Source organism: Vibrio sp. J2-4, from assembly GCF_021728155.1.
In the GTDB taxonomy this organism is placed as follows: Bacteria; Pseudomonadota; Gammaproteobacteria; order Enterobacterales; family Vibrionaceae; genus Vibrio; species Vibrio diabolicus.
Map to the genome: position 1 here is coordinate 173,015 of NZ_JAKKCN010000001.1, position 57,671 is coordinate 230,685.

Sequence of the window (57,671 nt, forward strand, 5' to 3'; positions counted from 1 at the left end):
CCATTTTCTAATTGATCAACCAAGCTATCAAGCTCTTCAATGGTTGCTTCGAAGGTCATGTTTTCTGGTTTCTTGACCGCCATCTTTTTTCTGCCTTAATCAAGCCTTGGAGAAGATGCACGAAAGTTACCTTAGCCTAGTAACTTGGTCAAATTTAACCTTATATAATTGTCACAAAATTAGCGTTAAACGAGCCTAAGCGCTGAAACCCCATATTTTGGTTAAGGTTGTTAAGTCTAATTTGTGATCCATTAGCTAAGATTTTTCTAAAAATTCTGCGCGAGTTGTCGATACAGGTAATAATCCGCCCAATGGCAGTATTTGAGTATAGCGTGAGGAGTGCTTTGTGGATTTAGCAACCCTATTAGGTTTGATTGGTGGTTTTGCATTCGTCATTATGGCGATGGTGCTTGGTGGCAGCATCGGCATGTTTGTCGATGTCACGTCGATCCTTATTGTCGTTGGTGGCTCAATATTTGTAGTACTGATGAAGTTCACAATGGGACAGTTCTTTGGTGCAACAAAGATCGCAGGCAAAGCCTTCATGTTTAAAGCGGATGAACCGGAAGACTTGATCGCAAAAATTGTGGAAATGGCCGATGCGGCACGTAAAGGTGGTTTTCTTGCTCTTGAAGAGATGGAGATTAATAACACTTTTATGCAAAAAGGCATTGATTTGCTTGTTGATGGCCATGATGCCGACGTGGTAAGAGCGGCCTTAAAAAAAGACATCGCGCTTACGGATGAACGACATACTCAAGGCACTGGCGTATTTCGCGCCTTTGGTGACGTTGCTCCTGCGATGGGAATGATTGGTACCTTGGTTGGTCTTGTTGCGATGCTTTCAAACATGGATGATCCAAAAGCGATTGGACCAGCAATGGCGGTTGCACTCTTAACCACATTGTATGGCGCGATCCTGTCCAATATGGTGTTTTTCCCTATTGCGGATAAGCTTTCTCTGCGCCGTGACCAAGAAACGCTAAACCGCCGTTTGATCATGGATGGTGTATTAGCGATTCAAGATGGTCAAAACCCGCGAGTGATTGATAGTTACTTGAAGAACTACCTCAACGAAGGTAAACGTGCCCTTGAGATTGACGAGTAACTTGGAGAGTCGTGATGGATGATGAAGATAACAAATGCGATTGTCCGCCACCCGGTCTCCCGTTATGGATGGGGACATTCGCGGATTTAATGTCGCTACTGATGTGTTTCTTTGTTCTTCTGCTCTCGTTTTCTGAAATGGACGTACTGAAGTTCAAACAGATTGCGGGATCAATGAAATTTGCCTTTGGTGTACAAAATCAACTTGAAGTGAAAGACATTCCCAAAGGTACTAGCATCATTGCTCAAGAGTTTCGACCGGGCCGACCAGAACCAACGCCGATTGATGTCATCATGCAGCAAACCATGGACATCACTCAGCAGACGCTCGAGTTTCATGAAGGGGAGTCTGACCGGGCTGGTGGCACAAAGCGTGATGAAGGAAAGTTAACCGGTGGTCAATCGCCAGAAACGTCAACGCAAAACAATCAATCTTCAAAAGCGGATATGCAACAGCAGCAATCTGAAGAGATGTCGCAAGAGATGGAAACCTTGATGGAAAGTATCAAGAAAGCCTTAGAGCGAGAGATTGAACAAGGTGCGATTGAAGTTGAAAATCTTGGCCAACAGATTGTTATACGCATGCGTGAAAAAGGTGCATTCCCTGAAGGTTCGGCCTTCTTGCAGCCTAAATTCCGCCCTTTAGTTCGACAAATTGCAGAGTTAGTAAAAGACGTGCCAGGCATTGTGCGAGTATCTGGTCATACGGACAACCGACCGTTGGACTCAGAGCTTTATCGTTCTAACTGGGATCTCTCTTCTCAGCGCGCCGTATCGGTTGCACAAGAGATGGAGAAGGTGAGAGGCTTCTCTCATCAACGTTTGAGAGTGCGAGGCATGGCAGATACTGAACCATTGTTGCCGAATGATTCTGATGAAAATCGCGCGCTTAACCGACGGGTTGAAATCAGCATCATGCAAGGCGAGCCACTATACAGTGAAGAAGTGCCTGTAATTCAATAACTAGACTTTAGTTTTAAGTCAGTAGAGAGATAAGAAAGCGAGCAGATTGCTCGCTTTTTTTGTTTTTCCAATCCGCTTGGGTGTATAATCTTGCGCCTTAAAAGTGAGCTCAGACTACTTTTTGTGACTGAAACGCGGTTTTACTGCGTATGAAGCATTGAAGTTGAGTATCACTCTTTGTTGATTGCGAAACTAACCTGCGAATTAGACTATGAAATTTATTGTAAAGCCCCATCCAGAAATTTTTGTAAAAAGTGAATCTGTGCGTAAGCGCTTCACAAAGATTTTAGAGTGCAACATTCGTAACATCATTAAGAGCCGCACGGAATCTGTCGCGGTATTCAACCGTCGTGATCACATTGAAGTGACCTCTGAGAGTAACGAATTCCACGCTGAAGTTCTTGAGGTTTTGACTCATACACCAGGCATTCACCACGTACTGGAAGTTAAGCAGACCGAATTTAAAGACTTGCACGATATCTTCGAACAAGTACTGGAGCTAAATCGCTCTGCACTCGAAAATAAAACCTTTGTTGTACGTGCGAAGCGTCGCGGTAAGCACGACTTTACCTCTATCGAACTAGAGCGTTATGTCGGCGGTGGTTTAAACCAAGCGATTGAGAGCGCAAGAGTTAAGCTGCAAAACCCAGACGTGACGATCAAGGTGGAAGTCTCGAACGATAAGCTAAACCAAGTGCTGGCTCGTCATAAAGGTCTAGGCGGCTTCCCACTGGGTACGCAAGAAGACGTGTTGAGCTTGATCTCTGGTGGTTTTGACTCTGGTGTTTCTAGCTACCTTCATATCAAGCGTGGCTCAAAAGTACACTACTGTTTCTTTAACCTAGGTGGTCCAGCGCACGAAATCGGCGTTAAGCAGGTTTCTCACTACCTATGGAACAAATACGGCTCTTCAGCAAAAGTACGTTTCATCTCAGTTGATTTCGAACCTGTGGTTGCGGAAATCCTAGAGAAAGTCGATGACGGCCAAATGGGGGTTATCTTGAAGCGTATGTTCATGCGTGCAGCAGGCATGATCGCTCAGAAGATGAAGATCGAAGCATTGGTAACAGGCGAAGCGCTCGGTCAAGTATCGAGCCAAACGCTAACTAACCTCCGCCATATCGATAACGTAACGGACACGTTGATTCTGCGCCCACTTATCAACTGGGATAAAGAAGACATCATTAACCTAGCACGCGAAATCGGCACGGAAGACTTTGCGAAGACTATGCCAGAGTATTGTGGTGTTATTTCTAAGAAGCCGACAGTAAAAGCGATTAAAGCGAAGCTAGAAGCGGAAGAAGAGAAGTTTGACTTTAGCATTCTTGAGCAAGTAGTTCGTGATGCACGCATGATGGACATTCGTGATATCGCGAAAGAGTCTGAGCAAGCAGCACCAGAAGTCGAGCAGGTTGAAGCGGTAGAAGAGCACGCGGTTGTGCTAGATATTCGTAGTCCTGAAGAGGAAGACGATAACCCGCTCGAAATCGAAGGTGTGGATGTGAAACATATCCCATTCTACAAGTTGGGTACACAGTTTGGTGATTTAGACCAATCTAAGACATATCTATTGTACTGTGACCGTGGGGTGATGAGCCGTCTGCAAGCACTTTACTTGCAAGAGCAAGGCTTCAATAACGTAAAAGTTTACCGCCCATAGTTGACTGATAAAAAGACGTTAAAAGGCGCAAATTGAGACATCAATTTGCGCCTTTTTTGTTTTTGATCGCGTTACAGCTAATCATTACTTAGCATAATGTTGAGGCTTATCGCAAAGCCATACACTTTGTGTTGATATAACGATAATTAATCCGAAAGAAGAGTAATAAAGTGATGTTGCTGCCAGATATGCGGATGAGATTTTCGATAGATAAAAAAACACCGCCTAATTTAGGCGGTGTAACAAATTTGACAGACAGGTCAAAAATAAATACAGGAAGTATATGTTTTGTCACAGGGAGTGTGGACAAAACATTATGGTAGAAATCTACCTAACTCGAAATACGAGTTTGCAAACACAACATCGCAACAACGAAGCCAATTGATTTCCAAAGAAATCAAGCCGTTCAGGCTCGTGTTGCGGGGTGAAATATAGAATTTATCTGGCTGTTCGACAACGGACATTTTATAATGTTTCAGATTAAAAAAACTAATCCTATTTGAGGTCCCATATGTCTCGCAGATTGCCTCCATTAAATTCGCTTCGAGTCTTCGAAGCGGCTGCTCGCCATCTCAGCTTTACGCGAGCGGCAGAAGAGTTGTTTGTTACTCAAGCCGCGGTCAGTCACCAAATTAAAGCACTCGAAGAGTTCTTATCGTTGAAGCTCTTTCGTCGCCGTAATCGTTCGCTATTGTTGACAGAAGAAGGACAAAGTTACTTTCTCGACATCAAAGATATTTTCACCTCGATTGCCGAGGCGACAGATAAGGTATTGGAACGTAGTGAAAAAGGGGCATTGACGATCAGTCTACCGCCGAGTTTTGCTATCCAATGGTTGGTGCCTCGTTTGGCCGATTTTAATGCTCAAGAGCCAGATATCGATGTACGTATTAAAGCTGTGGATATGGATGAAGGTTCACTGACTGATGATGTAGATGTGGCTATCTATTATGGCCGTGGGAATTGGCCGGGTTTGCGAGCGGATAAATTGTACCAAGAGTTTCTGATCCCACTTTGTTCACCTTCGTTACTTTTAGGCAACAAACCATTAGAATCTCTAAGTGACCTCAAATTACACACTTTGTTACATGATACTTCGCGTAAAGACTGGAAGCAGTTTGCGCGTCATTACAACATCGAAGGTATCAATGTAAACCACGGTCCTATTTTCAGTCACTCGACGATGGTGCTACAGGCTGCTGCGCATGGTCAGGGGGTCGCGCTTGGTAACAACGTACTCGCCAAGCCAGAAATGGAAGCTGGACGACTCATCGCGCCATTCGACGAGGTGTTGATCTCTAAGAATGCATTCTACGTGGTGTGTCATGAACAGCAGGCAGATATGGGCCGAATCGCAACGTTTAGAGACTGGATGTTAGCGACCGCGAGAAAAGAGCAAGAGGAAGTACTAGATGAGCCAATGGATAGTTGAGGGACCTGAAAGCGGTCCTCTATTTATCTTTGCCCATGGCGCTGGAGCGGGGATGGAACATGATTTCATGACCGCCGTTGCCAAAGGATTAGTTGAGCAAGGAATTCGCGTGGTGCGATTTAACTTCCCGTATATGATTAAGCGAGCGGAAGATGGGAAAAAGCGCCCACCAGATCGTGCGCCAAAACTGTTGGAAGCCTATGAAGAAGTGATTGCTCACTTTACCTCTCAACCTATTGTCATTGGTGGCAAGTCAATGGGTGGTCGCATGTCGAGTTTACTGGCTGAAAATGAGCTGGTGGCGGGCATTGCCTGTTTAGGGTTTCCATTTCACCCACCGGGAAAACCAGAGAAATACAAAGGCGAGCACTTAGCAACTATTGAGAAACCTACGCTGATTCTACAAGGGGAGCGAGACACCTTTGGTAAGCGTGAGGAGTTCGATGACTTTGTCCTTTCATCGCAAGTTAAGGTGAGTTTTTTACCCGATGGTGACCACAGCTTTAAACCGCGCAAGAGCTCAGGCCATACCGAGGCGGGTAACATCGAGCTCGCGGTAGAGCAGTTAGCGGCGTTTATCAAAGGGGTGTACCGTGAAAAGTAAGTGGTTACTCTCATTTTCTGGTCTGTCTGGGCTGGTTTCTGTCGCTCTAGGTGCCTTTGCTGCACATGGGCTAAAAGCTCAGCTGGCTCCGTATTTGCTTGGCGTATTTGAGACCGGAGTGTTGTACCAATTTATTCACACGCTGGCGATTGTGTTTTGTGCGGTTTTATTGCTATTGAATTTGGGACAAAAAGCACAAAAATATTTTTTCATTGCAGCGATTTGCTTTATCATCGGCATCTTTTGTTTTAGCGGCAGTCTTTACGCACTGGCGCTGACAGGCATTAAGTGGTTTGGCCCGATTACTCCAATGGGAGGATTGCTGTTCATGATTGGTTGGTGTCTGTTCTTTTTTGCTGCGTTCAATATCAAAGAGGTCTCCAAGTGAAACAACTAATGCTCTATTGCCGTTCTGGCTTTGAGAAAGAGTGTGCTGGTGAAATTCAGGACAAAGCGACACAGTTGGAAGTGTATGGCTTCCCTCGTGTGAAGAGAAACTCAGGTTATGTTGTCTTCGAGTGTTACCAAGATGGAGATGCGGACAAACTTGCGAGAGGTTTGGACTTTAAGTCGTTAATCTTCGCTCGCCAAATGTTTGCGGTAGCGGCTGAGTTTCAATCGCTGTCAAGTGATGACCGCATTAGCCCAATTTTGAATGAGCTAGCAGACATTGAAGCGTTTCCTCGCTGTGGGGATTTGAGAATTGAAACTCCGGATACGAATGAAGCGAAAGAGCTACTGAAATTCTGCCGTAAATTTACTGTCCCAATGCGTCAAGCGTTGCGCGGTAAAGGTTTAATGTTGAACAAAGACAACGCAAAGAAGCCAGTACTGCACATTTGTTTTGTGGAGCCTGGCCACTGTTATGTCGGTTATTCTTACACAGACAATAACTCTCAGTTCTTCATGGGTATTCCTCGCCTTAAGTTCCCAGCAGACGCCCCAAGTCGTTCAACGCTTAAACTGGAAGAAGCATTTCACGTCTTTATTCCACGTGAAGAGTGGGATGAGCGTTTGGCTCCAGGAATGTGGGGGGTCGATTTAGGCGCATGTCCAGGCGGTTGGACGTACCAATTGGTGAAGCGCTCGATGTTCGTTCACTGTGTCGATAACGGCATGATGGCAGACAGCTTGATGGAAACCGGCCAGATCAAGCATCATATGGTGGATGGTTTTAAATTCGAACCAGACCGTAAGAACGTAACATGGATTGTTTGTGACATGGTAGAAAAGCCAGCTCGTGTTGCTCACCTTATGGGCCAGTGGCTGTTAAAAGGTTGGGCGAAAGAGGCAATCTTTAACCTTAAGCTGCCAATGAAAGGCCGCTATGACGAGGTGCTGCAAGACCTTGAAAACCTGAAGCAGTTCCTGATTGATAATAAGGTAAAGTTCAGACTACAAGCTAAGCATTTGTATCATGATCGTGAAGAAATCACGATTCATATCCAGTGTCTATCGAACATTTCGCCGTACTAATTCTATCTCCTAGTCATTTGGGGATAGTCCCGAGAATAGAAAAAAGCGCCTTCAAATGGCGCTTTTTTATTGTCTGAGAGCTTTATGGTTTGAAACCATCATCAGACACTATTCCGCTTTATTTGGTCCTGTAAAGCGAATGTCCTGTAAGTTAAAGCCGAGTTCAATGTCGCACTTTAAAGCCGCGACGCGTTTACATAAGCGTGCAGACTCAATGTGCTCGTCTAATTTTTTACGGTATTTCGGTGCGAGGTCTTCACTGGCGTAGGCTGCTTCAATATTCTCAAACTGAGTAAGAATCTCTTTCGCCGCTTTTGGTCCAATGCCCGGAACCCCCGGCACTTGGCTAGAGCTGATCCCCGTTAACCCCCAATAATCGGCCAGTTGGCTCGGTTTTACGCCGAACTCTTTTTCGATAAACGGTTCATCTAACCAACGATGTTGGAAGTAATCACGGATCTGTAGGGTAGGAGAAAGCAGCTGACAGTAGCCTTTATCCGTAGAAACGATGGTGACTTTTTCACCATGACTGGCCACTTTCGTCGCGAGAGTAGCAACCAAGTCGTCCGCTTCATCGCCTTCAGAAAGCAATGAATCAATACCTTGTTCCCACCATGCTTGCTGAATCGCATCTAGACCTTGCATCAGTGGTTCCGGCATTGGTTTTCGATTTTGCTTATAGTCTGGGAGAATCTCAGCTCGCCATCCTCTGTTTTGTTCATGGTGATCGAAAACCGCGATGATGTGTGTCGGGTTGGCTTCTGACAGAATGCGAGTGAGGGTTCTTTGTGTCGTGGTGATGGTTCTTGCTATGTCGGTTGGATCCGGTTGTGCAGAGTGCACACGGCGGATCAGGTTTAGGGCATCAATAATAACAAGATGAATAGACATAATGACTTAGCAATAAAAAAGGGGCGTAATGCCCCTAGTGTAACGAATGCTAGCCTGACTATCGACCACCAATTTCTGGGTGAGCGATACGATAACACGGTTCGTAGTCTGAACCGCCAGGCAATTTCATTCGGTGTTGTTCGACAAAGTCTTGTAGTAACTTATCGAGCTTTTTCATTAGCACAGGATCACCGTGAATAGTGAAAGGGCCTCGACGTTCGATTTCTCGAATGCCTTCGGCTTTTACGTTACCAGCCACGATACCGGAGAAAGCTTGACGCAGGTTGGCCGCTAAGACTTGAGGTTCTTGATCTAAGCTTAAATCCAATTGCTCCATCGACTCATGAGTTGGATCGAATGGTAACTGGAAGTTAGGCTCGATTTTTAATGACCAGTTAAAGCTATAAGCATCGCCTTTTTCTTTTCGGTGAAGGCGTACAGAGTCCATGGAGCGCTTCATGATACGTGCCACTTCTGCCGGATCGTCAATGACGATCTCGTAATGCTTTTGACCTTCTTCGCCAAGTGTATCGCGAACAAAATCGTCGATAGAGCGGAAGTACTCTTCACTCTCTTTTGGTCCAGTTAACACGATAGGCATTGGCTGATCGGCGTTGTCTGGGTGCATCATAATGCCAAGAATATACAGCAACTCTTCTGCAGTACCCGGACCACCAGGGAAAATCACAATGCCATGTGCCATACGTACAAAGGCTTCCAAACGCTTTTCGATGTCTGGCATGATAACCAGCTCATTCACGATTGGGTTTGGTGGCTCGGCTGCAATAATCGAAGGCTCGGTTAAACCAAGATAACGTTGCTGAGTATAACGCTGCTTCGCATGTCCGATAGCGGCACCTTTCATTGGCCCTTCCATCGCACCAGGGCCACAACCCGTGCAGATATTAAGTTCACGCAAGCCAAGCTCGTTACCGACTTCACGTGTGTATTGATATTCCACGCCATTGATAGAGTGACCACCCCAACACACGACGAGGTTTGGTTCGATACCTGGTGTGAGTGCTCTGGCATTACGCAGAATACCGAACACGAGGTTAGTGATGTGAATTGGGTTCGTCAGGTTGAGTCGTTGTGCGTCTGCTAAATGCATATTGACATAAACGATATCGCGTAACACGGAGAACAGATGCTCTTGGATACCTTTAATTATCTCGCCATCGACAAAGGCGTGTTCAGGCGGGTTAGTCAGCTCAAGCTTAATACCACGCTCGCGGCGCACTACGTTGACATCAAACGACTGGTGTTTATCGAGTAGCTCTTTCGAGTTATCGGTATGACTGCCGGAGTTCAACACCGCTAACGTGCAGTTGCGGTACAGTTGATAAAGTTCACTCGAGGCCGTGTTCTTTAAGCGCTCTACTTCTAATTGAGATAGCAAGTCCATGCTACCAGCGGGGCTTATATGGGTAATCATAACGCCTCCTTGTGTTGCATTATTTTGAGGGAAAGTACCAACTCACCTTTTTGGGTTATACGTATGGTTTGATGAAAGGCAGTTGGCCGATTTGGTTTTATGGTTATTGACTCCCAAGCAACCTCAAGATGGTACATTCGCGTTCTGTAAATGCATCATCTTGAAGTGACTTGGGTTTTTACAGCTTAGCAGACTGAAAGGGAAGAAATGTGATAACTCGTTGAAAATGGGTGGTTATAAAGCGTAAATTGCGCCAATTCTGGTTTGTTTGTTCGCTTTTTGTACGAAATCTAGCTCCAGTTAAGTTGATTTGTTCCACGTTTTTTAGCGTCTGCAAGCATCTTGCTGAGTCGATCGAGTACATACTCTGGCGTATCGGACTCTTTAAAAGAGGTCGACACAGCCGCTAGGGTGATCATGATATTTTGCTCACGGAACTTAAATGGTAATTGGCTAATATCACGCTGGATATGTTTAATGAGATCCAGTGTGTATTCTTCAGATTGTTCTGGAACGAGTAAAATAAACTCTTCGCCACCAAAGCGAGCTACCGTCTCAGTTTCTGATACGCGTTTATTAATGGTGCGAGCGATGATCTTCAACGCTTTATCACCAGCCGTATAGCCATAGCTGTCATTCACCGCTTTGAAGTTATCAACGTCAAACAACACTACACGCAGGTTCTGTTGAGAGCGAATCCAACGGCGATACTCTAGCTCTAGTCGATCATTAAATGCGGTGCGGTTATAGACTTTAGTCAGAGGGTCGAGCAACATGCGTTGAGCTTGGTCATCTAAGCGTCGACGATGATCTTGGGTGGTTTCAAACACGGCTTCGAGCTGGTTCTTACTGTAATTCAAACGCTCTTGCAGCGCTTGTTCTCGTTCTTCCGTCATTTTAAGTCGCTCTGTCAGCGACGCCATTTTCGCAAGTAACGGGGCGATTTCTTTTTTTACATCCGCTAGATCTTGAGCTTGGTCGAGCGAAAGTTGACTCAATTCAACCAGACTGTTCATTTCTGTGTTGAGCTCTTGGCGGTGCTCAAAGTAGGTATGATGTTGGTCGACGTTCTGATGAATGGTTTTTAGGTTATTTGCGAGAGAAGTGTTCAGCTGATCAAGGAATTGGCTAGACGCTTCGCGCTCGAACTTTGTTGCTTCGACAACCAGTTTTAGCGTTGAAAGTGTTAGCTCAATGAGAGATTCCGCGCTGACGCCAAGAAGCAGCTTAGCCCGAATATCGAGCAATCGATCTCCCGTTTCTCCCTCAAAATCCAGCTCGGTGATGGTATGTTGTAGATCGCTGGCTAAGCACTCAAGTTGAGACTTATCAGGATTATTCTCAAACTCACTGAGATGCAAACGCGAGTTGGAAGTGATGATTTTCAGAGCGCGTTCGTAAATGCTCAGTAGCTTAGTGGCTTGATCGGCTTTATTGCTGGCATGAGCTTCTGAGAAACTCATTAAGTTCCGTAGTTCACGTTTTAACTGCGCAGGTAACCCTGTGACACGTTGGAGTGTTTCACCACTGTGTTTGATTTGTTCGTCTAGGTAGCCGTTCTGTTTGTCCATCGTCTTAGACTGCTGTTTGAGCATTCTCTCTAATACCGCTAAACGTGGGATAAGAGTACTGATATCTTTTTGATGTTGCAGCTCTTGTTGGATTTCAAACAGGTAATTGGATACCTGGGTATTCGAACCCTGGCAAGCTGAAGACAATGATGCCACAACGCGTTTAAGAACTTGTTGTTCACGTTTGAATTTGAGTGAAGTATCACGATGTGTCAGTCTGAGTTGGTCAAGTTGACAACTCAGCTGATGAAGCTGCGACTGAATATCGGATTCCAAGATTCCCATGAAGTGACTACGGTTAAGTCCATGTACTACTGACAATTATCCGATAATAACAAAAAACGTTATAGCGTCATTAGTTATTATGTCTAACAGGCGTTTAATTATCCATTTTTTAATATTTTCTTGATGTCGTCCTCATTCTTGTAGGACGAATGGATCTTAATCAGGCCTTGGCTAATGGCATGCTGACAGGCAGTTCTTATGTTACCCGTTGCAAAGCTCGCGGCAGGTGCGTTATCGATGGCTTTCAAGAAAACCCAGTGGCTTTGCTTATCCTTCAAGCTGACTTCTCGCGCAATGTGAGTCGCAAGCAGCAACAGATCGAGTAATTCCTCGTCGTTAATTGCAGTGTAGGCTCGGGGTAAGAACGGATAATCGCTGATACCCATGCGAATAATGCGGTTGACGTTGTGCTGCTGAGCGAACTCATCCACCCAAGTCTGGAATTTCTCGAACATGACTTCGGCAGAAGCATCACGGTCAGCGTTCGGCTCGATATAGAGTAGGTTTGCATCTGAGAAATGGTAAAGACGCGATGGCTTTTCTATCTTTTCCGCTAGAAAGTCGCCAAATGCGCGCTCCAGCTCTAGACCTGCTTTATAACCGTTGTGGACGTACATGCTTCGTAGGAATGGCAAGTCGATCATGACAAAGCGCAGGCGATCGTTAAGTGGCTCGTGGATCAATTCGCCCATTTGCCATTGCTCGAAAGTTTCGCTCGACTTTTTCAATGAGCGAGACAGCTTCACGTTCAGCATACGCAAGTTACGCAAACGGGAACGAGAGTGAGTGAAGAGATCATTACGCAGTTTTTCGATTTCACTTGCTTGGCGTTGCATGATCACGCCGCGGCGCATAATGAACAAAAACATCACCAACACAGTAATAAACAATGCGAATGAGATTTTCTGGAACTTGCGGTGTTCCCTTTCCACTTGTTCAAGGCGTTCCGATTGGCCGATATAGTGGATGGTTTGTTCAGCAAACTCTTTTTGTTGGCGGAATGCATCCTCACTGATTTGGTTGAGCTGTTTTTGCTCTAAACGCACAAGGTTGGTGTATTTCTTATAAGCCTGCAGAGAAAGTTGGTATTCACCTGCCTGCTCGTAACCAAGCCCGAGTAAGCGGTAAGACTGCTGCTTAATGAAGTTGTTATTCTCAGGTGACTTTTCAGCAAGTGTTAACGCCAGCTTTGCATTGGTAATGACGTTTTTGCTGTCGTTTTGATGATAAGCCAGGCCTGACTGAAGCAACGCTGCCTTTGCTTCAAGCTTAGGAATGTCAGTGTATTCTAAAAGCTCTTTAGATCGGTCTAGGTATTGCTCAGCTAGCGCGTAGTTATAGAGTTGCAGATAGGTAGCCGCTAAGCTTAAGCGAATCTTAATGATCCGATTAATGTTCTTACTGGTGCTTTCATGGTCCAGCACGTTGAAGTAGTGCACTAAGGCAAGGTTAAACTTGCCTTGGTAAAAATAAATGTCACCCATTTGCTCAAGGACATCCGCTAGGATGGGAGAGCTAGGGTAGGAGTCATAGAAGTCTGCGGCTTGAGATAAGTATTCGATCGCTTTGTCGTAAACTCGACGCTCTTGGAAGAGTCTTGCCAACAGGCGATTAACTTTTGCTAACCTTGCGCCACTGTCACTCTCAATAGATTGCCAATAACCGTAAAGCAGTTCCGACAAAGCCAAATTGTATTTCTTGCTATTCAGATAAAACTCGCCGACGGCTGTGTAATAGTCGATCAAGGCTAAGTCAGATCGGCTGTCTTCAAGCATAGTTTTGGCTTGAGAATACAAACTTTCCGCTTTAATCAGATCGCCACTATGTGAAGCGAGGAGCGCTCTTTGCATCACTAATCGATAGCGAACGCTGTCGGTACGTTGCAATACCGCATCAGCTTCATCGAGTTGCTGCTCAATTTGGTTAAGCGTGTCTTCCGCTTTTAAATAGTTTTTGTCGTACATCCAAATCATTTGGTTGCGCATCAGCTGGAGATCTAAGTCCATGTACGGCAATTGATATTCTTGCGCTAAGCGCTCGGCTTTGTTTAGGTGTTCGATAGCCGAACGAACGTTACCCATGGCGTAGTCTGCCTGAGCGATAATCTTGTGTGCTTCGATGGTGCTGCTTGGTGTGCGAACGCTACGATCGGTCTCGTCACGAGACATAGCAGAAGGGCTGTCACTCTCTTTGCGTTCCGTTAGCTCACGTTGTGACAAGTAGTTGGTTGCCGCTTGTTTTGCTTGTGATGGCTCTATTTCCGCCAATTGTTGTGCTTCGTTGAGTAACGCGGACGATAAAATGGTCGCGTGAAGCGGCTGTACAAACAGCAAGCAAAGAAAGCCAATCAACTTGAATAGACGCGAACTGTCCCAAAACATCCTTTCGTTCCCTCGAACTGTTTTTAGATATGGCGGATAACGGTAAAAGACCTCAACAAGCCCCGTAAATGCAGGTTGAAGCCATTTGATATAGTAACATGCTTGGATAATAAAAACGTCCGGTAACCCTTTAGATTACCGAACTTATTTCTGTCACTAACGCGATTACTGACGAGCCATGCGGTGGTTGTGATCTGGCTTGTCTTGTTCCGTTGAGCGGTACGGGTTGATGTCCAAGCCACCACGGCGCGTGTAGCGGGCGAATACGGTCAGTTTGCTTGGTTGGCAGTATTTCATTAGATCAGTAAAAATACGCTCAACACACTGTTCGTGAAATTCGTTGTGCTCGCGGAAAGATACCAAGTAACGCAGCAGTTTCTCGCGATCTATTTTCGCACCTTGGTAGCGAATTTCTACACTGCCCCAGTCAGGTTGGTTAGTGATCAAACAGTTTGATTTCAATAGGTGGCTATGTAGGATTTCTTCCACTTGCTCTTCACCTGCTGCGCCTTCAAGCAAATCGGCATCAAAATCGTAACTGGTGATGTCAATGTCTTGGTCATCAATGCATTCGCCTTCCATTGTCACAATAGGCTGATTGGTGTAGTGAGTAACCGGGTTCACCTCGACCAACACCTTTTCACCGGCACATTCAGATAGGTCTTGCGTTAAACGCTCTTCAACTTCTTCCCAGCTTGAAAAACGGGTTTGGTTGTAGCTGTTTAAGTACAGTTTGAAAGACTTCGACTCAATCAAGTTTGCACTGGTGGCTGGAATGTATACTTCGCCAACGGCCACTTGTGGTAAGCCTTTACTATTTAACCAAGAGAGCTCGTACAGCGTCCAAATGTCGTGGCCCATAAAAGGAAGGCTGTCGCCTAACTGAAGGTCATCTCGGTTTAGGCTACGAGGAACTGGTTGCAGCAAGCTTGGGTCGTATTGGTTCGCATACTCGGTCTTTTTACCTAGTGTTAGGCCAGCAAGCTCTTTAGCGTCAGAATATTTGCTCATACTTTGTGGTCGTTTTCGATTAGAATGGCGAGAATTTTACTGAATCCGCTGGTCAATTGCCATCCGGCAAACACGGCTATCTGATAAATAAGGAATGAGGAGACCTTCATGACCCAAAACGTTACTCAGGCGCTACAAGAGTTCAGCCTGCGCTACCAACAAGCTTGGCAAGCTAAATATAATGAGTTGCCAAGCAGTGAAGAGCTTGCAGATCTTGTTTCTCCTTGTGTCGAAGAGAAGCGTGATGGAAAGGTGCTTTGGAAAGCGGTCGCGCGTAATGAGATGGCCGATTTCACTAATGTGGAAAATGCGATTGAGTTGTCACTGCAAGATGATGTAAAAGCCTTTTATGGTTCTCAATACTGCGCCGATATGGAGGCAACTTGGCAAGGTAATTCGTTGGCGCTGCTGCAAGTGTGGAGCGATGACGATTTCGTGCGCCTACAAGAAAATATTCTTGGTCATTTGGTGACGCAGCGCCGCTTGAAACTTAAACCAACAGTATTTATTGCAGCGACAGATGAGGAAATGGATGTGATCTCGATTTGTAACCTCACTGGTAATGTGATTTTAGAGCGTTTAGGTACGTCTAAACGCGATGTGCTGGCGGATTCATTGGCTGAGTTCTTGAGCAAGTTAGAGGCCGCTGTCTAAATATGTACGTTGTTGAGTTGCAGTTTGAGTGTTTTGATAACACCACCGTCAGCGCGGTAGACAAAGCCATTAATGGCTTGATGGATGCGTTGCGTTATAACGGCCAAGTACTAGGCCGAGAATTCCCGATAGTGATGGGAGATGGCGAGTTTTATGTTCGTGTCGTTTGCCCAGAGCAAGACAGTTTGCATCCACGTTATCACTCAGATTTTGTCAAAGTGTGCATGAACCGTTTGTCAGACGCGTCTTTGCTTGCACCGAAAATGCGTATGCTTGGCCGTGATTTAAATTCAGAACAAGCGGCCGAAGAAGAGACACCTAGCTGGCAAGTGTTGTACACGACTTATGTTCATACGTGTTCGCCATTGCGCAGTGGGGAAACGTTGTTGCCGATTCCTTTGTATCGCAATGAGCCGACGCTAAATGGTGACCATAAAGCCGTCATCAAATGGCAGACAGAATGGCAAGCGTGCGATGAAATCCAAATGGCTGGCGGGTGCCGTGCAGAGCATGCGGCGCTGCACGAGATTTGCGATGTAGACAGCGTGTTGTTCCGCCGCGGTTGGGATTTGCGAGGTCGTATCGAATACATCACGAAGATTCCTACGTACTATTACCAGTATCGTGTCGGTGGTCAGTCGCTGGAGAGTGAGAAAGCGCGCAAGTGCCCAAAATGCGGTGGAGAGTGGCTACTCGATGAGCCACTACATGACATATTTCACTTTAAGTGTGATGACTGCCGAATCGTGTCGAATATCTCTTGGGACCACCTTAAGTAACTAATTGAGGTTACTTAAATGGTTAGATAGAGAAATAAAAGGGCTGATGTTTTCACATCAGCCCTTTTATGTTCAGACTATATTTTCAGTACGGTTTAGAAAAGTGGGATTACCAACCTTTCACTACGCCGCCTTTGAATAGCTCTTTTGCTGCTTCGTAAACTTCTTCCGTTTGATAAGCTTTTACGAAGTTTTGTACGTTTTGCGCATTAACATTTTCTTCGCGAGCAACAATTAGGTTTACGTATGGTGAGTCTTTATCTTCAACGAACACGCCGTCACGCTCTGGCGATAGGTCGATAGAGCTTGCGTAAGTGGTGTTGATGATAGATAGCGTTACGTCATCCAATGAACGTGGAAGTTGTGGCGCTTCTAACTCAATGATTTCGATATTTTTAGGGTTGCCTACGATGTCACGTACTGTAGCGAGTAGACCAACGCCATCACGTAGTGTAATCAAACCTTGTTGCTCAAGAAGCAGCAGTGAGCGACCTAGGTTTGTTGGATCGTTTGGTACTGCGATGCGTGCGCCATCTTGGATTTCATCGATTGACTTCACTTGCTTAGAGTAACCAGCAATAGGGTAAACGAATGAGTTACCCGCGATAGCCAGTTTGTAGCCGCGGTCTTTCACTTGTTGGTCTAGGTATGGTTTATGTTGGAACGCATTCGCGTCTACTGAACCATCATCCAGAGCGGCATTTGGCGTTACGTAATCGGTAAATGTTACTAACTCAACGTCTAGGTTGTACTTTTCTTTTGCTACTTTAGCTGCAACTTCGGCAACTTGTGCTTCAGCACCAGCAATAACGCCAACTTTTACTTTATTTACGTCTACTTCTTTGTCGCCACAACCCGCTAGAACAAGAGCAGAAGCGGCCGTTGCTACAGTCAAAAGACCTTTAAGGCTAAATTTCATCTTTATCTCCTTATAATTTGTATTTTCAATGCTTATCTGTGGTCTACACGGCGCACCACTGCGTCACCGATAGACTGAATAATCTGTACTAGAACAATCAGCATCACGACAGTCACAGCCATGATAGTTACATCGTAGCGGTGGAAACCGTAACGGATGGCTACGTCGCCGAGGCCGCCGCCGCCTACCGTGCCCGCCATGGCCGAGTAGCTAACGAGAGTGACTAAGGTGATCGTTACTGAGTTAACAATAGTCGGCATTGCTTCAGGTAGTAGAACTTTTGTGATGATCTGTGTTGGTGTCGCCCCCATTGATTGTGCCGCTTCCACCAAGCCTGTTGGTACCTCTAACAAAGCACCTTCAATAAGACGGGCAACAAACGGAATGGCACCAATAGTCAGTGGGACGATTGCTGCGGTTGTACCGATAAAGGTTCCAACTAGCATTTTTGTCACTGGAATAATCGCAACCATCAGGACGAGGAATGGCACAGAACGACCAATGTTAACGACAGCGCCTAAGCTGCTATTTAGTTTGGTGTTTTCAAGTAGGCCGCCTTTCTTAGTAATATGGAGGATTACGCCTAATGGAATACCCACGGCAAAGCCGACTAATCCGGCAACCGCAACCATGTAAAGCGTTTCCCACGTTGCACCTAAAAGTAGTTTGCTGTTTAAACTCAGCCATTCAGAAATTGTGTTAAAGGACATAACCAAGTACCTCTACTTTTACGTTGTGCTTACGCAGGTATTCCAATGCTGCGTTATCATCTTCTTCGTTACCAAATAGCTCTGCGACCATCATGCCGAATTTCACGCCGCCAGCGTAATCAAGATCGGAGCTCAAAATACTCACATCAATATTGTATTTACGAGAAATTTGCGACATTAACGGTGCATCGACGGTTGCGCCAGTAAACTCTAAGCGAACCAACGGGTAGCTGCCATCAACACGCTCTGCTTGCAGACGTGCTTGGTAATCTTCAGGAATGGATAGATCCAGCGTTGAGCGAATGAATTGGTGCGCCAGCTCCGTTTTAGGGTGCGCGAAAATATCGCCAACGGTGCCTTTCTCCACCAACTCACCACCACCGATGATCGCCACTTCGTGACAGATGCTTTTTACCACTTCCATTTCGTGGGTAATCAGTAGAATCGTGATGTTGAGTTTGCGGTTGATCTCTTTCAATAGCTCAAGGATAGATTGAGTCGTTGCAGGATCCAGTGCGCTAGTGGCTTCGTCACACAGTAGTACGCTTGGATCGGATGCCAATGCGCGAGCAATCGCCACACGTTGTTTTTGGCCGCCACTTAAGTTCGATGGGTAGCTCTCGTGTTTGTCGGCTAAGCCAACAAGTTTTAGTAACTCAGTGACTTTTGTTGTGATTTGCGATTTGTCTTTGCCTGCCAGTTCCAGTGGTAGCGCCACGTTATCAAACACAGTACGAGACGAGAGCAGATTAAAATGCTGGAAGATCATGCCGATGTTACGGCGCGTTTCGACCAACTGCTTTTTGCTGAGTTTTGTTAAATCAATGCCATCAACGATGATGGAGCCAGATGTTGGTGCTTCTAACATGTTTACGCAGCGGATCAGCGTACTTTTACCAGCACCAGATGAACCGATAACACCGAAGATGGTGCCCTTGGCGATGTGTAGGTTAATGTCTTTCAGGGCAAGGATTTCCTTACTGCCTTGGTAGAACACTTTATTGACGTTTTTTATTTCTATCATGTTTCAACCTGCCCAAAGATACGGGGAACTTCGCTGTCAAAAACGGCCTTTGACAGAACTTAATGTTGAGCTTTATCTCACTTCTCAGTTGATGCTATGGGTTAACCAGAATGAAGTCAATAGATATTTTTACGTCTAGACGTCTAAATGTATGGATGTTCTGTTTTGAAGAGAATGAGGAGTAAGTTACGAGGAGAAGATAAGTGGAGAGCCCACTCAGAATTACCGATTCTTGCCCAACAAATCAACTGTTTTGTCGAGGCCTAGAATGAATTAGATAGTGTTGAAGTTTATAAGGTATGTAATAATCTGATTAAACCGAGTTAATAGAGAAATACGTTTTGGCAAAACCTGCTGTTTTTATCGATCGTGATGGCGTGATAAACGTTGATCACGGCTACGTTCATGACGAACATGATTTTGAGTACATTGATGGTGTGTTTGAAGCGACGAAAGCGCTGAAAGATCAAGGTTACCTCTTAGTGCTAGTGACGAATCAATCGGGCATCGCACGTGGTAAATTCAGTGAAGACCGTTTCTTGTCTCTGACTCAATGGATGGACTGGAACTTTGTTGATCATGGTGTTGAGTTTGATGGTATCTACTACTGTCCACATCACCCTGAGCATGGCATTGGCGATTACAAGCAGGATTGTGATTGCCGCAAGCCTAAACCTGGTATGTTTATCTCTGCTCGCGACTTCTTGAAAATCGATATGGAAAAATCTGTGATGATTGGTGATAAAGCCGAAGACATGATGGCAGCAGAAGCCGCGGGCGTTGGCACTAAGATTTTGGTGCGCACAGGTAAGCCTGTTACTGAGCAAGGTGAAGCATTAGCAACGGTTGTGCTTGATAGTGTTGCTGACGTGCCTGCATATCTAAAGAAATAATCTGCACAATTCGCATATTTAAGGGAAGCGTTTGCTTCCCTTTTCTCTTATTACTGTTAAAGTTCAGTCACCTAAGCATTCATCCATTCTAGTTTGATCACTTATGAGCAAAAAACTCACCATTCTTGATATCGCGAAATTGGCAGGCGTTGGCAAATCAACAGTAAGCCGTGTGCTTACCAACGATCCAAAAGTGAAACCTCAAACGCGAGAGAAAGTAGAGCAAATCATTCGTGAATCTGGTTATGTACCGTCCAAATCTGCGCAATCAATGCGTGGCGGTAGCCAAAAAGTCATTGGTGTTATCATCTCCCGTCTGGACTCACCATCAGAAAATCGCGCCGTTGGTACAATGCTCAATGCATTGTATTCCGCTGGTTATGATGCGGTGATCATGGAGAGTCAGTTTGACCGAGACAAAACCAATGAGCACTTGAGTGTGCTTAAGCGTCGCAATGTGGATGGCGTGATTGTATTTGGCTTTACTGGATGCGATGAGCAAGCCTTAGCTGAGTGGGGCAATCGCATTGTGGTGATTGCGATGGATACCGATAACGTCTCTTCCATCAATTATGATAACCAAGGCGTGATAGACATGGCTTTGTCTCACCTTGAGCAGCAATCTTTATCTCGCATTGCTTATATTGGTGTTGATCCCGAAGATAAAACCACAGGCTTGGCTCGTTTAAATGCTTACAAAGCTTGGTGTCAGCGCAAGCAACTTACGCCTTGCTTCCAAACCGGTAAGCTTAGCCATGAAAGTGCTTATCAGCTGGTGGACCACGTTCTGAAAGCAGACACGCAAGCCATTGTGTGTGCCAGCGATACCATTGCATTGGGCGTAATCAAGCGTCTTCAAGAGTTAGGTCGTGAAGACGTGGTCGTGACAGGCGTGGGTGGTAACGAGTTGCTTTCTTTCCTTTTCCCTAAAGTATTTAGTGTCGATCCTGGTTATACCCTTGCGGGTGAAAAGTCCGCTAAAATGCTGATTAATCAATTAAATGGCGATGAAGAAGTCGTCCACTTCACTCAACAACCTATTTGCCGCTAATCCACACTACAACGATTTGCTCTAGAATTATACTGTGATCATTCTCAATTAATGGGACTGTTCCCATTTTGTTTTTTGTCTTTGAGTGGCAATATTAAAATTAAGAAATGGGAATGTTCCCATTTATAAAAAATAAAATGATGAATCGAATGTATCCAATACAGGGTGGACAAAGTTATGAGTAAGATTGCGCGTAAAGACGTGGAGCGTCTTATTGAGCTGGTCGGGGGGCCGGACAATATTGCCAGTGTAAGCCACTGTTTAACTCGCTTGCGTTTTGTTCTAAACGATACGGACAAAGCAGACACAAAACAGTTAGAAGCATTACCGATGGTGAAGGGCTGTTTTACCAACGCAGGTCAATTCCAAGTCGTCATCGGCACTGAAGTTGATGAGGTTTACAAAGTTCTGATCGAGCTAAGCGGTAAAAGTGAAGCGAGCAAAGACGAATCCAAGAATGCTGCTCGCCAAAACATGAATGTCGTTGAGCGTGGTATTTCCCACCTTGCAGAAATCTTTGTACCGTTGCTACCTGCGATCATCACTGGTGGTCTGATCCTTGGTTTCCGTAATGTGATTGGCGACATCAAGATGTTTGATGGTCAAACCCTAACGGAAATCAGTCAGTTTTGGGCGACTGTTCACTCATTCCTATGGTTAATTGGTGAAGCGATTTTCTTCTTCCTACCCGTTGGTGTGTGTTGGTCGACCGTGAAAAAGCTCGGTGGTACACCGATTCTGGGTATCACGCTTGGTGTAACTTTGGTTTCGCCGCAGTTAATGAACGCCTACCTGATTGGTAAGCAAGTACCTGAAGTGTGGGACTTTGGGTTGTTTGCGATTGAGAAAGTCGGTTACCAAGCGCAGGTGATTCCCGCGATGTTAGCAGGTATCGCACTAGCGTTTATCGAAACACGCTTAAAACGCATCATTCCGTCTTACCTTTACCTAGTAGTAGTGCCGTTTGTTTCTATCATTGTGTCTGTGATTCTTGCGCACTCTATCATTGGCCCATTCGGTCGTATGTTGGGTGACGGCGTTGCTTTCGCAGCAAAAGCAGCTATGACGGGTGACTTCGCGATGATTGGTTCAACCATCTTCGGCTTCTTATACGCGCCACTTGTGATAACAGGTATCCACCACACAACCAACGCCGTTGACTTGCAGTTGATGCAAGAATTGGGTGGCACGCCGATTTGGCCTTTGATTGCACTATCGAACATTGCTCAAGCATCGGCAGTGGTTGGCATCATTATCATCAGTAAAAAGCAGGATGAGCGTGAAATCTCAGTGCCTGCGGCGATTTCTGCCTACCTTGGCGTAACAGAGCCGGCGATGTACGGCATCAACTTGAAATACAAGTTCCCAATGTTGAGTGCGATGATCGGTAGTGCATGTGCTGCTGCTATCTGTGGTAGTGCGGGCGTCATGGCGAACGGTATCGGTGTGGGCGGCTTGCCGGGCATCTTATCTATCCAGCCGCAGTTCTGGGGCATCTTTGCTCTGGCGATGTTGGTCGCGATGGTGGTACCCGCTGCATTAACGTTACTTCTTTATAAGCGTGCACAAGCGAAAGGTGAGCTTGAGGCGGCAAACGCGTAATTCAATTTGAGGCAGTGACTTGGCTGCCTCCTCCTATTTTTCTTTTCAAATTTTAAGTTTCCGATTACTGGTAAGTGAGTGTTAGAAATGGCTATGACCAAGCATGATGAGAGCTGGTGGAAAACCGCAACCATCTATCAAATTTACCCAAAAAGCTTTTGTGACAGCGGCAGTAAAGGCACGGGCGATATTAAAGGGATCATTTCTAAACTGGATTATCTAAAACATCTCGGTGTGGATGCGATTTGGCTGACGCCAGTGTATCAGTCTCCAATGGTTGATAACGGTTATGACATCTCCGATTACTACGCGGTCAACCCCGAGTTCGGCACGATGCAAGATTTCGATACCCTGTTGGCAGAGGCTCATCAGTTGGGCATTCGAATCATCATGGACATCGTGGTCAACCATACTTCGACAGAACACAAGTGGTTCCAATCGGCGTTAGGGGACAAAAACAGCCCTTACCGTGATTACTACATCTGGAAAGATCCGGTTGATGGCGCAGAGCCCAACAACTGGCAATCGAAGTTTGGAGGCAATGCTTGGGAATTGGATGAAGCGACAGGGCAGTACTACTTGCACCTTTTTGCTAAAGAGCAGGCGGATTTGAACTGGGAAAACCCAGTGGTGCGCGAAGAAGTCAAAGAAGTCATCAGCTTCTGGGCAGACAAAGGCGTGGATGGTTTCCGTCTTGATGTCATCAACCTGATTTCTAAACAACAAGATTTCCCAAGCGATGATATTGGCGATGGCCGTCGTTTCTATACTGATGGTCCTCGCGTGCACGAATATCTGCAAGAAATCAGCGAAGCCGTGTTCCAAAAGTACGGCAGCGTGACGGTGGGTGAAATGTCTTCGACCACGCTAGAGCACTGCCAGCAATACTCTTCACTAGACGGCAAAGAGCTATCCATGGTGTTCAACTTCCATCATCTGAAAGTCGATTATCCAAATGGTGAAAAATGGACCAAAGCGCCGTTTGATTTCATTCAGTTAAAACAGATCTTCAATCATTGGCAAACGGGCTTAAATGGCAAAGGGTGGGGGGCGTTGTTCTGGTGTAACCACGACCAGCCACGCGTTGTGAGCCGATTAGGTAACGACGAGAAATACCGTGTTGAATCTGCCAAGATGCTTGCGGCATCAGTGCACATGATGCAAGGCACACCTTATGTTTACCAGGGGGAAGAGATCGGCATGACCAACCCGGGTTATACCGAAATAAGCCAATATCGTGATGTTGAAAGTACTAACATGTACGACATCATGGTCAACCGTGATGGTGTATCTCATGACGATATGATGGCGATCTTGGCACAGAAGTCGCGTGATAACTCACGTACACCAATGCAATGGAACAGTGCAAAACACGCGGGCTTTACTGAGGGCACGCCGTGGCTTGAAGTGGCGCAGAATTACTCTGAAATCAATGCTGAAGCTGCGGTTGCCGATTTGAACTCGGTGTTCTACTTTTACAAGCGTCTAATTGAACTGCGTAAACAGGTTCCAGTCATCACCGATGGCCGTTACGAGGACCTGCTGCCAGAGCACAAACGTATTTTCGCTTACGCTCGTCAGAACGATAAGCAAACGCTGCTGTGTATCAATAACTACTACGCTGAAGAGGTGGAATGCGTTCTGCCAGAACGTTTTGATATGAGTAAAGCGAAAAACTTGCTATCTAACCATCAAAACTCAGCGAGCGCAGTCGCGTCAAACCATCAAGTGTTACGACCTTACGAAACTCGTATTTTATTGATAGAAGAATAAACTCGGGTGTCATCCCCCCTAAGATTGATGTTCGAGATGAAGGCTTTGGTGTGCTCCCCAAAGCCTTCTTTTATTGAGATATCTATAAAAAATGCGAGCTTATTTTGTTTCAATCGCTGTTAGCTGCACTTTCTCTTCGTTGATTTGTACTTGTTGTACTTTCAGCAGTTCAATTTGTTCAATCAGACCTAAGCTCGGATTAAACCAACGTTCTGCCGAAGTGGCGAACTCCATTGAGTCCATATCATCGCAGTTTAGGTTGTAAGTATTCTCTTCCGTCAGGTACGCCGCTTCAATTTTCTTGCTTGAAATTGAGAACGTTTTACGTACGCCAGTCTCTCGGATTTGCTGCTGCCAAACCACTTGGCAAGATGCTGTCATTGGCAGGTTTTGCACCCACTCATGCTCTTCAAAACTGTCTAGTAGGTTGTGAACTGCGTAGCCTGTTAGAGTGGTTTGCAGAGATATGGTCTCTTCACCGATATCAATGTTCGGGCTTTTCTCTTTTACGTCGTCACCGTTGAGACGGAAAATAGGGCTGCTGTGCATCAGCATGGCAACAAACTGCTGGTTAATGGAATAAGCGTCGGTGACTTCATGAAGTGCGCCATCAGGGCCTGCAAAATAAAGTGTATTGCTCTCTTCATCGTCGTTGTACTGTTCGTCAGAATAGTAGAACTGTTTGGCGCCGTAGTTCACCAAGTCATTAACCAACTGGACCATTGCATCACTGTTTGGGATTTGTGCCAACGCTGCCAACAATTGCTCGTTATCCATCGCTTGGAAGCTCAGTTTCATCTCGCCTTCAGGTTGGCCATCCAGGCTAAACGCGTAGTTTAGTTGTGTGCTTGGCGTGGGAGCGAAGATTGAGTTTTGAATCGCGATGTCGAAACTTTCTTGAGGCACTTTGTTTGGATTAGCATTGCCAGAAGATGAACCGCCGCCACAGCCGTAAAGAGCCAGAGTTGCTGCTGCGATAAGCGTCATTTTGTTTAGCATGGTTTACATTCCTGATTGATTAGGCCGCTTCATGTTGGGCCGTTGCTTGAATGCGAGCATGCTAAGTTTAGTGAGCTAAAAAGGGCAAAAAACAAAAGCTAATAGGGCTTAACGAAAGCTTAATTTTATATTTAGGTCTTTGTTTTATTTGGGCTTATTTCGTTAGCTACGTTGGTGCAATACTCGTTGATGAGCGCTTTCCATCGGCTGATAATTTCTTGATCGGTCAAACTGACATGCAACGTTTTCCATGGTTGAAGGCAAGTCTCTTTCGATTCAGATTGAGAAAGACGTTCAAACAATGTCTCGGACGGTAAAACGCGCAGCAGTGCCACCAGTGATTCCATGTAGTTGAGACGGAACTGTTCGAGTTTGTTTTGTTTATAAGCGATGTGAGACACAAACGTATAAATCAGCGCGTTTTGAATACGAGAGTCGCCATCTGGAGTGGTCAGCAGAACTTTTGCTCGGTCTAGGTTGCCTAGTTTGAAATGCAATACGCCCAACCAGAGGCTTAGCTCATCTGGCAAAACATCGAACGACGACTGCACTTGCGTCAAATACGCCTCCAGCTTTTGAGGTTCTTGCTCGTACAAAGCGAGATGCCTTGCGGTTGTGATAGCTGCAAACTCATCAGCTTGTTGTAGAGGTTGGTTAGAAAAGACATTCTCAAACAGCATTTTTTGGTGAACGTCTGACAGTTGCCATGTGCTTGCCGAAGGTGCAGGCAAGTTGAAGTATTGCGCGACATCTGAGTGAATTTGGAAGATATCCGATTGTAGGTCGGATAAGCGCAGTGTGTATTCGTTGCGAAACGCCAGTTTCCCTGTCGCAGGATAAATAAGGTTCATCTGAGCTTTCAAGGTGCCTTGCTCTGCGCCGTCTTTTAACTCTATGTTGAGTTCGTAATCACTGGTCTGCATGTTTCGCGCGCCAGGGAAATACGGCGTATGACCGATAGGATCAAGAAAGTAACTGGGAGCGTCTTGGTTGGCGATGTCGGTGTATGGATATTCGACCTGTTGTTGCAGTAAGATGGCTTTGACAAGTATGCGATACTTTCTTGCTTGGGAGTCAATCGCATCGACACGGTTGAGCAGCAGTTCGACTTTGGGGATAAGTAACTGATGACGTGTTTGTTGCGTTGAAATCTCTTGGCGTTGCCATAACAAGCTTGCGAGCGTCACGCTACAAACCGTAAGTACGGCACACAAGCTATAAGCAAAAATCAGCTTGATGTTCTTACGGTTCGTAACTTGAGATGTAATAGCTCGTCGATGGTTTTTCGCTGGTGGCACTAAACGGATATTCGCAGGGTTTAGAAAGTAACCTTTGCGAGGATAGGTGACCAAGAGCTTAGTCGCATCGTACTCGGGGAGATGCTGTTGTAGCAGCGCACGTAAGGTGCTAATGCGGTTAGTGAGTACGTTCTTAGAGATGAATTTGCTCTGCCAAATGGTTTCGATAATGGTATCGGCAGAGAGCGGATGTCCCACGCTGGTTAGCAGCAGCTCTAATAACTCAATGGTACGAGGTTCGAGATCAATCGCGACAGTGTCTTGATGAAGAGTTTGTGTCTTCGGATTATAGACCAACTCGCCAATCGCAATACAACTGTGAGTTTGTTTGGCTTGTTGCAAAAAATCGCGCATACCGCACCGCGTTATTTGGAAATGGCGAAATATTATATAGCGATTGGAGCGCGAAATCTTATAAATTGCGCTCCAATTATCATCAAAAGTTTATGAACCGTAGGTCACGGAATAGCGATGAGGCTTGTGGTTCATCGCTAACACGACATTCAGTGCAAACGCGCCCAAAATCGAAAGACCAATTACTTCTGGAGTGACAAAGAAGAATGACGCAAACAGGATGCACGCATCGATTGCCATTTGGCTTTTGCCAACTGAAATGCCAAATTTGTCCTGAATAAATAAACACAGCACGTTAAAGCCACCTAAGCTGGAGCGATGTCGGAACAAGATCAGCATACCGAGTCCCATTAAAAGCCCACCTGCGACGGCACAATAAACTTCATTTACCGATTCGAGCGAGATTAGCAAATAAAGATGATCGGCAAAGATAGAAACCAAAGCGCCAGAAATGGCACTATTAATGGCGAAATGACGGCCGAAGCGTTTCCATGCTAGCAAGTAAAAGGGACTGTTTGCTAAAAAGTACAGCACACCAAACGTAAAAGGTGTAAATTGGCTAATAAGCAGAGCCAATCCTGTCGTCCCCCCTGTTAGGAGGTTTGCGGATTGGAGAAAGAAAACGCCTTGAGCTACCAAAAAGGTACCCGTGAGAATCGCTATCCAGTCTTCTTTTAATGAGTGTTTTTCCATCAATGTTGCAGTCATTAGTGATAAATAAGGCGTGCATAGTAGTAAAAAGATGATCTTTTCGGTAGCTAGAGGGTAAAATTTACGGTAAACCTATGTAATTGCTGTTTTACAGGGTGTAAAGCACAAAATTGACAGGCAATAGATCGTCGTTATGCAATTGCAATGCGGGCGTGATACAGATTGCTTGCCATCATGAAAAAACTGCATGAGAAAAATTGTAAATTTCTCTTTATGACCCAGATCAAATTATGTAGAATGCGCGCCATTAGGGTGACGAAAACGTTTGCGTAGGGTCATTCAACAGTTTTTTTGCAACTTTCAGTACTAATCTGAGTCAGGAGATACAGATGCTTAAGCGTGATATGAACATCGCAGATTACGATGCGGAACTGTTCGCAGCTATCCAGGAAGAAACTCTTCGCCAGGAAGAACACATTGAACTTATCGCTTCTGAAAACTACACAAGCCCACGTGTAATGGAAGCGCAAGGTTCTCAGCTAACGAACAAATACGCTGAAGGCTACCCAGGCAAGCGTTACTACGGCGGTTGTGAGTACGTAGATAAAGCGGAACAACTTGCTATCGACCGTGCATGCAAACTGTTCGGTTGTGAATACGCGAACGTACAGCCTCACTCAGGTTCTCAAGCAAACAGCGCAGTTTACATGGCGCTTCTTAACCCAGGCGATACAGTTCTAGGCATGAGCCTAGCGCACGGTGGTCACCTGACTCACGGTTCTCCAGTTAACTTCTCTGGTAAGCACTACAACGTTATCCCTTACGGTATCGATGAAGCGGGTCAAATCAACTACGACGAGATGGAACAGCTAGCGCTTGAGCACAAGCCTAAGATGATCATCGGTGGTTTCTCTGCTTACTCGCAAATCGTTGATTGGAAGCGCATGCGTGAAATCGCTGACAAAGTAGATGCTTACCTTTTCGTTGATATGGCGCACGTAGCGGGTCTTATCGCAGCAGGCGAATACCCAACACCTGTTCCACACGCTCACGTGGTAACAACAACGACGCACAAAACACTAGCAGGTCCTCGCGGTGGTCTTATCTTGTCAAATGCTGGCGAAGATATGTACAAGAAATTGAACTCAGCAGTGTTCCCTGGTGGTCAAGGTGGCCCTCTAATGCACGTTATCGCTGGTAAAGCAGTAGCGTTCAAAGAAGCGATGGAGCCAGAGTTCAAAGCTTACCAAGCTCGCGTAGTGAAAAACGCAAAAGCAATGGTTGGTCAATTCCAAGAGCGTGGCTACAAAATCGTATCTAACGGCACAGAAAACCACTTGTTCCTTGTGGACCTGATCGACAAAGACATCACTGGTAAAGATGCAGACGCGGCACTAGGTGCAGCAAACATCACAGTGAACAAAAACTCGGTACCAAATGACCCACGCAGCCCATTCGTAACGTCTGGTATCCGTGTAGGTACGCCAGCGATCACTCGCCGTGGCTTCACTGAAGAAGATGCAAAAGAGCTAGCAAACTGGATGTGTGACGTTCTAGATAACATCGGCAACGAAGAAGTTATCGAAGCGACTAAACAGAAAGTGCTCGAAATTTGTAAGCGTCTACCGGTTTACGCCTAACTGTTCTTCATAGAATGAGTCGATTTCGGTGTCGAACATACTCATTTGCTCGCGCAAACTCCGTGTGTTCTCCTAGAACTCGACTCGTCTATTTTGAACATTGATATACTAAAGGTCCTCAATTGAGGGCCTTTTTGTTTGTCTGGCGTTTGGAATGAGATATAGCGAAGAGTGTGTGATAAGGAGATGGCTACCAACACTGTCCCTTTCAATATATCCAAACCGCGTCATTCCGACGAGCCTAGGCGAGATCAGGAATCTTGTTGAGGCACACTCTTTTACTCAGCGTTTCCCAAAAAATCATCAGTACGTTGGAAACTGATTCTCAATCACGCTCGTTCCTCGCTGTTCAGAATGACGGAGGTAGAATGGCTTTTTATCACCATTTGACAGATACAAAAAAGGTTGGCACTGAGCCAACCTTTTCTCTTCAAAATCAGCGAGTGCTTATTTAATCTCGATGCCTTGAGCCTGCATATCGGCATGGTAAGAAGAGCGAACAAATGGACCACACGCTGCGTGCGTGAAGCCAAGCTCTAGTGCAACTTCTTTTAGCTCGTCAAACTCTGATGGCGGAACGTAACGCTCTACTGGCAAGTGGTGACGGCTTGGCGCTAAGTACTGACCTAGAGTCAGCATCGTTACGCCGTGTGCGCGTAGATCTTTCAGTACTTCGATGATTTCTTCTTTGGTTTCACCAAGACCCATCATCAAACCAGATTTGGTCGGTACATCTGGGTGCTGTTCTTTGAACTTCTTAAGAAGCTCAAGTGACCATTTGTAGTTCGCACCTGGGCGAGCTTTACGGTAAAGACGTGGTGCAGTTTCTAGGTTGTGGTTGAAGACATCTGGTGGGTTGTCTTTCATTAGATCCAGCGCTACGTCCATACGACCACGGAAGTCAGGAACCAGAGTTTCAATCTTAATATGCGGGTTCAACGCACGGATCTCGCGGTTACAGTCGGCAAAGTGCTGTGCACCACCATCACGCAGATCGTCACGGTCTACAGAAGTGATTACTACGTATTTCAGCTTCATATCGGCGATGGTTTTCGCCAGTTTTTGAGGCTCTTCTGCTTCCGGTGGTAATGGGCGGCCATGAGCAACGTCACAGAAAGGACAACGACGAGTACAAATAGCACCTAGGATCATGAAGGTAGCTGTACCGTGGTTAAAACATTCCGCTAGGTTAGGGCAAGATGCTTCTTCACATACGGAGTGAAGTTTATTCTTGCGCATCGCCGCCTTGATGTCTTGAATTCGTTGGCTGTCGGCTGGTAGCTTGATCTTCATCCAATCAGGCTTACGTAGCACTTCTTTCTGCTCTGTAGGCATGTTCTTTACGGGAATCAATGCCATTTTATCGGCGTCACGATATTTAACGCCTTTTTCCATCTGGATTGGTTTGCTCATGCTTTATTACCTTGAGAAGGTGCTTCTGTGCTGAATTCTACTTGCTCATAGTCGAGCAAAGTAACGAGTTCTTCTATTAATTGTTTTTCTACGGCTTCTACATTGTCTGGGCCGCCGAATTGGCTGACCTGAACCATTTCCATACCTTCATAACCACAAGGGTTAATACGCAGAAACGGTGTTAAATCCATATTTACGTTCAAGGCTAAGCCATGAAACGAGCATCCTTTACGAATGCGTAAACCGAGAGAGCATATTTTTTTACCGTCAACGTAAACGCCTGGTGCGTCAGGTCGCGCGGCCGAATCGATATTGTATGCTTTTAGTGTGTTGATCACGAGGTTCTCGATAGTGGTAACGAGATCTCGTACACCTAATTTTTTGCGGCGTAAGTTGATCAAGAAATAGGCGACCAACTGACCAGGGCCATGATACGTAACCTGGCCTCCGCGATCACTTTGTACAACAGGAATGTCACCAGTGTTAATAAGGTGCTCAGCTTTACCTGCCTGACCTTGCGTAAATACTGGGTTATGTTCTACCAACCAGACTTCATCAGGGGTTTCTTCTGTGCGTTGGTCGGTGAACTCATGCATCGCCTTCCATACAGGCTCATAGTCTTGGCGGCCAAGTCGTTTTACAACAAGTTGGTGTTGCATGGGAATTCCTGTTGCTAATATATAAAGTTTTTGGATTATAAACCGGATAACCCTGATGCTCTACCGCTGAGTAACAGATTTTTAACTGAAAGCGATGTAAAGTTTTGTTATCTGATTGATAAATAAAAAGAAAGCAGCCGAAGCTGCTTTCAAAAAAAATTTAATCTATCAAAAAATTATAGAACCATGCGCACGATGTCAATTTCACCTAACTCTTTGTATAGCGTCTCAACTTGCTCGATAGACGTTGCAGTGATGTTGATTGATACCGAGTGGTAGTTGCCCTTAGCACTTGGTTTAACGGTCGGGCTGTAGTCACCTGGAGCATGGCGCTGAATAACTTCAAGAACAAGCTCTGGAAGTTCAGGCTTTGCATGACCCATTACCTTGTAAGTAAATGAACAAGGGAACTCAAGCAGGTCTTTTAATTTTGCATCAGAGTTGATGGTTAGCATATCGATAACTCCAGTAGATATTCGTTGCGGTGCGAAATAGTACAGTCAAATTAGGGGGAACTCAAGACGAGGATCTCAAACTTAAAAAGCCGCCCTTTCAGGCGGCTTTGCGAATAAGTTTGCTACTCTAACGTTCTTCTTAGAAGAAGCTCTTGAATAACAATACGATGTAATCCCACATGCGGCTAAATAGACTACCTTGCTCTACGGTTTCTAGTGCCATTAGTGGGTATTCGGCAATATCTTCACCATCGATCTGATAGTATAGCTTACCAACTACATCACCTTTATTAATTGGGGCTTCTAGCTCTTTTTCAAGGACGAAGCTGGCTTTTAGGTTTTTCGCTTCACCACGTGGTAGTGTTACGTAAGTATCTTGGTCAAGGCCCAACGCTACAGTGTCTTTGTTACCCATCCACACTTTTTCTTCAACGAACGTTTCACCTGCTTTGTGCGGTGCTACTGTTTCGAAGAAACGGAAGCCGTAGCTTAGTAGCTTTTTGCTTTCTGACTTACGAGCATTGGCATCTTTCGTGCCCATAACGACCGCAACCAAACGCATTTGGCCTTCAGTTGCTGAACTTACTAGGCTGTAACCCGCATTGCTTGTGTGACCCGTTTTGATGCCGTCAACGTTCATGCTCTTATCCCAAAGTAGACCGTTACGGTTGTATTGGGTGATGCCGTTGTAAGTAAATTTCTTCTCTGAGTACACGCGGTACTCATTTGGTACGTCACGGATCAGGGCTTTACCTAGCAATGCCATGTCGTATGGTGTCGAGTACAGCTCGGCGTTATCTAGACCATGAACGTTGGCAAAGTGCGAGTTCGTCATACCTAGTGTGTTGGCCCAAGCGTTCATTAGGTCAACAAACGCATCTTCTGAGCCTGCAATGTGTTCAGCCATTGCTACACAGGCATCGTTACCAGACTGGACGATGATACCGCGGTTTAGGTCACGTACTTTTACAGTTGTGCCCACTTCAATGAACATTTTTGATGATTCAGGGAAGTTTTTCGCCCATGCATTTTTACTGATGGTGACATCGTCATCTTCTGAGATATTACCACGCGCTAGTTCTTGGCCGATTACGTAGCTGGTCATCATCTTAGTCAGACTGGCTGGAGACAACTTTGTGTTCATCTCTTTCTCTGCCAGTACTTTACCTGAATGGTAATCCATCAGAACGTAGCCCTTCGCAGCGATTTGAGGGGCATCTGGAACAACGATAGGTGATGCAAGAGCAGATTGAGCGAAAGTTGCAGAAAGGGCAACCGAAGAAACGAGAATAGATTTCACAAACTTATTTTTATTCATGGTAATTCAAATTTTTGGGTTAACTGCGGACATCTTATCAGAATCCCCAGCTATGTAAGAGGGGATCGAGGAGAAATTCATGACACTAGGTCATTTGGCAGTGTTGTGTTTTTTAATAAATGCAGACGAATAGCCGAGCAACTTTACTTTATCTAGAGTGGCTTGCGTCAGGGAATAGTCAGTAAATGGCCCTAACAACAAGCGATAAGACTCTTTCGCATTTTCTAGGAAAGTTTCTGTATCCAGTTTTTGACCAAGCTCTGTCCCTAAAGTTCGTGCGCGTTCTTCATTTTTTGATGATGCCACCTGAATAACGTACTTAGGGTGCGCTTCTAAAGATTTTTTATCCGTGGGCTGATTGATACTGATTACTTCAATTTCCACGTTAGCTGTACCTGTTTTTATCACATCTAACTTATGTGCTGCGGCATAGCTTAAATCGATAATACGGCCATCGTGAAACGGACCTCGGTCATTAACTCGTACTACGGTAGTTTTGCCGTTGTCAGTGTTGGTGACTTTTACGTAACTCGGTAACGGTAGCGTTTTATGAGCCGCTGTCATTGAGTACATGTCATAGATTTCGCCATTAGAAGTCAAATGACCTTGGAACTTCTTCCCATACCAAGATGCGCGGCCTTTTTCTTTAAAGCCTTTGGCATCGCGAACTATTTTGTAGTCTTTGCCACGCAAGTGGTAATCTTTGTTCCCACCTAGGCTGTACGGTTCATATTTAGGGTGCGCATCCTCGATGTGTTCGACTGAAAGCGGTGTATCCGGTGCAACATCGGATTCGAGTTCGTAACGGCCTTCTTGTTCTTTTTGGCTAGTTGATGAACAGCCTGCCAAAATAAGAGCAGAGAAAACCAAGGAATATAAAGCGCGTTTTTGCATGTCTAGGTCGCCTTAGAGAATGCTTTTCGGTGCGTATGAATTGACATCAGAATACCAAAGCCAGCCATCAAGGTTACCATTGATGTGCCGCCATAACTAATGAGTGGCAACGGTACACCTACTACAGGTAGGATGCCACTTACCATGCCAATATTTACAAAAATATACACGAAGAAGCTGAGTACAATACTGCCTGCCATCATTCGTCCAAATGCAGTTTGCGCTTGGCTGGCGAGGTATAAACCTCGTCCAATAATAAATAGATAGATGGCTAAAAGGCAAAGGAAGCCAATCATACCCCATTCTTCAGCAATTACTGCAAAGATAAAGTCAGTGTGTCGTTCAGGAAGAAATTCCAGTTGTGATTGAGTGCCTTGCAACCAACCTTTGCCTGAAATACCACCAGAGCCAATCGCGATTTTACTCTGAATAATGTGGTAGCCCGCACCTAGCGGGTCAGACTCTGGATTAAACAGAGTACGAACTCGTACTTTTTGATACTCACGCATCAAGAAAAACCACAAAATCGGAATGAAACCACCCAGTGCAATCGCAGCACCAGCGATGATTTTCCAACTAATGCCCGCGAGGAAGATAACAAAAATACCGGAAGCGGCGATTAGAATAGAGGTCCCTAAGTCAGGCTGTTTTGCAATGAGGATGGTTGGCAAGCAGACCATAATCAGTGCAACGATGAGTGTTTTTAGCGTTGGCGGAAGGGGCTGTCGACCAACATAGCGTGCCACCATTAATGGCACCGCGAGCTTCAATAACTCGGAAGGTTGAAAGCGCACAAAACCGAGGTTAAGCCAACGTTGTGCGCCTTTAGATGCTTCACCGAAAAACAGCACGCCAAAGAGCAGTATGACGCCGCCGACGAACATCAAAGGTGCTAGGCTCTCGTAGGTTCGTGGAGAAAGCTGCGCAAGAACGATCATCACAACGAGTGAAAGCACCATTCGCATAGCTTGGCGATCCATCATCAGTAAACTTTGGCCACTGGCGCTGTACATGATCACTAGGCCAAACCCCATCAGGGCCAATATGCCAAGTAGGAGTGGTAAGTCGATATGGAAGCGTTCAAACAGGGCGCGATTTTTACCTGTAGAGGGATCCATCTTCATTACTGTTTTACCTCTTTCTTCGCATTGTTATCAGGCTCAATTTCTTCTGGGCCAAGTACGACTCGATCAAAGATCTTTCTCACTACTGGGGCTCCGTTGCTAGAACCACCGCCGGCGTTTTCTAGCACTACAGTGACGACCACTTTAGGATCATCAAATGGTGCAAAGCCAGTAAATAACGCATGGTCACGTAAGTGTTCGGCGATCTCATCGGCGTTGTACTCTTCGTTTTCACCCAGACCGAAGACCTGCGCAGTACCTGATTTACCCGCTGTTTGATAACTCATTTTGTAGAATGAGCGGCGAGCTGTTCCACGCGTGCCATGGTTTACACGACGCATGCCTTCTTTCGCCATATCCCAGTACTTTTTCGGTACATTCTTGATTGGCGGGTAAGTCACGTATTCTGTTGTTTGTTGTTCTTCGAAGTCGTTGCCGTTCTCTATCGTCGCTTTTAGTAAGTGAGGTGCAATCACTTCTCCCTCATTTACTAATACGGAGGTCGCTTTGGCGATTTGCATTGGTGTTGCTGTCCAATAACCTTGGCCGATACCCACAGGGATCGTATCGCCTTTGTACCACGGGGTTTTATGGCGAGACATTTTCCAGTCACGAGTCGGCATATTCGCCTTACTTTCTTCGTAGATATCGATGCCAGTGTAATCACCAAAACCGAACATCATCATCCAATTCGAAATACGGTCAATACCCATGTCATAAGCGATTTGATAGTAGAAGGTATCAACAGACTCTTCGATCGACTTAATGATATCGACGCGTCCGTGTCCCCAACGCAACCAGTCACGGAATGGGCGAGTGTTGGAGTTTGGTATGCGCCAATAACCTGGATCATTTCGCGTAGTGTTCGGTGTGACGACACCTTCTTGTAGCGCGGCTACCGCCATAAATGGTTTGATGGTAGACGCGGGTGGATAAATGCCAAGTGTGGTTCGGTTGACCAAGGGACGGTTTTTATCGTTCAAAAGGGCACGATAGTCTTTACCTGAGATTCCGTGCACGAACGAGTTAGGATCGTAGCTAGGACTTGAAACCATAGCCAGTACGCCATTGTCTCTAGGATCGATCACTACAGCACTGCCTCTGCGGCCATCCAATAATTGGTGTACGTACAGCTGCAAGTTGATATCAAGGTTTAAAACGATGTCTTTTCCGGGTACAGGTGGAACGTACTTTAACGTACGAATTACTCGGCCGCGGCTGTTTACCTCGACTTCTTGATATCCGGCGGTACCGTGTAAGAGGTCTTCGTAGTATTTTTCGATACCCAGCTTACCAATGTCGCGAGTGGCTTGATAGTTTGCGTCTTTTTCTTCTCGGATCAGGCGCTGCATGTCGCGATCATTGATTCGAGAAACGTAACCAATCACGTGGGTTAAGACTTCGCTGAAAGGGTAATAGCGCTTTAAGGTCGCACTTATTTCTACACCAGGAAAGCGGTACTGATTGACGGAGAATACCGCTACTTGTTTTTCGTTCAGTTGGGTCAGCAGTGGGACTGACTTAAATCGACGAGTCCGTTTACGCTCTTGGTGGAAACGTTCAATCTGATCTGGGGTAATTTCCAGAATGGTTTGTAGTTCTTGGATGGTTGCATCAATGTCTTTAATTTTTTCTGGAGTCAGTTCTAAGTTAAAGACGGGACGGTTCTCTGCCAGTAAAACACCATTTCGGTCATAAATCAGACCTCGGTTGGGCGCGATAGGAACCACTTTGATACGGTTATCGTTCGAGCGGGTTTGATAATCTTGAAACTGGTTCACCTGAATGTTGTACATGTTGGCGACCAGAGCTCCCATCAAGAGAACAATGCCGATAAAAGCGACAATAGCGCGGCTGGCAAACAGACGCGCTTCGGCTTGATAATCTCGGATTTGACTGCGGCGCTTACGAATCATTAACGCTTGGCTCTAAAGTTAAACAACGATTATTCGCGGTGGTAAGGATGGTTCGCGGTGATGCTCCACGCTCGGTACAAGCTTTCTGCCATGACGATACGCACTAAAGGGTGGGGTAGCGTTAAGGCAGACAATGACCAGCTTTGGTCTGCTGCAGCTTTGCATGCAGGAGCGAGTCCTTCAGGACCGCCGATTAAGATTGATACATCACGGCCATCTAATTTCCAAGCTTCTAACTGCTCAGCGAGTTGAGGAGTGTCCCATTTTTTACCTGGTATATCTAACGTGACGATACGGTTGCCTTTTGGTACCGCAGCGAGCATCGCTTCTCCTTCTTTTTGCAGGATACGAGCGATATCGGCATTTTTTCCACGTTTGCCAGCAGAGATTTCAATCAACTCCAATGGCATATCATGTGGGAAACGGCGACGATATTCTTGAAAGCCTTCCTCAACCCATTTTGGCATTTTTGTGCCAACAGCAATTAGTTGAATTTTCAAAAGATTAACCCCAGAGTTTTTCTAGCTGGTAGAGTTCGCGGTGCTCTTCTTGCATCACGTGAAGCATGGCGTCGCCCATATCTAGGACTACCCATTCACCTTCGTTTTCACCTTCCATTCCTAGTGGCTCAAGACCGGCTTTTTTCACTTCTGTTGCAACGTGGTCAGCGATGGATGAAACGTGGCGTTTGGATGTGCCAGTACAGATGATCATGTAATCTGTAACGCTTGATTTATCTTCCACATTTAGGACGATAATGTCTTCCGCTTTCATGTCGTCGGCTTTGTCAGCTAAAAAGTCTTTCAGTTCTTCGCGAAGCACTCGGTTTTCCTCGGTTTGTCTCTTATCTCTACAGTGTTTTACATTCTTGCTTGCAAAACAGGTCGCGCACTATATCACGCTTTGATTTTTAAATTGCCAGCTTAATATCAGGAGAGCAGGTTTCTAAGCTCAACTGATGAATAGTTGGCCATACAGACTCGTCATATTGAGTTTTGGCTTTTATCTCTGCTTGAGCCAACAAGGAGAGCAATGCACAAATACGACTCGCCGACAAGCGGGTCAGTGCTGCGTTATAGAGTGGACGCTTGTTTTGCCAAACTCGATATTTCTCAAATACCTGGTTCATTCCCATTTGAGTTAAGTCTTGATGCATATTTAAAAGTTGGCTCAACTCTTTTTGTACACTTCGAATCAAGATCACGGTCTCGACCCCTTCCGCCTCAAGTTGGCGAAGAATACGTTGTGCACGGTTTGCTTTACCTGCCAGTAAGGCGTCGATCCAGTTAAACGTAGTGAAGTGATTATGGCGACTTAGGGCTTCCTCTAAACGTATGATAGTCAGCTCACCATCCGGGTAGAGTAGGGCCAATTTCTCTAAGCTTTGTGACAATGCAAATAGGTTACCTTCATGCCATTGAGCCAACATTTGCAGTGATTGTTGATCGGGTTTTAGTCCCAACGTGCGGCAACGTGTCTGAATGAACATAGGTAAGCGTTGTAGATCTGGCGACAAACAGCTTACCCAGTCGCCTTTTGAGCTTAATGCTTTGAACCATTTCGCATTTTCTTGGGCTTTGGTCAGTTTGCTACCAACAATGACGAGCATGATGTCATCATGCAGCATATCACACAGTGTTTGCAGCTCTTTGCTGACGGCGGTTGTCACGCCACTCTCTGGAATTTCAAGCTCGATCAATTGACGGTTTGAGAACAGGCTCATCGCTTGGAAGCAATCGTAAACTTGATTCCAGTCGATGCTTGCGTCTACCGCAAAACGGTGTTTTTCCTCAAAACCTTGTTGAAACGCTGCCTTTTGGATTGCTTGGCGGCTCTCTTGAATCAGTAACGGCTCATTACCAAAGATTAGGTAAACTTGTTTAACGTGTTTAGTTAAATGATCCGTTAATTTATCGGCATAAATTCGCATAGTGATTAAGAGTTTGTGTTCGCTGGCTCAGAGATTTGTCCTGCTTCATATTCGGCACGAATACGGCCCAACTGGCGCATCATCTGTTTTGCAGCTTGCAAGCGCATCTCGTCTTCAATTACGTCACGTTCAACAGATTTTGCAAGTGCCGTCAACGGGTTGTCTAGGTAGTTGCGGTTTACTGTTGTCGTAAAGTTTTTAGAGCCATAGCCAGGAATCGTCACACGGTATTTTACTACGTATGTCAGCTCTTTTTCTGCTGCACGGCTATTTTGATACAGAGACAGTGTACGCTCATCGATAGTCGCTTCCGTCAAATGAAGGTTGGGTACAGTCGATGATGGTTGAACAAGTTCAACTTTGTTCAGTTCGAGTTGAGAGCGAACATAGCGAGTTAATTCACTGTATTCATCGTAGCTGGAGAAAGACATAGTGTGCAGCTCTTCCGGTACGGAATACTCGCCGCGAAGGTGAAAACCACAGGCAGAAAGAAGCCCCGCTAATACCAATACCACTGGTAGTTTAATCAAAGAGAAAAAGCGCATTGATTGTATTCATCCTAAATTGAAGGGGTTATTTACCTTAAACCACTCATGTGAATGGTTTGAGGTAAATAAACAGGGTAGCGAACTACCCTGTTTAATGACTCTTGGTTAACAAATAAGTTCGCTAAACAGAGACAAATTGCAAGCTGTGATTAGTTTGCAACGATGTTCAGCAGTTTACCTGGAACGTAAATGACTTTACGAATAGTCAGGCCATCAGTGAACTTAACCACGTTTTCGTCGTTTAGACCAAGCTGTTCGATATCGTCTTTAGAGATATCCGCTGGGACTGTTAGCTTCGCACGTAGCTTACCGTTAACTTGAACAACGATAGTTTTTTCGTCTTCAACTAGCGCTTTTTCGTCAAACGTCGGCCATGCCGCGTTATCAATGTCTGTTTCACCTAGTGCTGCCCATAGCTCGTATGAGATATGCGGAGTGATAGGGTAAAGCATGACAACGATAGCTTTCAGTGCTTCGTCAAGGATTGCACGATCTTGCGCAGATTCTTGAGGCGCTTTCGCTAGTTTGTTCATCAGCTCCATGATCGCTGCGATCGCGGTGTTGAATGTTTGACGACGAGCGATATCGTCCGTCACTTTCGCGATAGTTTTGTGAACGTCACGGCGAAGTGCTTTTTGATCACCAGAAAGCGCTGCGGTATCTACTGCTTCTGCTGCGCCTTTCGCTGTGTGCTCTTTCACTAGTTTCCAAACACGTTTTAGGAAGCGGTTCGCACCTTCTACGCCAGACTCTTGCCATTCAAGTGTCATGTCCGCTGGAGACGCGAACATCATGAATAGACGTACTGTGTCAGCGCCGTACTTATCTACCATTTCTTGAGGGTCGATACCGTTGTTCTTAGACTTAGACATCTTGATCATGCCTGAGTGCGTTACATCGCGACCTTCAGTGTCTTTAGCAGAAGTAATGCGGCCTTTACCATCACGTTCAACAGCTACGTCTGTTGGAGCAACCCATTCTTTACCGCCTTTCTCGTTCTCGAAGTAGAACGCGTCTGCCAGTACCATGCCTTGACACAGTAGCTGCTTGAACGGTTCGTCAGACGTTACGTAGCCCGCGTCACGTAGCAACTTGTGGAAGAAGCGTGAGTACAGTAGGTGCATACAAGCGTGCTCGATACCGCCGATGTACTGGTCTACTGGTAGCCAGTAGTTTGCTTTTTCTGGATCTAGGATGTCGTCTGCTTGCGGTGAACAGTAACGCGCGTAGTACCAAGAAGATTCCATGAACGTATCGAACGTATCTGTCTCACGTAGAGCAGGTTCGCCGTTGAATGTGGTCTTCGCCCATTCTTTATCTGCTTTGATTGGGCTGGTTACGCCGTCCATTACCACGTCTTCTGGAAGAATCACTGGTAGTTGGTCAGCAGGTACTGGGTGAACTTCACCGTCTTCAGTCGTTACCATTGGGATTGGTGCGCCCCAGTAACGTTGACGAGATACACCCCAGTCGCGTAGACGGAAGTTTACAGTCTTAGTGCCTTTTCCTTCTGCTTCTAGCTTCGCTGCAATTGCATCGAACGCCGCTTGGAATTCTAGGCCGTCGAATTCACCTGAATCGAACAGTACACCTTTCTCTGTGTATGCCGCTTCAGAGATGTCTAGCTCGCTGCCATCAGCAGGCTTGATAACTGGCACGATGTCTAGACCGTACTTCGTTGCGAACTCGTAGTCACGTTGGTCGTGTGCAGGTACTGCCATTACCGCGCCTGTACCATAGTCCATCAGTACGAAGTTTGCTACGTATACTGGTACTTCACGGCCGTTCAATGGATGAATAGCAGTAAGGCCAGTAGCCATACCTTTCTTCTCCATTGTCGCTAGCTCAGCTTCTGCAACCTTGTTGTTCTTACATTCGTCGATAAACGCTGCAAGCTCTGGGTTGTTCTCTGCAGCAAGAGCTGCAAGAGGGTGGCCGGCTGCGATGCCCACGTAAGTCACACCCATTAGCGTATCTGGACGTGTCGTGTAAACTTCTAGGTCTTGTTGACCCTTAACTTCAAACTTCAGCTCAACGCCTTCAGAGCGGCCAATCCAGTTGCGCTGCATGGTTTTCACCATTTCAGGCCAACCTTCAAGCTTGTCTAGGTCGTCTAGTAGCTCTTGAGCATATTCAGTGATTTTGATGAACCATTGAGGGATTTCTTTTTGCTCTACAGGCGTATCACAACGCCAGCAACAACCGTCTTCAACCTGCTCGTTTGCAAGAACAGTTTGGTCGTTAGGACACCAGTTAACAGAAGAAGTCTTCTTGTAAACTAAACCTTTCTCGTAAAGCTTAGTGAAGAACTCTTGCTCCCAGCGGTAGTACTCCGGTGTACAAGTTGCGAATTCACGGTTCCAATCGTAACCAAAGCCTAGAAGCTTAAGTTGGTTCTTCATGTATTCGATGTTTTCGTAAGTCCAAGGTGCTGGCGCAGTTTTGTTTTTTACTGCTGCGTTTTCTGCTGGTAGACCGAATGCGTCCCAACCGATTGGTTGCATCACGTTTTTGCCTTGTAGGCGTTGGAAACGAGATACTACATCACCGATAGTGTAGTTGCGCACGTGACCCATGTGCAGTCGACCACTTGGGTATGGGAACATGGATAGACAGTAGAATTTTTCTTTATTTGGGTCTTCACTTACAACAAAGGTTTTGTTGTCATCCCAGTGCTTTTGAACTTTTTGTTCAATATCTTGTGGGTTGTATTGTTCTTGCATCGATGGTATCCGTTATCTTGGAATTTGTGAGTTCGGTTAGAACAGACTTAAATAGATCGTCATAGAATACCTAAAGCTAGGGATCACAACAATAGCCAATCTGTACCCATGCGCCCTTAAGTGACGCAGGTAGGAGAAAGATGGAGGTCAGTTATGCCTAAACGTAAAACAGGTTATGAGGAAATGCTCGAGGATGTGATTGAAACCTTGAAGCACAGTCCGGAAGAAGTTAACAAAGCGATTGAGACGTCGGGCAAAGTGGTGGATGCTGCTAATGACTTGACCAAAGATGAATTGGCTTTAATCAAAGCGTACCTTAAAGCAGACTTAAAAGAGTTTTCAGAGAGTTACGAGGACAGTAAAAGCGGCCCGTTTTACTTAACGATTGCGGATTCGATATGGCAAGGGTTGTTAGAGATTACAGACCGAACTAAAGTTGAGTGGGTTGAGTTGTTCGATGACTTAGAGCATCAAGGGCTATATGAAGCAGGAGAGGTGATAGGCTTAGGCACTTTGGTCTGTGATGAGTGTGGTCACAAGACAACGTATAACCACCCAACTGTAATCATTCCGTGTATTAAATGTGGTCACAAAGGCTTTACTCGCCAGTCATTAAAGCCATAAATGGCGCGTAACGACTGCATAATGCAATGAATAAAAAAGAGGCTTGGTCGCCTCTTTTTTGTCTTTTCTACTTTCAAGCTGTTATCAGCTCTGTTTTCTTCTTAAACCGAAAGCCAGCGCTAAACTTAACCCAACCCAAATATACAATGGCCAAGTACCAACGATTCGATATGGCGTTTGTCCATTGGTTGGGGTGAGCTCTGCGCGCAGTACTGCAGTTTCAAACTGCGGTACTTGCTCAACGATTTTACCCTTGTGATCGGTTACCGCTGTTAATCCGTTGTTAGTCGAGCGGATGAGCGGTTTACCTAATTCTAAGGCACGCATACGGGCGATCTCCATATGCTGAAGAGGGCCGATAGAGTGACCAAACCATGCGTCGTTCGATAGCGTTAGAATGAAGTCTGTTTCGTCAGTCACATTTTGACGCACTTGCTCATTAAAGATGATCTCATAGCAAAGCGCTGGTGCCATGTGCATGCCATTCGCAACGATGTTGGGCTGCACAAAAGCCCCACGGCTAAACGACGACATCGGTAAGTTAAAGAATGGCGCTAATGGGCGCAAAATATCTTCAAATGGTACAAACTCACCAAACGGTAATAGGTGATGCTTATGGTAGCGTTCGCTCAAGTCGAAACTGTAGTCACCGTATGGTGTGATGCCAAGGGACAGGATACTGTTGTAGAACTGTCGATCTTCAGCTTGGTTGACGACACCAGTGATGATTGCGCTGTTATTCATTTTTGCTGCACTGTCGATATTGCTCAAAAATGAAGGCACTTCAATTTCAAAAGCAGGAATTGCAGCTTCTGGCCAGACGATAATATCAGCGTCCCAGTTTTCACGAGTGAGATCGGCGTATTTCATGATGGTTGGCCAACGTTGGCTTGGCAGCCACTTAAGGTTTTGGTCAACGTTACCTTGAATCAGCGCGAGCTTAGTCGTGTCTTCTGGTCGAGGTGTTACCCAATCGTAGTTTCGAATCCCAAAGCCTGTGCTGAGTAATACCGCAGGAATAATCACCATCAGCCACTGTTTATGAACCCAAGCATAGGCTAATGCCCCCGCACTAATAAGGATAAACAGAGTGAGCAGTTCCACGCCACCGATAGGCGCAAAGCTTGCTAGTGGAGCATCAATCTGGCTGTAGCCTAGCCATAGCCACGGGAAGCCGGTCATCACCCAACCACGCAACCAATCACTGATTAGCCATAAAGCGGGCGCAGCGAGAAGCGCTTTTGTGAGCGTAAATTGAGGAAAGAGTTTGTTGTTTAGCCAGGCAAATAAGCCTGAATAAACAGCCAAGTAGGCGACAAGCAAGCCCATTAAAAATAAATTAGCAATCAGTGGCATGCCACCAAAGCCGGAGATACTGACGTACACCCAGCTAACGCCAGTTGCAAATTGACCTAACCCCCAAGCATAGCCAATCCACAGTGCGCGTTTCGGTGTTTGGTTAGCAAGAAGAATCAGTAGAATAGCTGGGCTAAGAATGGCAATAGGCCACAACTGGTAAGGTGCAAAAGCGAGCGTAGTAGAGGCGCCAACAAAAGCGGCCACTAAGGGCCGCTTGAGGCGATGAAAGAGTTCATTCGTCATTATAATTTTCTGAGATTCCCAATGGGTATCGCGTTACTCTTGAGTGGCTTCAACCAGGGTTTCTTCGTCTGGGATCGTCACTTGGAGTTGAATGACACGACGGTTATCGGCAGCGGTGACTTTGAAGTTGTAACCTTCAATTTCAACCAGTTCACCACGAGAAGGTAAGTGACCAAAGGCAGTCATGACCATGCCACCAACGGTATCTACTTCCTCATCGCTGAAGTTAGTTCCAAATGTCTCATTAAACTCTTCGATGGTTGTCAGCGCTCTGACAGCAAACGTATGCTTGCTAAGCTTACGAATGTCTGTCTCTTCGCTTTCATCGAATTCATCTTCGATATCCCCGACGATTTCTTCAAGGATATCTTCAATGGTCACAAGACCAGAAACACCACCGAATTCATCGACAACAATGGCCATATGATAACGTTCTTCACGGAACTCTTTCAGCAGTCGATCAACGCGTTTACTTTCCGGTACCACAACGGCTGGTCGAATAACTTCTTCGATATCAAATGGATTACTGCCTGAGCCTAAGTATTTAAGTAAGTCCTTCGCAAGAAGAATGCCTTCCACATGGTCTTTATCTTCGCTGATCACAGGGTAGCGAGAGTGTTGAGCATCGGTAATCAAGGCAACCAAGGTATCAAGGTCGTGAGTACGCTCAACCGTAACCATTTGCGAACGCGGGATCATAATGTCACGCACGCGCATTTCGGAGATTTCCATAACACCTTCAAGCATATCGCGGGTGTCATGGTCAATCAGGTCATTGACTTCAGAGTCACGGATAACATCCACAAGCTCTTGGCGATCTTTTGGTTCGCCCTGAAATAATTGACCTAGACGTTCAAAGAAGGACTTTCTACTCGGACCTTCTGCCTTTTCTTTCTTATCTTCGTTAGAAGAGGGAGAATTATCTTCGTTCATTGTTTCTCAATTAAGTAACGCTATCAGAAGTGTGATAGCACACATAGAGAGGCGAACACGAGAATCATTTTGGTGGTTCGCCTTTCCCTGCTGAATAGCCAATGGCTACTCTTTTTCAGCAATGTAAGGGTCTTCATAGCCCATACCTTGCATGATTTCGGTTTCGAGGGACTCCATCTCTTCGGCTTCGTCATCCTCAATATGATCATAACCTAGCAGATGCAAGCTGCCATGTACAACCATATGCGCCCAATGTGCTAACAGAGGCTTGTTCTGTTCAATTGCCTCTTTTTCAACGACTTGGCGGCAAATAATTAAGTCGCCAAGTAAATCTATTTCCATACCCGGAGGAGCTTCAAATGGAAAAGACAGCACATTAGTCGGTTTATCTTTACCACGATACTCATGGTTAAGCGTGTGACTTTCTTGTTCATCCACAATGCGAATGGTCACTTCGGCTTGTGGCTGGAAGAGAGGAATCGTCTTATCTAGCCACAATTGGAAATCTTGCTGCGAAGGCAGCCCTTCTTCATTTTCGACTGCCAGTTGCAGATCAAGTTCAATCGCCATGATTATTCCTTAGTGGAAGCAACTTGTGCATTCAGTTCAGCTTTTGCTGCTTCTAGTAACTTCGCATCGCGTTCTTCACGACGACGCTTCTCGAACTCTTTACGCTCTTTCTGGTCTTGTGCTTCCCACTTCTCATACGCGTTAACGATACGAGCAACCACTGGGTGACGTACAACGTCGTCTGCTAAGAAGAAGTTAAAGCTGATGTCGTCGACTTCGCTTAATACTTCAATAGCATGACGAAGACCTGATTTTGCACCACGAGGTAAGTCGATTTGCGTGACGTCACCAGTGATAACTGCGCGAGAGTTAAAACCAATACGTGTTAGGAACATCTTCATCTGCTCAACCGTGGTGTTCTGACTCTCATCAAGAATGATGAAAGCGTCGTTTAGAGTACGACCACGCATGTAAGCAAGAGGGGCTACCTCAATCACGTTACGTTCAATCAGCTTCTCTACGCGCTCAAAGCCCAACATTTCAAATAGGGCATCGTATAGCGGACGTAGGTATGGGTCGACTTTCTGGCTTAAGTCACCAGGTAGGAAGCCCAGTTTCTCACCGGCTTCAACCGCAGGGCGCGTCAATAGAATACGACGGATCTCTTGGCGCTCTAGTGCATCAACTGCTGCTGCAACAGCAAGATAAGTTTTACCTGTACCAGCTGGGCCAATACCAAAAGAAATATCATGCGTGACCATATTAACCAAGTACTGTGCTTGGTTTGGCGTACGTGGTTTGATCACACCTTTCTTGGTTTTGACGAAGACTTCTTTACCATGCTCGATATTAGACTCAGTATTCTGCTCAAGAACACCAGACTCTTTAATCGCTAAATGGATCTGTTCAGGCTCAATGTCTGGGATCTCACCTCGTACAGGTGCGGTATCAACATACAGAGTTTTCAGGATATCCAGCGCAGCTGATGCGGTATGAGGTTTACCGACAATTGTAAAATGGTCACTACGGTGGTTAATTTCAACGCCTAGACGACGTTCTAAATGCTTGATGTTGTCATCGAATGGACCGCACAGGCTAGCAAGTCGGCGGTTGTCGGAAGGTTCTAGGTTAATTTCTAGAGTTACGATTTTATTACTCAATGTTGCCTCTCATTTTTTGCCACTTAATGAGAGCCTGATAACGACCAGGCTCTCCATGGCTATTTATACGAGCTTATGGCGTAAAAGTAGCTACACCCAGCTCATCTTCGCGACGTGTTTTCGCCATCATCTGCGTTGGGGAAATCACACTACGAAGATCCATGTCTTTTTCAGTACGTACTAGCTCACCACGCAGTGAGTTCGCAAATACGTCTACGATCTTCACATCAACGAACTGACCAATTAGGTCTGCACTACCTTCAAAGTTTACTACACGGTTGTTTTCTGTACGAGCGCGCAGTTCCATTAGGTTTTTCTTCGAAGGACCTTCAACTAGAACACGTTGTTCTGTGCCAAGCATTAAGCGAGAGTAACGCATCGCTTGAGCATTGATAGTTTGCTGTAGTTCGTAAAGGCGCTCTTTCTTCACTTGTTCTGATACATCACAAGGGTAATCCGCTGCTGGCGTACCTGGACGTGGAGAGAAGATGAAGCTGAAGCTCATGTCAAAGTCTACATCTTTGATTAGCTTCATTGTGTCTTGGAAGTCTTTGTCTGTCTCACCAGGGAAACCAACAATAAAGTCTGAACTGATTTGAATATCAGGACGAGCTTTACGCAGTTTACGGATGATCGACTTGTACTCGATAGCGGTGTGAGGGCGTTTCATCATAGTTAGGATACGGTCACTACCACTTTGCACAGGTAAGTGCAGGAAGCTCACAAGCTCAGGCGTATCTTCGTAAACCGCGATGATGTCGTCAGTGAATTCTAGCGGGTGGCTCGTTGTGAAACGAATACGGTCGATACCATCGATAGACGCAACCAAACGAAGCAGTTCTGCAAATGAACAGATTTCACCGTCGTGTGTTGGACCGCGGTACGCGTTTACGTTTTGACCCAGTAGGTTTACTTCACGTACGCCTTGTTCAGCAAGCTGTGCGATTTCGAACAGCACGTCATCCATTGGACGGCTTACTTCTTCACCACGAGTGTACGGTACGACACAGTAAGTACAGTACTTCGAGCAGCCTTCCATAATAGAAACGAATGCTGTCGCGCCTTCTGCACGAGGCTCTGGTAGGCGGTCGAACTTTTCGATCTCTGGGAACGAAATGTCCATAACTGGTGCGTCATCCGACTGAGATTGTTTGATCATCTCAGGTAGGCGGTGCAGAGTTTGTGGGCCAAAAATAACGTCGACGTATGGTGCACGTTCACGAATATGGTCACCTTCTTGCGTTGCTACACAACCACCTACACCGATAACTACGCCAGGTTTTTTATCTTTTAGTGTTTTCCAGCGGCCAAGCTGGTGGAAAACTTTCTCTTGCGCTTTTTCACGGATCGAACAGGTGTTAAGTAGAAGTACGTCTGCTTCCTCTGGCTCTTCCGTCAGCTCGTAGCCGTTTGCAGCATTAAGCAGGTCGGCCATTTTTGATGAATCGTATTCGTTCATCTGGCAGCCCCAGGTTTTAATTAGCAGTTTCTTACTCATCTCACTTTCGCTCGTTCAGTTGTACTTAAATTGGAGAGCTATTGCTCAAATTATAGCCGCCATCACGGCGGTAAGCGGCGTATTGTACTGCTTTAAAAAGCACCTGACTAGTGATCTGGCTAATTCTCTGCAAAGCCTGATGAAATCTAGTTTTTCGCCCTATGCAGAACAAGGTTTTTTGTTAAACAATTTTGTAAAAATAGCCATGGAAAGTACAATAAAAAACGCCAATTAATCAGCACGATGAAGAGTGAAAAATGAACAAGTATGACATCGCCGTGATCGGTGGCGGTATGGTTGGGGCAGCCGTCGCTGTTGGATTTGCCAAGCAGGGCAGAAGCGTTGTCTTGGTTGAAGGTGCAAAACCCAAAGCTTTTGATGCCGCTCAGGTGATGGATATTCGCGTATCTGCGATTTCGCACCAGTCGGTGGAGTTACTTGATTCACTCGGCGCATGGTCAGAAATTAAAAGTATGCGAGTTTGCCCTTATCGGCGTTTAGAAACTTGGGAGCACCCGGAGTGCCGTACTCGTTTTCACTCTGATGAACTGTCATTGGAGCAGCTAGGTTATATCGTTGAAAACCGCCTAATCCAATTAGGTCTTTGGCAAGTCTTCTCTCAGTATGACAATCTAACCGTGATGTGTCCCGAGCGATTAAAAGACATTGAGTTTGCAGATGTAAACCTTGTGACACTAGAAAGTGGGGTGCAGTTTGAAGCTAACTGGGTAATTGGTGCTGATGGTGCAAACTCTAAAGTTCGTCAATTGGCTGGAATTGGTGTGACTGCGTGGGATTACCGACAACACTGCATGTTGATTAACGTGAAAACAGAATTGCCACAGCAAGATATCACTTGGCAACAATTTACTCCTTCAGGCCCGCGTTCATTTTTACCTTTGTGCTCTTTGACTAATGAAGACGGTCAAGAAGTAGGCCAAGGTTCGTTGGTTTGGTATGACTCGCCAAAACGCATTAAACAACTGTGTGCGATGGGTAAACCTCAACTAAGGGAAGAAATCTTACGTCATTTCCCTGCTGAATTGGGCGATATTGAAGTTTTACAGTTTGGCTCATTCCCACTCACTCGTCGTCATGCGCAAAGCTACTCAAGCAAAAATTGCGTGTTAGTGGGTGACTCTGCCCATACGATTAACCCGCTTGCAGGGCAAGGGGTAAACTTAGGCTTCAAAGATGTAGACGTTCTCCTTTCGGTAACAGAACACCAAGAAAAGCTGGAAGATACCTTACTCGCGAAATACGAACGCGCACGTCGACCTGACAACTTACTCATGCAGACGGGCATGGACTTTTTCTATAAAGGTTTTAGCAACGATCTTGGGCTATTGAAGTTCGTACGTAATGCTGCATTGAAGCTTGCTGAAAACTCAGGGCCAATTAAGGCTCAAGTACTGAAATACGCGTTAGGTATGTAGTAAGCTACTCAAATCACAGATAGAAAAAAAGCGAGCCATGAGCTCGCTTTTTTAATTCGGCAAATCTAATGATTTCCCGAGTCCAGAACCAAAAAAAGAAAAAACCCAGCAAAGTCATGCTGGGTTTTCCGATAATGGTGCGGAAGGAGAGACTTGAACTCTCACACCTTGCGGCGCCAGAACCTAAATCTGGTGCGTCTACCAATTCCGCCACTTCCGCAAATTAATCTATAGATATCAAGATAATTGGTAAAATCTCAATATCGTTGTATATGGCAGGGCTACCTGGATTCGAACCAGGGAATGGCGGCATCAAAAGCCGCTGCCTTACCGCTTGGCGATAGCCCTACAGTGTAAATAGCCAAAGACTACTTAAGCTCTCTTATCGAGAGAAAGAATGGTGCGGAAGGAGAGACTTGAACTCTCACACCTTACGGCGCCAGAACCTAAATCTGGTGCGTCTACCAATTCCGCCACTTCCGCGTATTCTGATAGTGTAGATTAATTTAAGATGGTGCGGAAGGAGAGACTTGAACTCTCACACCTTGCGGCGCCAGAACCTAAATCTGGTGCGTCTACCAATTCCGCCACTTCCGCATCTTAAATCTACGTGACTGATAGCTTATGCTAGCAATCCAATCAATGGTGGCTACGACGGGATTCGAACCTGTGACCCCATCATTATGAGTGATGTGCTCTAACCAGCTGAGCTACGTAGCCATTTTAAAACTTCGACCAAGAATGGTGCGGAAGGAGAGACTTGAACTCTCACACCTTGCGGCGCCAGAACCTAAATCTGGTGCGTCTACCAATTCCGCCACTTCCGCAACTTGATCTGTAGATATCAAGATAATTGGTAAAATCTCAATATCATTGTATATGGCAGGGCTACCTGGATTCGAACCAGGGAATGGCGGCATCAAAAGCCGCTGCCTTACCGCTTGGCGATAGCCCTACATTGCTCTAATAAAAGAGACTTAAATAATGGTGCGGAAGGAGAGACTTGAACTCTCACACCTTGCGGCGCCAGAACCTAAATCTGGTGCGTCTACCAATTCCGCCACTTCCGCAACTTATTCTGTAGTTATCAAGGTAATTGGTAAAAACCTAAATAACGTTGTTCATGGTGGCTACGACGGGATTCGAACCTGTGACCCCATCATTATGAGTGATGTGCTCTAACCAGCTGAGCTACGTAGCCATCTTTTGGAGCGAGACAATATAAACCTTCACGCTCTCAGTGACAACCCCTTTTATAAAGGAATCTCACTTGAATAATGGCAGGTCTACCTGGATTCGAACCAGGGAATGGCGGCATCAAAAGCCGCTGCCTTACCGCTTGGCGATAGACCTGCAGGCAATAGTCACAATGACTATTTGAAATATGGTGCGGAAGGAGAGACTTGAACTCTCACACCTTGCGGCGCCAGAACCTAAATCTGGTGCGTCTACCAATTCCGCCACTTCCGCATCTATTCCTAATTGCTCTGATAAAAAGAACACTTAGGAATGGTGGCTACGACGGGATTCGAACCTGTGACCCCATCATTATGAGTGATGTGCTCTAACCAGCTGAGCTACGTAGCCAAAACCATATTTTTTGCTCTCAACGCTTCGTTGCCTTGTCGTTGGGAACGGCGCGCATTATGCGAAGTTGAGTGAGATCCGTCAACAGTTTTTTTTAATAAATTTCGGAAAAAACCTCGTTCGCTTCCTTTTTAAACAAAGAGGCGTGTTTATGATCTAAAACTGGAAATAAATTAGCTCGCAGTTAGGTAATTTATTTTTGCTCATTTACTTAAGGTATTAAAAAAGCCAGCTTAGCAGCTGGCTTTTAGTGTAAATGAAGTGTTTAAAATTCATTCATTTAATTAAACATTGAAGCGGAAGTGTACAACATCACCATCTTTTACGATGTAGTCTTTACCTTCTAGACGCCATTTACCTGCGTCTTTTGCGCCATTTTCACCATTGAATTGGATGAAATCGTCGTAACCGACTACTTCTGCACGAATAAAGCCTTTCTCGAAGTCAGTGTGGATCTTACCTGCAGCCTGAGGCGCAGTTGCACCAACAGGGATTGTCCACGCACGTACTTCTTTAACACCTGCCGTGAAGTAGGTGTGAAGAGTCAGTAGCTCGTAACCAGAGCGAATTACACGGTTCAGCCCCGGTTCTTCGATCCCCATATCCGCTAGGAATTCTTCGCGATCTTCATCTTCTAGTTCAGATAGTTCAGATTCGATAGCTGCACATACAGGTACAACGACGTTGTTTTCTTTTTCTGCGAACTCGCGAACCGCATCTAGATATGGGTTATTTTCGAAACCATCTTCGTTTACGTTTGCAATGTACATAGTTGGCTTCAGTGTAAGGAAGTTTAGGTAGCCGATTGCTGCTAACTCTTCTTTAGATAGCTCAACTGTGCGTGCCATGCCGCCTTCAGTTAGTACTGGTAACAGTTTTTCTAGTACTGTTAGTTCAAATTTTGCGTCTTTATCGCCGCCTTTTGCCTTCTTCGCGTTACGTTGAATCGCGCGCTCACAAGAATCAAGGTCAGCCATTGCAAGTTCAAGGTTGATCACTTCGATATCTTCGATAGGTGAAACTTTACCTGAAACATGAACAATGTTTTCGTTTTCAAAACAACGTACAACGTGGCCAATCGCGTCTGTTTCACGGATGTTAGCTAGGAATTTGTTACCCAAACCTTCACCACGTGATGCACCAGCAACAAGACCAGCGATGTCCACGAACTCCATCGTCGTTGGAAGAACTCTCTGTGGGTTAACGATCTTAGCTAGTGCGTCTAGACGTAGATCTGGCACAGGAACCACACCAGTGTTTGGTTCAATGGTACAGAACGGGAAGTTTGCTGCTTCGATACCCGCTTTAGTTAGTGCGTTGAACAGAGTTGATTTACCTACGTTAGGTAGACCAACGATGCCACATTTAAAACCCATGATAGTAACCTTATTCAGCTTTGAACGTGTGGAGGCGATTTTGTGCTTTAGATAGGCCATCCTTAATCAGGATATCTAGACAACGAACAGCCTCATCAGCTGCTGCATCTAAAAGCTCTTGCTCTTTAGCTGGCGCTTTACCTAATACAAAACCCGCCACTTTATCTTTGTGTCCCGGATGACCAATGCCAATGCGAAGACGATAAAAATCTTTGTTATTGCCCAGTTTGCTAATGGTGTCACGCAGACCGTTGTGTCCACCGTGACCCCCACCTTTTTTAAACTTAGCGACACCTGGCGGTAAGTCTAGCTCGTCATGAGCAACCATGATCTCTTCAGGTTTAATTTGATAAAATTTCGCAAGCGCTGCGATCGATTTACCTGATAGATTCATGAAGGTGGTTGGGATAAGCAAACGGAGATCCTGGCCATTGACCATAATGCGTCCTGTTAGACCAAAAAACTTTGGTTCGTTCTTCAGTGTAACGTTGTGAACGCGTGCTAATTCTTCTACAACCCAAGCGCCCGCATTGTGACGAGTTCTGGCGTATTCTGGTCCTGGATTAGCAAGACCAACAAGAAGTTTGATTTGTTGACTCAAGGTTAGGATCTCTCTGGAATCTCAAAAAGCGCAGTATGATAGCACAGAATTCTCACAGTGGGCGACCAAGGGATTTTCTGGTTATCAGTACAAATAAAAAAACACCCCAAAGAGGGGTGCTTTTGAAATCAGTGTAACTGAAATGTTCGGATTAGTTGAACATTGCAGAGATTGACTCTTCGTTGCTGATACGACGAATCGCTTCAGCCAACATGCGAGATAGGCTTAGTGTTGTCACTTTGCCTGTTGCAGCCATCTCTTTAGATAGAGAGATAGAGTCAGTTACGATAACTTGGTCAAGAACTGAGTTCTTGATGTTGTCCGCAGCGTTGCCTGAGAATACAGCGTGAGTAGCGTAAGCGAATACACGCTTAGCACCGCGCTCTTTTAGTGCTTCAGCTGCTTTACATAGTGTGCCTCCTGTGTCGATCATGTCATCAACGATCACACAGTCACGACCTTCAACATCACCGATTAGGTTCATTACTTCAGAAACGTTTGCACGTGGACGACGCTTATCTACGATTGCGATGTCGATGTCGCCTAGTGCTTTTGCTGTTGCGCGAGCACGAACAACGCCACCTAGGTCAGGAGATACCACAACAGGGTTATCTAGACCACGAGCCTGCATATCTTCAAGTAGCACTGGCGTGCCGAAGATGTTGTCTACAGGTACATCGAAGAAGCCTTGAATTTGCTCTGCGTGTAGGTCGATAGTTAGAACGCGGTCAACACCAACGTTGGATAGGAAATCAGCAACAACTTTTGCAGTAATTGGCACACGCGCAGAACGTACACGACGGTCTTGGCGAGCGTAGCCGAAGTAAGGGATAACTGCAGTGATACGGCCTGCTGAAGCACGGCGCATTGCATCAATCATAACAACCAATTCCATTAGGTTGTCGTTAGTCGGTGCACAAGTGGATTGAATGATGAAAACATCGCTACCACGAACATTCTCATTGATTTGAACTGCAACTTCGCCATCAGAAAAGCGAGAAACAGATGCATCACCAAGAGAGATGTAAAGACGATCAGCAATACGTTGGGCTAGTTCAGGTGTTGCGTTACCAGCAAATAGCTTCATATCAGGCACGGTGGAAACCTCGGGTTTGCGTCCAGTTTAAATAGGTCGGTGTGAGGCTGATTGGTATTCAGCCAAAGTCTCTTTTAATGGCGAAATATTGCGCCCTTGAGCGACAAATGCCGAGACTTTATCAGAGAGTTGTGCAAGGATAGTTTCTGCTTCAGATTTGCTCGAAAATTCAGCAAAAACGCAAGATCCTGTCCCCGTCAATCTTGACGGCGCGTATTGTAGCAGCCAAGAAAGTTGCTTATCAACCTCTGGGTAGAGCATTCGTACAATTTTTTCGCAATCGTTTACGCTTGGTGTATTTAAAAGTGTTTCTAGATCTCGTTTTGGGGTGTTTCGCGTTAGATCTGGATGACAAAAAACGTCGACGGTTGCGATAGAAACATTCGGTCTGACGACTAAATACCACTTTTCTTCGGGATAAGCGGGGGAGAGTTTCTCGCCAACACCTTCAGCAAAAGCTGCAAATCCGCGCACAAACACGGGCACGTCTGCGCCCAGTTTTAAACCAATTTCAGCCAGTTCGTCGTCAGTTAGATTCAGTTGCCATAAGTAGTTCAGTGCCACTAATGCTGTAGCCGCGTTCGATGAGCCCCCACCAATGCCCCCACCCATAGGTAGCACTTTCTGTAGCTCAATATGTGCGCCAAAAGGGCACTCTGAGTATGCTTGAAGTGCGGTTGCTGCTTTCCAAATTAAATTGTCTTGAAGAGGCACACCTTCTATATCTGGAGAAATCGTAATATCACCAGAATGGTTTGCTTGAATGGTGAGCTCATCGCCGTGATCGACGAATTGGAATAAGGTTTGTAACTCGTGGTAACCATTTTCTGTGCGACCGTTGATGTATAGAAAGAGATTCAATTTCGCTGGTGATGGCCAGCGGGTTGAAAGTTCGATCATTGGGTGATGTTCCATTTTGTGATCACTAGATTTATTTTGACGTCAGCAGTGGTGAGTTTCAGCTTATTTGGCAGTGGTAGAGACTGCTCATGCCATTGAACATCGCCATACCGTTGATAAGCAATACGCCAATCATTTAAACCAATTTGTTTGTTTAACGCTTGCAGTGTATTGGTTGGGGACAATTGGAATTTGTCGGCATCGGTCGGTAGGCCTAATAGCCAGTCAGGCATGTGTTCAACGGGCATCATTAACCCCGTAAGACGGTAAATTAGCTGGTTTGCACTGCGAGAGGAAAGGACCTGATCGTCGTAAGTTTCTACTGTGGCACCTTGTGGGGTGATGGTGAGCTTTAATGCCGTTTGTCCGAGAATCGTAGTTAAACGCAACTGGCTTAGTGCTGAAGAATGTTTCCAGTAGAAATTTAAATTTTGTCTTTGGTCTGGGCCAATATAACCAAGTTTTCCCGTTGCTTGAAAATCTTGGATGGTCTCGAGTCGTTGCTCATGAGCTTGCCATTCAACGCTGGTAACACTTTCAGGAACGGAGGAACAACCAGCGAGCAGTAAGCTCGACAAGAAAAAAAGAATAAAGGAGCGTAACGTCATGTTTGATGGCTTATTAATCAGTTTCGTCGGGAATCGCTCACAACTATAGCATTGAAAAGTCGCAGTTAGGAAAACAAATCCGGCTTACCCTTTCAATAAATGCGTGCTTACAGTAAAATTCTGGACCTATTTTATAACCTATCCCAGAGATACCACGTTAGATGTCCTTGCTTGCTATTGGAATCAATCACAATACAGCGTCTGTCGACTTGCGAGAGAAGGTGGCGTTTGGTCCGGATAAACTCGGCCCTGCACTCGAGCAACTTAGAGAGCACGAAGCGGTTAACGGCAGTGTGATTGTTTCAACCTGTAACCGAACTGAGTTGTACTGCGATGTTAAGCAAGGAGCGCGAAATAAGTTAATCGATTGGCTTGCTCAGTTTCATCAAGTGAGCCGCGAAGATTTAATGCCGAGTTTGTATGTGCATGAAGAACAAGCCGCAATTAAGCATTTGATGCGCGTATCATGTGGGCTAGATTCTCTGGTGTTGGGTGAGCCTCAAATTTTGGGGCAGGTAAAGCAAGCATTTTCTGACTCGCGAGATCATCAAGCCGTCGATGCTTCAATTGATAAACTGTTTCAAAAGACGTTCTCAGTCGCAAAGCGTGTGAGAACAGAAACAGATATCGGCGGTAATGCTGTGTCCGTGGCTTATGCCGCATGTACATTGGCAAAACATATTTTTGAGTCGTTATCTGATTCAACCGTGCTTTTGGTTGGTGCGGGAGAGACGATTGAACTGGTCGCGAAGCATTTAGCATCCAACGGCTGCACAAAAATGATTGTCGCGAACCGCACTAAAGAGCGTGCGCAAGGCTTAGCGGATCAATTTGGCGCAGAAGTGATCAGTTTGAACGAAATTCCTGAACATTTGGCGAAAGCGGATATCGTGATTAGCTCAACGGCGAGCCCATTGCCTATTATTGGCAAAGGTATGGTCGAAACGGCTCTGAAGCAGCGCCGACATCAACCTATCTTGTTAGTCGATATTGCGGTGCCGCGAGATGTAGAGTCGGAAGTCGGTGAACTGAACGACGCATATTTGTATTCGGTTGATGACTTGCAATCTATCATCGACAGCAACATTGAGCAGCGTAAAGTCGAAGCGATTCAAGCCGAAGCGATTGTTAGTGAAGAAAGCGCTGCGTTTATGACATGGTTGCGTTCACTGCAAGCCGTCGATAGTATTCGCGACTATCGCAAATCAGCCAACGAAATTCGTGAAGAGTTACTGAGCAAAAGTTTGCAATCTTTAGCGGCAGGCGCAGATCCGGAGAAAGTGCTGCGCGAGCTGAGTAATAAACTCACCAACAAACTGATTCACGCTCCAACTCGCGCATTGCAAAGTGCAGCAGAGCAAGGCGAACCAGCAAAATTAACGATTATCCGCCAAACACTTGGCTTGGATGATCTATAACTCACGCTTTTTATTAAGAAAACGACACTATGAAAGCCTCTATTCTGACTAAGCTAGAAACGCTAGTAGAACGTTACGAAGAAGTTCAACATCTTCTTGGTGATCCTGATGTTATTGGAGATCAGGACAAATTCCGTGCTCTATCAAGAGAGTACTCTCAGCTAGAAGAAGTAACCAAG

52 protein-coding genes and 12 tRNA genes (2 of these 64 running past the window's edge) are annotated in these 57,671 nt (G+C 45.7%); 18 read left to right on the plus strand and 46 right to left on the minus strand.

Annotated features, from left to right (window positions below; all coding sequences use genetic code 11):
- Window positions 1–83 carry the start of an exodeoxyribonuclease VII small subunit gene (gene xseB, locus L3V32_RS00740; protein ID WP_005381566.1) on the minus strand. Its footprint begins 160 nt before the window's first position, so only the first 83 of its 243 coding nucleotides appear in the window; the start codon lies at window positions 81–83; the stop codon falls past the left edge of the window.
- A gap of 263 nt (window positions 84–346) precedes the next feature.
- Between xseB and pomA the strand changes: the two genes are divergently transcribed.
- From pomA to rlmM, 7 genes are all read left to right on the plus strand, one after another.
- Entirely contained in the window at window positions 347–1,108 is a 762-nt protein-coding gene (pomA, locus tag L3V32_RS00745) for a flagellar motor protein PomA (protein ID WP_005381564.1), read from the plus strand.
- Between the two features lie 14 nt (window positions 1,109–1,122).
- Window positions 1,123–2,070 (plus strand): flagellar motor protein MotB, encoded by a 948-nt coding sequence (locus tag L3V32_RS00750; protein WP_237283657.1) that lies wholly within the window; start codon window positions 1,123–1,125, stop codon window positions 2,068–2,070.
- A 211-nt stretch (window positions 2,071–2,281) separates the two neighbouring features.
- Window positions 2,282–3,730, plus strand: a complete 1,449-nt coding sequence (gene thiI / locus L3V32_RS00755) for a tRNA uracil 4-sulfurtransferase ThiI (RefSeq protein ID WP_031780206.1) — start codon at window positions 2,282–2,284, stop codon at window positions 3,728–3,730.
- 511 nt (window positions 3,731–4,241) lie between these two features.
- Window positions 4,242–5,162: a transcriptional regulator GcvA gene (locus L3V32_RS00760; RefSeq protein ID WP_005391378.1), complete on the plus strand. Its 921-nt coding sequence runs from the start codon at window positions 4,242–4,244 to the stop codon at window positions 5,160–5,162.
- Window positions 5,143–5,766, plus strand: coding sequence for an alpha/beta fold hydrolase (locus L3V32_RS00765; RefSeq protein ID WP_104971354.1), 624 nt, complete (start codon window positions 5,143–5,145; stop codon window positions 5,764–5,766). The genes L3V32_RS00760 and L3V32_RS00765 overlap by 20 nt, the downstream gene beginning before the upstream one ends.
- A complete protein-coding gene (locus tag L3V32_RS00770) occupies window positions 5,756–6,154 on the plus strand; it encodes a DUF423 domain-containing protein (protein WP_005391376.1) in 399 nt (132 codons plus the stop codon). The genes L3V32_RS00765 and L3V32_RS00770 overlap by 11 nt, the downstream gene beginning before the upstream one ends.
- Complete coding sequence (gene rlmM, locus L3V32_RS00775; RefSeq protein ID WP_237283658.1) at window positions 6,151–7,242, plus strand: 23S rRNA (cytidine(2498)-2'-O)-methyltransferase RlmM; 1,092 nt, start codon at window positions 6,151–6,153, stop codon at window positions 7,240–7,242. Before L3V32_RS00770 ends, rlmM begins: the two co-directional genes overlap by 4 nt.
- A 108-nt stretch (window positions 7,243–7,350) precedes the next feature.
- Here rlmM and xni read toward each other — a convergent pair whose 3' ends face one another.
- The 5 genes from xni to queF form a co-directional block, all read right to left on the minus strand.
- The gene (gene xni / locus L3V32_RS00780; RefSeq protein ID WP_237283659.1) at window positions 7,351–8,133 is read right to left on the minus strand and encodes a flap endonuclease Xni; all 783 of its coding nucleotides are present in this window, start codon (window positions 8,131–8,133) and stop codon (window positions 7,351–7,353) included.
- A 58-nt stretch (window positions 8,134–8,191) separates the two neighbouring features.
- Window positions 8,192–9,568, minus strand: coding sequence for a nucleotide 5'-monophosphate nucleosidase PpnN (gene ppnN / locus L3V32_RS00785; protein WP_104971356.1), 1,377 nt, complete (start codon window positions 9,566–9,568; stop codon window positions 8,192–8,194).
- A 290-nt stretch (window positions 9,569–9,858) separates the two neighbouring features.
- Window positions 9,859–11,424 carry a diguanylate cyclase gene (locus L3V32_RS00790; RefSeq protein WP_237283660.1) on the minus strand — a complete coding sequence of 522 codons (1,566 nt, stop codon included), beginning with the start codon at window positions 11,422–11,424 and terminating at the stop codon, window positions 9,859–9,861.
- Between the two features lie 98 nt (window positions 11,425–11,522).
- Entirely contained in the window at window positions 11,523–13,805 is a 2,283-nt protein-coding gene (locus tag L3V32_RS00795) for a tetratricopeptide repeat protein (RefSeq protein WP_237283661.1), read from the minus strand.
- Window positions 13,806–13,970: 165 nt separating this feature from the next.
- Window positions 13,971–14,816, minus strand: a complete 846-nt coding sequence (gene queF, locus L3V32_RS00800) for an NADPH-dependent 7-cyano-7-deazaguanine reductase QueF (protein ID WP_104971358.1) — start codon at window positions 14,814–14,816, stop codon at window positions 13,971–13,973.
- A 108-nt stretch (window positions 14,817–14,924) separates the two neighbouring features.
- Between queF and syd the strand changes: the two genes are divergently transcribed.
- Together syd and L3V32_RS00810 are read left to right on the plus strand one after the other, a co-directional pair.
- Complete coding sequence (syd, locus tag L3V32_RS00805) at window positions 14,925–15,470, plus strand: SecY-interacting protein (protein WP_152812637.1); 546 nt, start codon at window positions 14,925–14,927, stop codon at window positions 15,468–15,470.
- Window positions 15,471–15,472: 2 nt separating this feature from the next.
- Window positions 15,473–16,249, plus strand: a complete 777-nt coding sequence (locus L3V32_RS00810; RefSeq protein WP_053808746.1) for a Zn-ribbon-containing protein — start codon at window positions 15,473–15,475, stop codon at window positions 16,247–16,249.
- A gap of 109 nt (window positions 16,250–16,358) precedes the next feature.
- On the opposite strand, the gene L3V32_RS00815 is transcribed toward L3V32_RS00810, so the two are convergent.
- Genes L3V32_RS00815 through metN form a run of 3 tightly spaced genes read right to left on the minus strand, consistent with a single transcriptional unit; the run spans window position 16,359 to window position 18,902 of the window.
- Entirely contained in the window at window positions 16,359–17,168 is an 810-nt protein-coding gene (locus L3V32_RS00815) for a MetQ/NlpA family lipoprotein (protein ID WP_005391357.1), read from the minus strand.
- A 32-nt stretch (window positions 17,169–17,200) separates the two neighbouring features.
- A complete protein-coding gene (locus L3V32_RS00820; protein WP_005391355.1) occupies window positions 17,201–17,878 on the minus strand; it encodes a methionine ABC transporter permease in 678 nt (225 codons plus the stop codon).
- Window positions 17,868–18,902, minus strand: a complete 1,035-nt coding sequence (gene metN / locus L3V32_RS00825; RefSeq protein ID WP_005391353.1) for a methionine ABC transporter ATP-binding protein MetN — start codon at window positions 18,900–18,902, stop codon at window positions 17,868–17,870. Before metN ends, L3V32_RS00820 begins: the two co-directional genes overlap by 11 nt.
- Before the next feature lie 341 nt (window positions 18,903–19,243).
- On the opposite strand from metN, the gene gmhB reads away from it, so the two are divergent.
- The 4 genes from gmhB (at window position 19,244) to treC (ending at window position 24,221) form a co-directional block, all read left to right on the plus strand.
- Complete coding sequence (gene gmhB, locus L3V32_RS00830) at window positions 19,244–19,795, plus strand: D-glycero-beta-D-manno-heptose 1,7-bisphosphate 7-phosphatase (protein ID WP_048626100.1); 552 nt, start codon at window positions 19,244–19,246, stop codon at window positions 19,793–19,795.
- A gap of 103 nt (window positions 19,796–19,898) precedes the next feature.
- Window positions 19,899–20,846 (plus strand): trehalose operon repressor TreR, encoded by a 948-nt coding sequence (gene treR / locus L3V32_RS00835; RefSeq protein WP_006743211.1) that lies wholly within the window; start codon window positions 19,899–19,901, stop codon window positions 20,844–20,846.
- A gap of 177 nt (window positions 20,847–21,023) precedes the next feature.
- Window positions 21,024–22,448 (plus strand): PTS trehalose transporter subunit IIBC, encoded by a 1,425-nt coding sequence (gene treB, locus L3V32_RS00840; RefSeq protein ID WP_237283662.1) that lies wholly within the window; start codon window positions 21,024–21,026, stop codon window positions 22,446–22,448.
- 87 nt (window positions 22,449–22,535) lie between these two features.
- Window positions 22,536–24,221, plus strand: a complete 1,686-nt coding sequence (treC, locus tag L3V32_RS00845) for an alpha,alpha-phosphotrehalase (RefSeq protein ID WP_237283663.1) — start codon at window positions 22,536–22,538, stop codon at window positions 24,219–24,221.
- 99 nt (window positions 24,222–24,320) lie between these two features.
- Here the strand turns inward: treC and L3V32_RS00850 are convergent, their stop codons facing one another.
- From L3V32_RS00850 to L3V32_RS00860, 3 genes are all read right to left on the minus strand, one after another.
- Window positions 24,321–25,220, minus strand: coding sequence for a hypothetical protein (locus L3V32_RS00850; RefSeq protein WP_237283664.1), 900 nt, complete (start codon window positions 25,218–25,220; stop codon window positions 24,321–24,323).
- A gap of 131 nt (window positions 25,221–25,351) precedes the next feature.
- Window positions 25,352–26,872 carry a winged helix-turn-helix domain-containing protein gene (locus tag L3V32_RS00855; protein WP_237283665.1) on the minus strand — a complete coding sequence of 507 codons (1,521 nt, stop codon included), beginning with the start codon at window positions 26,870–26,872 and terminating at the stop codon, window positions 25,352–25,354.
- 90 nt (window positions 26,873–26,962) lie between these two features.
- Window positions 26,963–27,565, minus strand: a complete 603-nt coding sequence (locus L3V32_RS00860) for a YitT family protein (protein WP_031780204.1) — start codon at window positions 27,563–27,565, stop codon at window positions 26,963–26,965.
- Between the two features lie 347 nt (window positions 27,566–27,912).
- Here L3V32_RS00860 and glyA point away from each other — a divergent pair, with 347 nt between their 5' ends.
- Window positions 27,913–29,163, plus strand: coding sequence for a serine hydroxymethyltransferase (glyA, locus tag L3V32_RS00865; RefSeq protein ID WP_005391333.1), 1,251 nt, complete (start codon window positions 27,913–27,915; stop codon window positions 29,161–29,163).
- A gap of 447 nt (window positions 29,164–29,610) precedes the next feature.
- Here glyA and lipA read toward each other — a convergent pair whose 3' ends face one another.
- The 12 genes from lipA to leuS form a co-directional block, all read right to left on the minus strand.
- The gene (gene lipA / locus L3V32_RS00870; protein WP_005391329.1) at window positions 29,611–30,576 is read right to left on the minus strand and encodes a lipoyl synthase; all 966 of its coding nucleotides are present in this window, start codon (window positions 30,574–30,576) and stop codon (window positions 29,611–29,613) included.
- Window positions 30,573–31,235, minus strand: a complete 663-nt coding sequence (gene lipB, locus L3V32_RS00875) for a lipoyl(octanoyl) transferase LipB (protein WP_005391320.1) — start codon at window positions 31,233–31,235, stop codon at window positions 30,573–30,575. The genes lipA and lipB overlap by 4 nt, the downstream gene beginning before the upstream one ends.
- 176 nt (window positions 31,236–31,411) lie before the next feature.
- Entirely contained in the window at window positions 31,412–31,690 is a 279-nt protein-coding gene (ybeD, locus tag L3V32_RS00880) for a DUF493 family protein YbeD (protein ID WP_005384135.1), read from the minus strand.
- 139 nt (window positions 31,691–31,829) lie between these two features.
- A complete protein-coding gene (locus tag L3V32_RS00885) occupies window positions 31,830–33,008 on the minus strand; it encodes a serine hydrolase (RefSeq protein WP_012842069.1) in 1,179 nt (392 codons plus the stop codon).
- A 90-nt stretch (window positions 33,009–33,098) separates the two neighbouring features.
- Complete coding sequence (locus tag L3V32_RS00890) at window positions 33,099–33,902, minus strand: septal ring lytic transglycosylase RlpA family protein (RefSeq protein WP_046874297.1); 804 nt, start codon at window positions 33,900–33,902, stop codon at window positions 33,099–33,101.
- Window positions 33,903–33,904: 2 nt separating this feature from the next.
- Window positions 33,905–35,026, minus strand: coding sequence for a rod shape-determining protein RodA (gene rodA / locus L3V32_RS00895; protein ID WP_005391317.1), 1,122 nt, complete (start codon window positions 35,024–35,026; stop codon window positions 33,905–33,907).
- Window positions 35,026–36,942: a penicillin-binding protein 2 gene (mrdA, locus tag L3V32_RS00900; protein WP_012842067.1), complete on the minus strand. Its 1,917-nt coding sequence runs from the start codon at window positions 36,940–36,942 to the stop codon at window positions 35,026–35,028. The genes rodA and mrdA overlap by 1 nt, the downstream gene beginning before the upstream one ends.
- Window positions 36,943–36,971: 29 nt before the next feature.
- Window positions 36,972–37,442: a 23S rRNA (pseudouridine(1915)-N(3))-methyltransferase RlmH gene (rlmH, locus tag L3V32_RS00905; protein WP_017821762.1), complete on the minus strand. Its 471-nt coding sequence runs from the start codon at window positions 37,440–37,442 to the stop codon at window positions 36,972–36,974.
- A gap of 4 nt (window positions 37,443–37,446) precedes the next feature.
- On the minus strand, window positions 37,447–37,764 hold the full coding sequence (gene rsfS / locus L3V32_RS00910) for a ribosome silencing factor (RefSeq protein WP_005373015.1): 318 nt from the start codon (window positions 37,762–37,764) through the stop codon (window positions 37,447–37,449).
- Window positions 37,765–37,852: 88 nt separating this feature from the next.
- A complete protein-coding gene (holA, locus tag L3V32_RS00915) occupies window positions 37,853–38,872 on the minus strand; it encodes a DNA polymerase III subunit delta (protein WP_046874295.1) in 1,020 nt (339 codons plus the stop codon).
- 5 nt (window positions 38,873–38,877) lie between these two features.
- Window positions 38,878–39,417 carry an LPS assembly lipoprotein LptE gene (gene lptE / locus L3V32_RS00920; RefSeq protein WP_005373019.1) on the minus strand — a complete coding sequence of 180 codons (540 nt, stop codon included), beginning with the start codon at window positions 39,415–39,417 and terminating at the stop codon, window positions 38,878–38,880.
- Window positions 39,418–39,569: 152 nt separating this feature from the next.
- Window positions 39,570–42,143, minus strand: coding sequence for a leucine--tRNA ligase (gene leuS / locus L3V32_RS00925; protein WP_005391313.1), 2,574 nt, complete (start codon window positions 42,141–42,143; stop codon window positions 39,570–39,572).
- A gap of 153 nt (window positions 42,144–42,296) precedes the next feature.
- On the opposite strand from leuS, the gene L3V32_RS00930 reads away from it, so the two are divergent.
- On the plus strand, window positions 42,297–42,767 hold the full coding sequence (locus L3V32_RS00930) for a zinc ribbon-containing protein (RefSeq protein WP_005373024.1): 471 nt from the start codon (window positions 42,297–42,299) through the stop codon (window positions 42,765–42,767).
- Between the two features lie 84 nt (window positions 42,768–42,851).
- Here the strand turns inward: L3V32_RS00930 and lnt are convergent, their stop codons facing one another.
- From lnt to miaB, 5 genes are all read right to left on the minus strand, one after another.
- Window positions 42,852–44,369 (minus strand): apolipoprotein N-acyltransferase, encoded by a 1,518-nt coding sequence (lnt, locus tag L3V32_RS00935; RefSeq protein WP_237283666.1) that lies wholly within the window; start codon window positions 44,367–44,369, stop codon window positions 42,852–42,854.
- A 33-nt stretch (window positions 44,370–44,402) separates the two neighbouring features.
- Entirely contained in the window at window positions 44,403–45,302 is a 900-nt protein-coding gene (corC, locus tag L3V32_RS00940) for a CNNM family magnesium/cobalt transport protein CorC (RefSeq protein WP_005384118.1), read from the minus strand.
- Window positions 45,303–45,407: 105 nt separating this feature from the next.
- A complete protein-coding gene (ybeY, locus tag L3V32_RS00945; RefSeq protein ID WP_005391311.1) occupies window positions 45,408–45,872 on the minus strand; it encodes an rRNA maturation RNase YbeY in 465 nt (154 codons plus the stop codon).
- Window positions 45,873–45,874: 2 nt separating this feature from the next.
- Window positions 45,875–46,972 (minus strand): PhoH family protein, encoded by a 1,098-nt coding sequence (locus tag L3V32_RS00950; RefSeq protein WP_005373033.1) that lies wholly within the window; start codon window positions 46,970–46,972, stop codon window positions 45,875–45,877.
- Window positions 46,973–47,045: 73 nt separating this feature from the next.
- Window positions 47,046–48,470 (minus strand): tRNA (N6-isopentenyl adenosine(37)-C2)-methylthiotransferase MiaB, encoded by a 1,425-nt coding sequence (miaB, locus tag L3V32_RS00955; RefSeq protein ID WP_005391310.1) that lies wholly within the window; start codon window positions 48,468–48,470, stop codon window positions 47,046–47,048.
- A 257-nt stretch (window positions 48,471–48,727) separates the two neighbouring features.
- On the opposite strand from miaB, the gene L3V32_RS00960 reads away from it, so the two are divergent.
- Window positions 48,728–49,906, plus strand: a complete 1,179-nt coding sequence (locus L3V32_RS00960; RefSeq protein ID WP_237283667.1) for a 2-octaprenyl-3-methyl-6-methoxy-1,4-benzoquinol hydroxylase — start codon at window positions 48,728–48,730, stop codon at window positions 49,904–49,906.
- Window positions 49,907–50,041: 135 nt separating this feature from the next.
- Here L3V32_RS00960 and L3V32_RS00965 read toward each other — a convergent pair.
- From L3V32_RS00965 to lolB, 17 genes are all read right to left on the minus strand, one after another.
- A tRNA-Leu gene (locus L3V32_RS00965) sits at window positions 50,042–50,126 on the minus strand.
- A 53-nt stretch (window positions 50,127–50,179) separates the two neighbouring features.
- Window positions 50,180–50,254: transfer RNA gene (locus L3V32_RS00970), tRNA-Gln, on the minus strand.
- A 50-nt stretch (window positions 50,255–50,304) separates the two neighbouring features.
- Window positions 50,305–50,389 (minus strand) — tRNA-Leu (locus L3V32_RS00975).
- Window positions 50,390–50,418: 29 nt separating this feature from the next.
- Window positions 50,419–50,503, minus strand: a tRNA-Leu gene (locus L3V32_RS00980).
- 46 nt (window positions 50,504–50,549) lie between these two features.
- Window positions 50,550–50,626 (minus strand) — tRNA-Met (locus L3V32_RS00985).
- Between the two features lie 22 nt (window positions 50,627–50,648).
- A tRNA-Leu gene (locus L3V32_RS00990) sits at window positions 50,649–50,733 on the minus strand.
- Window positions 50,734–50,786: 53 nt separating this feature from the next.
- Window positions 50,787–50,861: transfer RNA gene (locus tag L3V32_RS00995), tRNA-Gln, on the minus strand.
- A gap of 30 nt (window positions 50,862–50,891) precedes the next feature.
- Window positions 50,892–50,976, minus strand: a tRNA-Leu gene (locus L3V32_RS01000).
- Window positions 50,977–51,030: 54 nt separating this feature from the next.
- Window positions 51,031–51,107: transfer RNA gene (locus L3V32_RS01005), tRNA-Met, on the minus strand.
- Between the two features lie 77 nt (window positions 51,108–51,184).
- A tRNA-Gln gene (locus L3V32_RS01010) sits at window positions 51,185–51,259 on the minus strand.
- Window positions 51,260–51,291: 32 nt separating this feature from the next.
- Window positions 51,292–51,376 (minus strand) — tRNA-Leu (locus tag L3V32_RS01015).
- A 40-nt stretch (window positions 51,377–51,416) separates the two neighbouring features.
- A tRNA-Met gene (locus tag L3V32_RS01020) sits at window positions 51,417–51,493 on the minus strand.
- Between the two features lie 284 nt (window positions 51,494–51,777).
- Entirely contained in the window at window positions 51,778–52,869 is a 1,092-nt protein-coding gene (gene ychF, locus L3V32_RS01025) for a redox-regulated ATPase YchF (RefSeq protein ID WP_005393178.1), read from the minus strand.
- 10 nt (window positions 52,870–52,879) lie between these two features.
- Window positions 52,880–53,470 carry an aminoacyl-tRNA hydrolase gene (pth, locus tag L3V32_RS01030; RefSeq protein ID WP_005384112.1) on the minus strand — a complete coding sequence of 197 codons (591 nt, stop codon included), beginning with the start codon at window positions 53,468–53,470 and terminating at the stop codon, window positions 52,880–52,882.
- A 151-nt stretch (window positions 53,471–53,621) separates the two neighbouring features.
- Complete coding sequence (locus L3V32_RS01035) at window positions 53,622–54,566, minus strand: ribose-phosphate pyrophosphokinase (RefSeq protein WP_005393176.1); 945 nt, start codon at window positions 54,564–54,566, stop codon at window positions 53,622–53,624.
- A 27-nt stretch (window positions 54,567–54,593) separates the two neighbouring features.
- Window positions 54,594–55,466, minus strand: a complete 873-nt coding sequence (gene ispE / locus L3V32_RS01040) for a 4-(cytidine 5'-diphospho)-2-C-methyl-D-erythritol kinase (protein WP_046874292.1) — start codon at window positions 55,464–55,466, stop codon at window positions 54,594–54,596.
- Entirely contained in the window at window positions 55,463–56,074 is a 612-nt protein-coding gene (gene lolB / locus L3V32_RS01045) for a lipoprotein insertase outer membrane protein LolB (protein WP_005393172.1), read from the minus strand. Before lolB ends, ispE begins: the two co-directional genes overlap by 4 nt.
- 161 nt (window positions 56,075–56,235) lie before the next feature.
- On the opposite strand from lolB, the gene hemA reads away from it, so the two are divergent.
- Both hemA and prfA read left to right on the plus strand, forming a co-directional pair.
- On the plus strand, window positions 56,236–57,492 hold the full coding sequence (hemA, locus tag L3V32_RS01050) for a glutamyl-tRNA reductase (RefSeq protein WP_005384104.1): 1,257 nt from the start codon (window positions 56,236–56,238) through the stop codon (window positions 57,490–57,492).
- Between the two features lie 29 nt (window positions 57,493–57,521).
- Window positions 57,522–57,671 carry the beginning of a peptide chain release factor 1 gene (gene prfA, locus L3V32_RS01055; protein ID WP_237283668.1) on the plus strand. The gene runs 939 nt beyond the window's last position, so 150 of the gene's 1,089 nt are visible here — the first part of the coding sequence; the start codon lies at window positions 57,522–57,524; the stop codon falls past the right edge of the window.

Excerpts from the sequence above, each read along its gene's own strand:
- L3V32_RS00750 (WP_237283657.1), top strand. The coding sequence starts at position 1,123 with ATGGATGATGAAGATAACAAATGCGATTGTCCGCCACCCGGTCTCCCG.
- thiI (WP_031780206.1), top strand. The coding sequence starts at position 2,282 with ATGAAATTTATTGTAAAGCCCCATCCAGAAATTTTTGTAAAAAGTGAA.
- L3V32_RS00760 (WP_005391378.1), top strand. The coding sequence starts at position 4,242 with ATGTCTCGCAGATTGCCTCCATTAAATTCGCTTCGAGTCTTCGAAGCG.
- L3V32_RS00765 (WP_104971354.1), top strand. The coding sequence starts at position 5,143 with ATGAGCCAATGGATAGTTGAGGGACCTGAAAGCGGTCCTCTATTTATC.
- xni (WP_237283659.1), bottom strand. The coding sequence starts at position 8,133 with ATGTCTATTCATCTTGTTATTATTGATGCCCTAAACCTGATCCGCCGT.
- ppnN (WP_104971356.1), bottom strand. The coding sequence starts at position 9,568 with ATGATTACCCATATAAGCCCCGCTGGTAGCATGGACTTGCTATCTCAA.
- L3V32_RS00790 (WP_237283660.1), bottom strand. The coding sequence starts at position 11,424 with ATGGGAATCTTGGAATCCGATATTCAGTCGCAGCTTCATCAGCTGAGT.
- L3V32_RS00795 (WP_237283661.1), bottom strand. The coding sequence starts at position 13,805 with ATGTTTTGGGACAGTTCGCGTCTATTCAAGTTGATTGGCTTTCTTTGC.
- queF (WP_104971358.1), bottom strand. The coding sequence starts at position 14,816 with ATGAGCAAATATTCTGACGCTAAAGAGCTTGCTGGCCTAACACTAGGT.
- syd (WP_152812637.1), top strand. The coding sequence starts at position 14,925 with ATGACCCAAAACGTTACTCAGGCGCTACAAGAGTTCAGCCTGCGCTAC.
- L3V32_RS00810 (WP_053808746.1), top strand. The coding sequence starts at position 15,473 with ATGTACGTTGTTGAGTTGCAGTTTGAGTGTTTTGATAACACCACCGTC.
- L3V32_RS00815 (WP_005391357.1), bottom strand. The coding sequence starts at position 17,168 with ATGAAATTTAGCCTTAAAGGTCTTTTGACTGTAGCAACGGCCGCTTCT.
- L3V32_RS00820 (WP_005391355.1), bottom strand. The coding sequence starts at position 17,878 with ATGTCCTTTAACACAATTTCTGAATGGCTGAGTTTAAACAGCAAACTA.
- metN (WP_005391353.1), bottom strand. The coding sequence starts at position 18,902 with ATGATAGAAATAAAAAACGTCAATAAAGTGTTCTACCAAGGCAGTAAG.
- treR (WP_006743211.1), top strand. The coding sequence starts at position 19,899 with ATGAGCAAAAAACTCACCATTCTTGATATCGCGAAATTGGCAGGCGTT.
- treB (WP_237283662.1), top strand. The coding sequence starts at position 21,024 with ATGAGTAAGATTGCGCGTAAAGACGTGGAGCGTCTTATTGAGCTGGTC.
- treC (WP_237283663.1), top strand. The coding sequence starts at position 22,536 with ATGGCTATGACCAAGCATGATGAGAGCTGGTGGAAAACCGCAACCATC.
- L3V32_RS00850 (WP_237283664.1), bottom strand. The coding sequence starts at position 25,220 with ATGCTAAACAAAATGACGCTTATCGCAGCAGCAACTCTGGCTCTTTAC.
- L3V32_RS00855 (WP_237283665.1), bottom strand. The coding sequence starts at position 26,872 with ATGCGCGATTTTTTGCAACAAGCCAAACAAACTCACAGTTGTATTGCG.
- L3V32_RS00860 (WP_031780204.1), bottom strand. The coding sequence starts at position 27,565 with ATGGAAAAACACTCATTAAAAGAAGACTGGATAGCGATTCTCACGGGT.
- glyA (WP_005391333.1), top strand. The coding sequence starts at position 27,913 with ATGCTTAAGCGTGATATGAACATCGCAGATTACGATGCGGAACTGTTC.
- lipA (WP_005391329.1), bottom strand. The coding sequence starts at position 30,576 with ATGAGCAAACCAATCCAGATGGAAAAAGGCGTTAAATATCGTGACGCC.
- lipB (WP_005391320.1), bottom strand. The coding sequence starts at position 31,235 with ATGCAACACCAACTTGTTGTAAAACGACTTGGCCGCCAAGACTATGAG.
- ybeD (WP_005384135.1), bottom strand. The coding sequence starts at position 31,690 with ATGCTAACCATCAACTCTGATGCAAAATTAAAAGACCTGCTTGAGTTC.
- L3V32_RS00885 (WP_012842069.1), bottom strand. The coding sequence starts at position 33,008 with ATGAATAAAAATAAGTTTGTGAAATCTATTCTCGTTTCTTCGGTTGCC.
- L3V32_RS00890 (WP_046874297.1), bottom strand. The coding sequence starts at position 33,902 with ATGCAAAAACGCGCTTTATATTCCTTGGTTTTCTCTGCTCTTATTTTG.
- rodA (WP_005391317.1), bottom strand. The coding sequence starts at position 35,026 with ATGAAGATGGATCCCTCTACAGGTAAAAATCGCGCCCTGTTTGAACGC.
- mrdA (WP_012842067.1), bottom strand. The coding sequence starts at position 36,942 with ATGATTCGTAAGCGCCGCAGTCAAATCCGAGATTATCAAGCCGAAGCG.
- holA (WP_046874295.1), bottom strand. The coding sequence starts at position 38,872 with ATGCGAATTTATGCCGATAAATTAACGGATCATTTAACTAAACACGTT.
- lptE (WP_005373019.1), bottom strand. The coding sequence starts at position 39,417 with ATGCGCTTTTTCTCTTTGATTAAACTACCAGTGGTATTGGTATTAGCG.
- leuS (WP_005391313.1), bottom strand. The coding sequence starts at position 42,143 with ATGCAAGAACAATACAACCCACAAGATATTGAACAAAAAGTTCAAAAG.
- L3V32_RS00930 (WP_005373024.1), top strand. The coding sequence starts at position 42,297 with ATGCCTAAACGTAAAACAGGTTATGAGGAAATGCTCGAGGATGTGATT.
- lnt (WP_237283666.1), bottom strand. The coding sequence starts at position 44,369 with ATGACGAATGAACTCTTTCATCGCCTCAAGCGGCCCTTAGTGGCCGCT.
- corC (WP_005384118.1), bottom strand. The coding sequence starts at position 45,302 with ATGAACGAAGATAATTCTCCCTCTTCTAACGAAGATAAGAAAGAAAAG.
- ybeY (WP_005391311.1), bottom strand. The coding sequence starts at position 45,872 with ATGGCGATTGAACTTGATCTGCAACTGGCAGTCGAAAATGAAGAAGGG.
- miaB (WP_005391310.1), bottom strand. The coding sequence starts at position 48,470 with ATGAGTAAGAAACTGCTAATTAAAACCTGGGGCTGCCAGATGAACGAA.
- L3V32_RS00960 (WP_237283667.1), top strand. The coding sequence starts at position 48,728 with ATGAACAAGTATGACATCGCCGTGATCGGTGGCGGTATGGTTGGGGCA.
- ychF (WP_005393178.1), bottom strand. The coding sequence starts at position 52,869 with ATGGGTTTTAAATGTGGCATCGTTGGTCTACCTAACGTAGGTAAATCA.
- ispE (WP_046874292.1), bottom strand. The coding sequence starts at position 55,466 with ATGATCGAACTTTCAACCCGCTGGCCATCACCAGCGAAATTGAATCTC.
- lolB (WP_005393172.1), bottom strand. The coding sequence starts at position 56,074 with ATGACGTTACGCTCCTTTATTCTTTTTTTCTTGTCGAGCTTACTGCTC.
- hemA (WP_005384104.1), top strand. The coding sequence starts at position 56,236 with ATGTCCTTGCTTGCTATTGGAATCAATCACAATACAGCGTCTGTCGAC.